This window comes from Chryseobacterium sp. POE27 (assembly GCF_039727685.1).
GTDB lineage: Bacteria > Bacteroidota > Bacteroidia > Flavobacteriales > Weeksellaceae > Chryseobacterium.
The window spans coordinates 2,603,014-2,660,684 of record NZ_CP152475.1 but is presented as its reverse complement, the minus strand read 5'-3'; the positions used below and the strand labels follow the sequence as shown (position 1 = coordinate 2,660,684).

Annotated in this window: 43 protein-coding genes and 9 pseudogenes (2 of these 52 only partly in view); 21 read left to right on the top strand and 31 right to left on the bottom strand. The window is 37.4% G+C overall.

Annotated features, from left to right (window positions below; translation table 11 throughout):
• On the top strand, positions 1-757 hold the 3' portion of the coding sequence (locus AAHI02_RS12555; RefSeq protein ID WP_346983532.1) for an ionic transporter y4hA. The gene continues 314 nt to the left of window position 1, outside the view; only the last 757 of its 1,071 coding nucleotides appear in the window; the start codon falls outside the window, past its left edge; the stop codon is at positions 755-757.
• A gap of 23 nt (positions 758-780) precedes the next feature.
• Here AAHI02_RS12555 and AAHI02_RS12550 read toward each other — a convergent pair whose 3' ends face one another.
• The gene (locus AAHI02_RS12550) at positions 781-1,161 is read right to left on the bottom strand and encodes a group III truncated hemoglobin (protein WP_346983531.1); all 381 of its coding nucleotides are present in this window, start codon (positions 1,159-1,161) and stop codon (positions 781-783) included.
• Between the two features lie 125 nt (positions 1,162-1,286).
• On the opposite strand from AAHI02_RS12550, the gene AAHI02_RS12545 reads away from it, so the two are divergent.
• From AAHI02_RS12545 to AAHI02_RS12515, 7 genes are all read left to right on the top strand, one after another.
• Positions 1,287-2,258: an ion channel gene (locus AAHI02_RS12545; RefSeq protein ID WP_346983530.1), complete on the top strand. Its 972-nt coding sequence runs from the start codon at positions 1,287-1,289 to the stop codon at positions 2,256-2,258.
• Complete coding sequence (locus AAHI02_RS12540; protein ID WP_346983529.1) at positions 2,258-2,746, top strand: YkgJ family cysteine cluster protein; 489 nt, start codon at positions 2,258-2,260, stop codon at positions 2,744-2,746. The genes AAHI02_RS12545 and AAHI02_RS12540 overlap by 1 nt, the downstream gene beginning before the upstream one ends.
• A gap of 121 nt (positions 2,747-2,867) precedes the next feature.
• Positions 2,868-3,209 carry a hypothetical protein gene (locus tag AAHI02_RS12535; protein WP_346983528.1) on the top strand — a complete coding sequence of 114 codons (342 nt, stop codon included), beginning with the start codon at positions 2,868-2,870 and terminating at the stop codon, positions 3,207-3,209.
• 179 nt (positions 3,210-3,388) lie between these two features.
• Positions 3,389-3,679 (top strand): hypothetical protein, encoded by a 291-nt coding sequence (locus AAHI02_RS12530; RefSeq protein ID WP_346983527.1) that lies wholly within the window; start codon positions 3,389-3,391, stop codon positions 3,677-3,679.
• Positions 3,680-4,096: 417 nt separating this feature from the next.
• Positions 4,097-4,624: a hypothetical protein gene (locus AAHI02_RS12525; protein ID WP_346983526.1), complete on the top strand. Its 528-nt coding sequence runs from the start codon at positions 4,097-4,099 to the stop codon at positions 4,622-4,624.
• Positions 4,625-5,189: 565 nt separating this feature from the next.
• Positions 5,190-6,464, top strand: a complete 1,275-nt coding sequence (locus tag AAHI02_RS12520) for a hypothetical protein (RefSeq protein ID WP_346983525.1) — start codon at positions 5,190-5,192, stop codon at positions 6,462-6,464.
• 135 nt (positions 6,465-6,599) lie between these two features.
• Complete coding sequence (locus AAHI02_RS12515) at positions 6,600-7,334, top strand: DNA-binding domain-containing protein (RefSeq protein WP_346983524.1); 735 nt, start codon at positions 6,600-6,602, stop codon at positions 7,332-7,334.
• Between the two features lie 850 nt (positions 7,335-8,184).
• Here AAHI02_RS12515 and AAHI02_RS12510 read toward each other — a convergent pair.
• The 4 genes and pseudogenes from AAHI02_RS12510 to AAHI02_RS12495 form a co-directional block, all read right to left on the bottom strand.
• Positions 8,185-9,144 carry an IS110 family transposase gene (locus AAHI02_RS12510; RefSeq protein WP_346983523.1) on the bottom strand — a complete coding sequence of 320 codons (960 nt, stop codon included), beginning with the start codon at positions 9,142-9,144 and terminating at the stop codon, positions 8,185-8,187.
• Between the two features lie 388 nt (positions 9,145-9,532).
• The gene (gdhA, locus tag AAHI02_RS12505) at positions 9,533-10,891 is read right to left on the bottom strand and encodes an NADP-specific glutamate dehydrogenase (protein WP_346983522.1); all 1,359 of its coding nucleotides are present in this window, start codon (positions 10,889-10,891) and stop codon (positions 9,533-9,535) included.
• Between the two features lie 190 nt (positions 10,892-11,081).
• Entirely contained in the window at positions 11,082-12,191 is a 1,110-nt protein-coding gene (gene dprA / locus AAHI02_RS12500; RefSeq protein ID WP_346983521.1) for a DNA-processing protein DprA, read from the bottom strand.
• Positions 12,192-12,226: 35 nt separating this feature from the next.
• Positions 12,227-12,974 (bottom strand): annotated as a pseudogene (locus AAHI02_RS12495) (rhomboid family intramembrane serine protease).
• Between the two features lie 318 nt (positions 12,975-13,292).
• Here AAHI02_RS12495 and AAHI02_RS12490 point away from each other — a divergent pair.
• Complete coding sequence (locus tag AAHI02_RS12490; RefSeq protein WP_346983520.1) at positions 13,293-14,219, top strand: DUF3078 domain-containing protein; 927 nt, start codon at positions 13,293-13,295, stop codon at positions 14,217-14,219.
• A 382-nt stretch (positions 14,220-14,601) separates the two neighbouring features.
• Here AAHI02_RS12490 and sufD read toward each other — a convergent pair.
• The 5 genes and pseudogenes from sufD to AAHI02_RS12465 form a co-directional block, all read right to left on the bottom strand.
• A pseudogene (sufD, locus tag AAHI02_RS12485) lies at positions 14,602-15,911 on the bottom strand (Fe-S cluster assembly protein SufD).
• A gap of 103 nt (positions 15,912-16,014) precedes the next feature.
• Positions 16,015-16,759 (bottom strand): annotated as a pseudogene (gene sufC, locus AAHI02_RS12480) (Fe-S cluster assembly ATPase SufC).
• 268 nt (positions 16,760-17,027) lie between these two features.
• Positions 17,028-18,476, bottom strand: coding sequence for a Fe-S cluster assembly protein SufB (gene sufB / locus AAHI02_RS12475; RefSeq protein WP_346983519.1), 1,449 nt, complete (start codon positions 18,474-18,476; stop codon positions 17,028-17,030).
• A gap of 34 nt (positions 18,477-18,510) precedes the next feature.
• The gene (locus tag AAHI02_RS12470) at positions 18,511-18,879 is read right to left on the bottom strand and encodes a four helix bundle protein (RefSeq protein WP_346983518.1); all 369 of its coding nucleotides are present in this window, start codon (positions 18,877-18,879) and stop codon (positions 18,511-18,513) included.
• A gap of 41 nt (positions 18,880-18,920) precedes the next feature.
• Complete coding sequence (locus AAHI02_RS12465; RefSeq protein ID WP_346983517.1) at positions 18,921-19,250, bottom strand: iron-sulfur cluster assembly accessory protein; 330 nt, start codon at positions 19,248-19,250, stop codon at positions 18,921-18,923.
• A 144-nt stretch (positions 19,251-19,394) separates the two neighbouring features.
• Here AAHI02_RS12465 and AAHI02_RS12460 point away from each other — a divergent pair, with 144 nt between their 5' ends.
• Entirely contained in the window at positions 19,395-20,216 is an 822-nt protein-coding gene (locus AAHI02_RS12460; RefSeq protein ID WP_346983516.1) for a GLPGLI family protein, read from the top strand.
• A 45-nt stretch (positions 20,217-20,261) separates the two neighbouring features.
• Here AAHI02_RS12460 and AAHI02_RS12455 read toward each other — a convergent pair.
• The 14 genes and pseudogenes from AAHI02_RS12455 to AAHI02_RS12390 form a co-directional block, all read right to left on the bottom strand.
• Positions 20,262-21,111 (bottom strand): annotated as a pseudogene (locus tag AAHI02_RS12455) (neutral zinc metallopeptidase).
• 76 nt (positions 21,112-21,187) lie between these two features.
• Entirely contained in the window at positions 21,188-23,272 is a 2,085-nt protein-coding gene (locus tag AAHI02_RS12450; RefSeq protein WP_346983515.1) for an LTA synthase family protein, read from the bottom strand.
• Between the two features lie 216 nt (positions 23,273-23,488).
• A complete protein-coding gene (ribH, locus tag AAHI02_RS12445) occupies positions 23,489-24,007 on the bottom strand; it encodes a 6,7-dimethyl-8-ribityllumazine synthase (protein WP_346983514.1) in 519 nt (172 codons plus the stop codon).
• Positions 24,008-24,010: 3 nt separating this feature from the next.
• Positions 24,011-24,719, bottom strand: a pseudogene (locus tag AAHI02_RS12440) (tetratricopeptide repeat protein).
• Positions 24,720-24,877: 158 nt separating this feature from the next.
• On the bottom strand, positions 24,878-25,417 hold the full coding sequence (locus AAHI02_RS12435; protein WP_346983513.1) for an adenine phosphoribosyltransferase: 540 nt from the start codon (positions 25,415-25,417) through the stop codon (positions 24,878-24,880).
• A pseudogene (locus AAHI02_RS12430) lies at positions 25,418-26,603 on the bottom strand (hypothetical protein). It abuts the gene before it with no gap.
• Between the two features lie 50 nt (positions 26,604-26,653).
• On the bottom strand, positions 26,654-27,670 hold the full coding sequence (locus AAHI02_RS12425) for a hypothetical protein (RefSeq protein WP_346983512.1): 1,017 nt from the start codon (positions 27,668-27,670) through the stop codon (positions 26,654-26,656).
• A gap of 221 nt (positions 27,671-27,891) precedes the next feature.
• Positions 27,892-28,893 (bottom strand): hypothetical protein, encoded by a 1,002-nt coding sequence (locus AAHI02_RS12420; protein ID WP_346983511.1) that lies wholly within the window; start codon positions 28,891-28,893, stop codon positions 27,892-27,894.
• A gap of 158 nt (positions 28,894-29,051) precedes the next feature.
• Entirely contained in the window at positions 29,052-30,383 is a 1,332-nt protein-coding gene (locus tag AAHI02_RS12415) for a quinol:cytochrome C oxidoreductase (protein ID WP_346983510.1), read from the bottom strand.
• Positions 30,384-30,391: 8 nt separating this feature from the next.
• Entirely contained in the window at positions 30,392-31,117 is a 726-nt protein-coding gene (locus AAHI02_RS12410) for a cytochrome c (protein WP_346983509.1), read from the bottom strand.
• Positions 31,110-31,631, bottom strand: a complete 522-nt coding sequence (locus AAHI02_RS12405; protein ID WP_042722727.1) for a DUF3341 domain-containing protein — start codon at positions 31,629-31,631, stop codon at positions 31,110-31,112. Before AAHI02_RS12405 ends, AAHI02_RS12410 begins: the two co-directional genes overlap by 8 nt.
• Positions 31,618-33,015, bottom strand: a complete 1,398-nt coding sequence (gene nrfD / locus AAHI02_RS12400; protein WP_346983508.1) for an NrfD/PsrC family molybdoenzyme membrane anchor subunit — start codon at positions 33,013-33,015, stop codon at positions 31,618-31,620. Before nrfD ends, AAHI02_RS12405 begins: the two co-directional genes overlap by 14 nt.
• A 25-nt stretch (positions 33,016-33,040) precedes the next feature.
• Complete coding sequence (locus AAHI02_RS12395; RefSeq protein ID WP_346983507.1) at positions 33,041-36,100, bottom strand: TAT-variant-translocated molybdopterin oxidoreductase; 3,060 nt, start codon at positions 36,098-36,100, stop codon at positions 33,041-33,043.
• Between the two features lie 22 nt (positions 36,101-36,122).
• Entirely contained in the window at positions 36,123-37,484 is a 1,362-nt protein-coding gene (locus AAHI02_RS12390; RefSeq protein WP_346983506.1) for a c-type cytochrome, read from the bottom strand.
• 184 nt (positions 37,485-37,668) lie between these two features.
• Between AAHI02_RS12390 and AAHI02_RS12385 the strand changes: the two genes are divergently transcribed.
• Complete coding sequence (locus tag AAHI02_RS12385; protein ID WP_346983505.1) at positions 37,669-38,208, top strand: SPOR domain-containing protein; 540 nt, start codon at positions 37,669-37,671, stop codon at positions 38,206-38,208.
• Between the two features lie 103 nt (positions 38,209-38,311).
• Here the strand turns inward: AAHI02_RS12385 and AAHI02_RS12380 are convergent, their stop codons facing one another.
• The 6 genes and pseudogenes from AAHI02_RS12380 to ricT form a co-directional block, all read right to left on the bottom strand.
• Entirely contained in the window at positions 38,312-39,055 is a 744-nt protein-coding gene (locus tag AAHI02_RS12380) for a DUF6080 domain-containing protein (protein ID WP_346983504.1), read from the bottom strand.
• Complete coding sequence (locus AAHI02_RS12375; protein WP_346983503.1) at positions 38,976-39,587, bottom strand: DUF6080 domain-containing protein; 612 nt, start codon at positions 39,585-39,587, stop codon at positions 38,976-38,978. Before AAHI02_RS12375 ends, AAHI02_RS12380 begins: the two co-directional genes overlap by 80 nt.
• 66 nt (positions 39,588-39,653) lie before the next feature.
• Positions 39,654-41,195, bottom strand: a complete 1,542-nt coding sequence (locus tag AAHI02_RS12370) for a protein adenylyltransferase SelO family protein (RefSeq protein ID WP_346983502.1) — start codon at positions 41,193-41,195, stop codon at positions 39,654-39,656.
• Positions 41,196-41,270: 75 nt separating this feature from the next.
• Positions 41,271-43,650, bottom strand: a pseudogene (locus AAHI02_RS12365) (transglycosylase domain-containing protein).
• A 6-nt stretch (positions 43,651-43,656) separates the two neighbouring features.
• Positions 43,657-44,121: a gliding motility lipoprotein GldH gene (locus tag AAHI02_RS12360; RefSeq protein ID WP_346983501.1), complete on the bottom strand. Its 465-nt coding sequence runs from the start codon at positions 44,119-44,121 to the stop codon at positions 43,657-43,659.
• A pseudogene (gene ricT / locus AAHI02_RS12355) lies at positions 44,114-45,524 on the bottom strand (regulatory iron-sulfur-containing complex subunit RicT). Before ricT ends, AAHI02_RS12360 begins: the two are co-directional and overlap by 8 nt.
• A 274-nt stretch (positions 45,525-45,798) precedes the next feature.
• On the opposite strand from ricT, the gene AAHI02_RS12350 reads away from it, so the two are divergent.
• The 9 genes from AAHI02_RS12350 (at position 45,799) to AAHI02_RS12310 (ending at position 54,351) form a co-directional block, all read left to right on the top strand.
• Complete coding sequence (locus AAHI02_RS12350) at positions 45,799-47,031, top strand: outer membrane protein transport protein (protein WP_346983500.1); 1,233 nt, start codon at positions 45,799-45,801, stop codon at positions 47,029-47,031.
• A gap of 9 nt (positions 47,032-47,040) precedes the next feature.
• Entirely contained in the window at positions 47,041-48,600 is a 1,560-nt protein-coding gene (locus AAHI02_RS12345; protein ID WP_346983499.1) for a G-D-S-L family lipolytic protein, read from the top strand.
• Between the two features lie 85 nt (positions 48,601-48,685).
• Complete coding sequence (locus tag AAHI02_RS12340) at positions 48,686-49,624, top strand: ribose-phosphate pyrophosphokinase (protein WP_042720775.1); 939 nt, start codon at positions 48,686-48,688, stop codon at positions 49,622-49,624.
• A 55-nt stretch (positions 49,625-49,679) separates the two neighbouring features.
• The gene (locus tag AAHI02_RS12335) at positions 49,680-50,324 is read left to right on the top strand and encodes a 50S ribosomal protein L25/general stress protein Ctc (RefSeq protein WP_346983498.1); all 645 of its coding nucleotides are present in this window, start codon (positions 49,680-49,682) and stop codon (positions 50,322-50,324) included.
• A 429-nt stretch (positions 50,325-50,753) separates the two neighbouring features.
• Positions 50,754-52,049 carry a cysteine desulfurase gene (locus AAHI02_RS12330; protein WP_346983497.1) on the top strand — a complete coding sequence of 432 codons (1,296 nt, stop codon included), beginning with the start codon at positions 50,754-50,756 and terminating at the stop codon, positions 52,047-52,049.
• A 65-nt stretch (positions 52,050-52,114) separates the two neighbouring features.
• Positions 52,115-52,675 carry an RNA polymerase sigma factor gene (locus AAHI02_RS12325; protein ID WP_346983496.1) on the top strand — a complete coding sequence of 187 codons (561 nt, stop codon included), beginning with the start codon at positions 52,115-52,117 and terminating at the stop codon, positions 52,673-52,675.
• On the top strand, positions 52,662-53,279 hold the full coding sequence (locus AAHI02_RS12320; protein ID WP_346983495.1) for a hypothetical protein: 618 nt from the start codon (positions 52,662-52,664) through the stop codon (positions 53,277-53,279). Before AAHI02_RS12325 ends, AAHI02_RS12320 begins: the two co-directional genes overlap by 14 nt.
• A 33-nt stretch (positions 53,280-53,312) precedes the next feature.
• Complete coding sequence (locus AAHI02_RS12315) at positions 53,313-53,468, top strand: hypothetical protein (RefSeq protein ID WP_346983494.1); 156 nt, start codon at positions 53,313-53,315, stop codon at positions 53,466-53,468.
• Entirely contained in the window at positions 53,452-54,351 is a 900-nt protein-coding gene (locus AAHI02_RS12310; RefSeq protein ID WP_346983493.1) for an outer membrane beta-barrel protein, read from the top strand. Before AAHI02_RS12315 ends, AAHI02_RS12310 begins: the two co-directional genes overlap by 17 nt.
• A 220-nt stretch (positions 54,352-54,571) precedes the next feature.
• On the opposite strand, the pseudogene fumC reads toward AAHI02_RS12310, so the two are convergent.
• A pseudogene (gene fumC, locus AAHI02_RS12305) lies at positions 54,572-55,967 on the bottom strand (class II fumarate hydratase).
• A gap of 305 nt (positions 55,968-56,272) precedes the next feature.
• Between fumC and AAHI02_RS12300 the strand changes: the two are divergent.
• On the top strand, positions 56,273-57,671 hold the 5' portion of the coding sequence (locus tag AAHI02_RS12300; protein ID WP_346983492.1) for a fumarate hydratase. The gene runs 209 nt beyond the window's last position; the window shows 1,399 of its 1,608 coding nt (coding positions 1-1,399); it begins with the start codon at positions 56,273-56,275; its stop codon lies off the right edge, out of view.

Below are 57,671 nucleotides of genomic sequence, written 5' to 3'. Positions count from 1 at the left end.
CCTTAACGGGATTTTGGGAATAGGTATTCTTGTGGGAGGCGTTAAATATTATGAACAGTTTTTTGCGAGAACCTCTGCTACAACGTATCTGGTGAGTATTGTGTCAATTCTTATCCTTACTCTTGTTCTTCCAAATTTTACATCCAGTGTCAATGGACCTTTCTATAATCAGGCGCAACTGATATTCGTTTCGATTGCGTGCCTTGTCATTTATGGTGTTTTCCTGATGGTGCAGACGGTAAGACACCGTAATTATTTTATCGTACCGGACGAACATCCTGAAGAAAATTATATACCTTCTTTTCAAAAAACGATGATCAGTTTTGTTTTTCTTGTAATCTGCCTTGCGATTGTTGTGCTCATGGCAAAAGGACTTTCGGGAACTATAGAAAATATGGTTCAAAGCCTTGGGGCGCCAAAATCATTGGTAGGAGTAATCATTGCGGCGGTCGTATTATTGCCGGAAGGTCTTGCAGCAATCAGAGCGGCGCGCAGTAATCAGATTCAGTCGAGTCTTAATCTGGCGTTAGGTTCTGCTTTGGCAAGTATCGGGCTTACGATTCCGGCAGTTTCCATAGTCTGTATTATGTATGATATACCGCTGGTATTAGGGTTGGATAAAAAGGATATTATTTTGCTTTCCTTATCGGTGTTTATTGTCATGCTTTCCTTAAGTCGCGGAAAGACCAATATTCTGTATGGAACGGTTCTTCTGGTAAATCTTGCCGCATACATTTTCACAGTTATTGTTCCGTAAAATGTCAGATTTTAATAATTCAACTATAATCTTCTCGCAAGATCCATTTTGAAGGCCATAAGTTTGGCGATATTTTCAGATTTATAGATTGCCATGTCGGCATTTTCGCCAACGAAATGCTCTTCAATTGTTACTTTCCAAAGCTCAAGCCAGCGGTCAAAATGTTTTTGTTCCATAGCCTGGATTTCATTGATGGGGAAGTGGGCGCCCATAGGATTTCCTTTATAGGTCATCTGCCCGAACAGTATGGATTCCCAGAAAGAATACATCTTCGGCAAATGTTTGTCCCATTCTACTTTAGCAATATCGGTAAAAAAGAAACTTATTGTGTCGTCTTTAATGACTTTCGCATAAAATGAATTAACAAGATGCTCAATATCTTCTCTTGATTGCAGCTTTTTCATATCTCAAATTTAGTTTAAAATTTATTCTGAAATTCAATCATGAGGTTGATAAATTTCATATCAACAATGTTTTATCTTTGCATATTGTTTTAAATTCAGAGAATTAAAATTTAAAGGAGATAAAAATGGCAAAAGGATTCAGGCAGAAAATTCGCCAGAAGAATACTGATAACAGCGGCTTCGGAGATTATGCTTCGGGACGGTTTATCAACAAAGACGGCCTTCCGAATGTGAATAAGAAAGGGGTGAATATTTTCAACCGTTTCAGCTGGTATCATACGATGCTTGATCTTTCGACGTTCCATTTTCTGTCTTATCTGGTGATCGCTTATATTCTTGTAAATCTCTTTTTTGCATTAATATATTATCTCATCGGTGTTGAGCATTTGACAGGTATTGATAAAAGTGATCCTCTGAATGAATTTATTGATGTGTTTTTCTTCAGTTCGCAGACCTTTACTACAGTAGGTTACGGGAGAATTGCTCCTGTAGGTTTTATGGCAAGTCTGGTGGCCACTTTTGAGGCTTTCCTCGGATTGCTTACCTTTGCGATTGCAACGGGACTTTTTTACGGAAGGTTTTCAAGGCCGAGAGCCTATCTGAAATTTTCTGATATTGCTCTCATTGCTCCTTTTAAAGATGGAACAGCATTGATGTTCAGGCTTGCGCCTTATAAAAATAATTCTTTAACGGATGCCGATATCATCGTTTCAGCGGCTATTGAAGTTATTGAAAGTAGTGCTTCCAGAAGCAATTTTTATACATTGAAAACACAACTGAGCAAAATCAATACACTGGCGCTGAACTGGACTATTGTTCATAAGATTGATGAAGATTCGCCGTTTTACGGTTTTTCTGAAGAGGATTTTAAAAATACGGATATTGAAATTATCGTTCATTTGCGTGCATTCGACGAGGTTTTTTCCAATACTGTGGTGCAGAGAACGTCATATATATCAAAAGAGATTGTGTACGGAGCCAAATTTGTTCCCATGTATTATCCTGATGAACACAATCTTTCAACAGTGCTAAATCTGGATAAAATCAACCATTATCAACCAGCGGACCTTCCGGTATTTCAGCAAGAAACTGAATAATGAATTTAGAATTTTACAAAAAACAGGCTTTACAGAAGCAAAAAGAGCATAAAAAGTTTTTGGATGGCATTAAAAAAAAGCCGCCAAAAAATCTGGATTATGTAGTTCAGGAAACCCATGATGAAGTTTTCGAAACAATCAACTGTCTGCAATGCGCAAATTGCTGCAAAACTACAGGACCGCTGTACACAGAGAAAGATATTGAAAGAATTGCTAAGCATCTCCGCATGAAGCCCGCTGATTTTGAGACTAAATATTTGCGTACAGACGAAGACAACGACAAAGTTTTACAGAATCTTCCCTGCTTTTTTTTAAACAGCGACAATACCTGCTCTATCTACGATGTACGTCCCAAAGCTTGCCGCGAATACCCACATACTGACAGAAAAAAGATCTATCAGATCAATAATCTTACCATGAAAAATACGCTTATATGCCCCGCAGCATACGAGTTTGTGGAGAGAATTATGAAAAATTTAGCAAAATGATTTATTATTCAAAATCATTCTTAAATAATTATAAAGTACGTTAAATAAAGGCTTCCCGGATAATATTCTTTAAATCGCCGGCGTTTTAGCTAAACAAACCATATTAAAAATATTAATTATTATGAAGAAGTTAGTTTTAACAGCAGCGTTTACATTAGTCGGAGTAATCGCAGTATCGGCTCAGACGGAACAACAGAACCCGTCGCAAAATCAAAATTCTAGTAACCCATCGACAACTCAGACACAACAGGATCCACAGGCAGCTTCAAGTTCCGGGACTAACACAACAACGACTGCCCAAGACCAGAATACGGCAGCAACTGCAACGGTAGATGCATCTGCGGCAACCACCGCGACTGATGCTTCAGCAAGTGTAACCACAGATCCGAATGCAGCAGCTACCAAACCTAATGACGAAGCAACTAAAGAAGAGAAAAAGTCTAAAAAGAAAAAGTCAAAGTAAGTATTTAAGCAAAGTAGAAATGAATCCTGGAATTTTATATTCCGGGATTTTTCTTCAACCTGTTTATAATGTAAATTGTCTTAATTTGTTATAAATCAAGTTAAAACATTTCTACCATCTACCACTTTGTACGATTATTGTACTAACCAGAACACAACCAACCACAAATCATTTATAATATGAAAAAGTTAATTTTAGCGACAGCGTTCGCAATGTTTGGAACGATCGCAGTATCTGCACAGACAACACAAACAACAACAGTTGACACGGCAAGACCTGATACTACCAAGAACAAGGACATGAGAACCGACAACATGAATACCGGAACTACCGGTACCATGAACAACGGTAATGCCGATGGTACTGTGAATAGTACTAAAGATTGGGACAAATCTAAGACTGATACTACCGCCCTGAAAAATAAAGATGCAACCACCGGCGATAGAAAAATGAAAAAGAAAAATAAGTAGATAATGCATAATATCGAAATCCTGAATATATTTTCAGGATTTTTTTTGTGCTATATTTTCAATTAAATCTATCGGGAGATCTTCATTCCGGGAAATTGTACTGCGCTTTTGAAAACGTACACACTCCGGAGCCATTCTGTAACTAGGAATATCACAAAAAAAAGTAGTCTATCGTAGACTACTTTTTTCATCTACAAATGTAAACAAATTCTTTTTACTTCCAAACACAACAAATTGTTTTCTAATTTCTTAGTTTTGTTCATCATAAAGTCTTTAAAAAAAAACTTGGAGCAAAACGGGCGCAATCTCACACCTCGTTTTTCACCTGTTTTTTAAAAATCTTCGCAATGGTGGGGCTTGTGTGTAAAAAAAGTAGTCTAGGTTAGACTACTTTTTATACACAACATGAGACTAAAAATGATTCCCTCTAAAGCCCTCTCCCTCAAACGCTTTTGCGTGGTATTGCTGTGCTTTTTAGTGGTCTTGGTATCATCATTGTTGAGCGCTCAAACTTTTTTAAAATCCGATTCTGTAGTCTTTGTATCCGAAGACTCGTATTTGTATGCAGAATCTCCAGTATATATTTCCAGTCAAAACCTGAGAAAAGCATCTTTTAAGAAGTGGTCCGGGGTTTTGATCAAAACATCTTGTTCCAGAGTTTCTCGTAAGAAGTCCATAAATAGTCCAACGGAGAATACTTGTTATAAAAGCTGTCCGACAGGCAAACACAGTCTTGGACTGTTTCCTAATTCTTCTTCAATAGCTTTTATCGGAAGCTCTGCTCCGGTAAAGCTTCAGCATAAAATAATACCATCTTCCTTTTTTCTATTGATAAGCGCAAGAAGGGATGAGGAAAAACGTATTTATATTTCTTCTCTTCCTTTTCAAATTATACGCATTACCATCAATCATTTCGGCCGTCCTCCGCCTAACCTTAAACACTGATAACAAGAATCTTTTATCACAAATGACACAAACTGTTGAACGCCAATAAAAACAAATGCTTTAGCAAAGGAGATTATCCACTCTGTTTGTCATCCCGTAGGGATCTCAGCAAAGAATTCCACATAATATTTGTGAAATTAGTGTTCAACCATTAGTGCCATTCGTGTTTCGTCAATTCGCGTGTTTTTTCGTAACAAGGTGAAGAAAAAATATATCGAGAATGACATTTATCCTCAAACTCACAAGCTTCTCGATACGATTTTTTCAAAATCTACTCGAAGTGACGAGCCTGTCGAAGCTATTATTGAGTCGGAGGGTTTTAGGGTTGGGGTGGAATATGGGATGGTTTGAGAGGGGAAATAGTGGCTTCGAGTCACCTCAGCCACCAGGACTCTCCCACACTCAAACTCTAAAACCCCTTCAACTCTAAAAACTCTGCGAGCTCCTATAAGTGAAACGCCTTTGTGAAACTTAAAAACACATCATATAAAAAAATCTTAGCGCACTTCGTGTTCAAATAACAAAGTCATCAAAAAATACAAACAACAAACATAAATACAAAACAATGAAACATTTATTTACAACCGCTGTTCTGCTTATCAGTATGACAGCATTTGCGCAAGTGGGGATTAATAATACTTCTCCCAAAGCCACTCTAGACATTACTCCTAAAACCACTGACGGCAGCAAGCCGGAAGGACTTCTTATTCCGCAATTGGATGGCAATTCGCTCAAGACAGTAGCGTACGGAACAGCCCAAAAAGGAGTGATTGTTTATGCCAAATCGGCAGCTAGTCCCACGGATACCAAAACCGTTAATGTCACTATAGAAGGTTACTATTACTTCGATGGCAGTGCATGGCAGAAAATGAACGGCGCAGCATCGGGTGACACCACCAACGATGCGTGGATCAATGACACAACTAACGGTCTGGTAAAATTAGGAACGAAAGCAGATGGTACAGCAAGAACAGTCGGATCGGATTTTGTCGCTAAGGACAATGGTCAAATTGGAATAGGAACAAGCAGCCCGGATGCCAGTGCTGCTTTAGAAGTTGCTTCTACCAACAAAGGAATGCTTATTCCCAGAGTGACACTAACAGGCTCTACAGACCAAACGACAATACCTTCACCTGCTACAGGATTGATGGTTTACAATACTGGCAGCAGTGCTCTTACATATAAGGGGTTTATTTTTTGGAATGGAACGGAATGGAGGACATTTAATAACTCTTCTACCTCAGATACTAGTACTGGTTTCAGTTCTTCTATACTTGGTTATGATCCTGTAAAATCAGCTTCCCGCACAGTACCTTCAACATTTTCTGGAGCAACAGTCACAGAAGTAGGGTGTAAAAAAAACATAGGTAATGGTCATGTATATTGTGCTTATCAGTTATCTACAGGCATGAACTTCTATAATACCTTTTCACTGGCAAAAAACATAGGTGGCTATATAGTAACAATGACATCCAATGCTGAAAGAGCTTGGGTTAATACAAATATACTTGCAAACACAACAGGATATAATTTGAACAGCAATATCTGGATAGGGTATAATAAAGTTGCATTTCCTGGTAATCCTACCCAATTTGTCTGGATAACAGGTGAGGATTGGGCTATTGATTGGACTACATCTCCTACTTCAACTCCAGAAAACTGGTTTAGCAGCGGTGAACCCAATAACCAATCGGGCGTTGAAGGAAGCTGTCATATCTGGGCAACAGCAAGTTATAGCAATAGAAAATGGAATGATTCAACTGGATCAATAACTTCTACTGCTGCACCCACTGGGCCAATTGTATCATTTGATCAGGTGATTGTAGAATTTAACGAATAAAATGCTTTGTACAGAACTTTTTCAATACATAATGTAATAATAAAATTACTGAACCCCAACCCTCAAAGGTTTCCAAAACCTGTGAGGGTTTAATAACCACAATTCTATACCTCAACAATTAAAAAATAATAAAGAATGTCCAATATATTACACAAAATAAAAGCCTATTTATACGATAACACTTTAACGAAAGACAATCCCAATGATTTCACGGCAAGAACCATCAGCGAGCGAAGCCTCAATGTCAAAAGAATCTGCCAGTCAGCGGTAAGCCGAGGAGGTGCCGATATCTCTGCGGCTTCCATGGAGCATGCCACAGAATTGTTTCTAAAAGAAATGGCCTACCAGCTTTGCGACGGGTATTCCATCAATACCGGTTACTTTACGGCAAGCACCACTATTCGTGGGGTGTTCGACAGTCCTTCGGAGAAGTTTAATAAGGATAAGCACAGTATTATTTTCCAGTTCAACCAGGGAGAAAAGCTGAGGGCAGAAATTCCCAATATTGAAGTCGATATCCTAGGTCTGGCAGAAGCTTCTTCCGTGATCCTCCAGGTAACGGATGTGAAGAGCGGTTCAGTCAACGATATCCTTACTCCGGGTAAAAACCTGAAGATCGTGGGCAGCAAGATTAAAATCATGGGTGATGATCCTACGCGGGGCGTGTATTTCGTTAATACGGCTACCCAGTCCAGAACCCAGGTGGAAGCGTTTGATATTGTCGTCAACAATCCTTCGGAGCTTATTGTGGTCATTCCCGCATTACCTGCCGGAAGCTACACCCTGGAAGTGTTGACCCAATACACTGAAGGCAGCCTGCTAAAGCAAACCAGAACGGCTTCTCTGGATAAATTGCTGACGGTAGAATAGCCATCATTGTGCAGCTTTTCCAGATCGGCCGATCCCACAGGCACGAGTGGGTGAGTCCCACAGCCTCGGACCGGTTAGTCCCACAGGTACGTGTGGGATGGTGCCACAGGCGGGAGGCATTCCGGATAAAATTTAACATTTATTTCACCAACGGCTCCGGCTGGGTAGTAGAACTCCCGGCCGGAGTTTTTTTGTGGCTTCGACTCCGCTCAGCCACCATGGAGTCGGAGATTGGGAGTTTGAGTGTCAGAGGGTTTTAGGGTGAGAGCGTTTTAGAGTATCTGGGTATAGGAGTTTCTACGGAACGGCAAAAGGTTGTCAGCTGGCGGACCCTGAGGCTCTCGAAGGGTTGCGTACACTGGAAGGACTGGTGGCTTCGAGAGCCTCAGCCACCATTGATACTGAGTTTAAGGATTGATATTTTTAGAGTCGGAGAGTTGTAGAGGGTATCTTGGTGGCTGAGCGGAGCCGAAGTCACAAAGACTTTTAAGATTCGCAATCATTTGCTGAGTGTTAGTGGGAAAAATAAGCATATAGCAAATTACCTCTTGCGAGCATAGCGTTAATGAGGATAGCAACTTATTATCAGAGATTCTTCACTGCGCTTCTCTGTGTTCAGAATGACAAGGAGTGTGGTAATGTTTGCGAGTTTAAAAGAGACAGGGTTATCTTCAGGGATATCTTGTGTTGCTATAATTTGCTGAGTGAAACGCCTTTGCGAACGGAAAAATAAGCATACAGCAAATTACCTCTTGCGAACGTTGCGTTAATAACTATAACAGCTTATTATCAGAGATTCTTCACTTCGCTTCGCTGTGTTCAGAATGATCTGTGTTAAAAAGCAAATTATTTAACAAAAATCTTCTCTATATTTTTCTTTATTCTTTCCGATAGCAAATGCTTGTTTTAAGAGTTTATTGGCAAGAGCTATCTTTGCCACTCTTTCTGCTTTTCCGTTTTTGATAAGTCTTTCATACATTTCTTTACATTTTTTATTCCAGCGTTTGGCTGACCAGCTGCATAGATACAATAGCTTTCTGATCTGAGATTTACCCATCTTACAAATACTTGAGCGTCCTCTCACACGGCTTCCGCTTTCATAAATCCGAGGACTGAATCCTACAAAAGCAATGAGTTGCTTATGATGTTCGAACTTTTTAAAATTATCTGTAATCACAATGAGCATAATAGCTGTTTTTATTCCGATTCCGGGAATACTGGTAAGACATTCAATGGTTTGTTCAAATTCTTCCAAGGCCAGCCTTTCTATCTCCGATTCCAATATTTCTTTTCCTAGTCGAAGTTGTTCTATGGAATTGTTCATTTCTATTTCTAACTTTTCATCCAGAAAACCACTGCTTCTGAAAGCTTCCAACTGATTATAAGTCTGACTGGTTTGTTTCTGAATCATTTGGATTCTTGTATGCATTTGACGAATTCTGATGCACGTTTTACTCTCAGGATTCCACAAACTCAACTCATCCAAATTCTTTTTCCCATATTCAGCAATAACCTTCGAATCTGCTTTATCCGTTTTGGCTCGTTTGAGTCTTGATTGAGCATAACGTTTGATGGAAAGAGGATTTTCTACCACTACATTAATCCCCTGTGAATAAAGATATTCTGCTAAAGGAAGATAATAAGTACCTGAAGCTTCCATCACTACTATATCTTCTTTTTCAATGAAAGTTATCAGTTTTTCAAAACCTAATAATTTATTGCTTAAGACCTTATGCTTCCAAAGATTCCCTTCCAAAAAGCTTACATCAAAAACTTGCTTACTAATGTCAATTCCTATAATTTTACCCATACCTATAATTTTACAGGAAAAGAGAATACTACTATTACCTATCTATCCTAAATACAGGCTTGTTGCCTAATGATCTGTTCAGGTTTGGTAGTAAAAGAGTAAAGGGATTAACATTCCGAACGGTCTGTGAGACTAATGACAATTGATAACCTTATTCTTTACTCTCTTTTCCTTCTTGTTTGTTAAATCTAATATTTTGCAAACATAGGATGACAAGGTGTGCGGGACGACGTGTGAAGGCTTAGGTGTGAGAGTTTTAAGCTTTAAAAACAAAAAAGCGCTGAATAAATCAACGCTTTCTCCTTTCACTTTTTACTTTTATCCCATTTATAATCCCGGGAACAGGTTGTATGAAAAAAGGTCGGGAAATTTTCCCAACCTTTATATTTTATACGACTCCCTGAGCAAGCATTGCTTCTGCAACTTTCACGAAACCGGCGATATTAGCGCCTTTTACGTAGTTTACATAGCCGTCTTCCTCTTTACCGTAGTCTCTGCATGCTTTATGAATTCCGATCATGATTTCTTTTAGTCTTGCGTCTACCTCTTCTGAGGTCCAGTTTAGGCGGATAGAGTTTTGTGTCATTTCAAGACCTGAAGTCGCAACTCCACCAGCATTGGAAGCTTTCCCCGGAGAGAATAGCACTTTATTATCAAGGAAATAATTAATGGCGTCTAACGTTGAAGGCATATTAGCTGCTTCCGTTACACAAACGCATCCGTTTTCAACCAATTGTTTAGCATCATCAAGATCAAGCTCATTCTGGGTTGCAGAAGGGATGGCTACATCACATTTTATTTCCCAAGGACGTTTTCCTGCAAAAAATTGTGCAGAAGGGTATTTTTTAGCATAGTCTTCAGCTCTGTTGTTTCCTGAAGATCTTAATTCTAAAAGATAATCGATTTTTTCACCGTCGATACCGTCTTTATCATAAACATAACCGTCAGGTCCGGAGATGGTAACTACTTTACCACCAAGTTCAGATACTTTTTTGATAACCCCCCAGGCTACGTTTCCGAAACCTGAAACCGTTACGATTTTATCTTTGAAAGTTTGCCCGATTGTTTTAAGCATCTGTTCAGCAAAGTAAACCACACCGTATCCTGTAGCTTCAGGACGGATCAGTGAACCACCGTAGGCAAGACCTTTACCGGTAAGTACTCCTGTAAATTCATTTCTGATCTTTTTGTACTGCCCGAATAAATACCCGATCTCTCTGGCACCAACACCGATATCTCCCGCAGGAACATCGGTTTCCGGCCCTATATGTTTGCACAGTTCTGTCATGAATGCCTGGCAGAAACGCATTACTTCCATATCAGATTTTCCTTGCGGATCAAAGTCTGAACCTCCTTTTCCACCACCCATCGGAAGCGTAGTAAGAGAGTTTTTAAATACCTGCTCGAATGCTAAGAATTTAAGAACCGAAAGATTTACCGTAGGATGGAAACGGATTCCTCCTTTATATGGCCCGATAGCAGAGTTCATCTGAATTCTGAACCCTCTGTTTACCTGGATTTCTCCCTTATCGTCAACCCACGGAACTCTGAAGATGATGATTCTTTCAGCTTCCGCCATTCTTTCAAGAAGTTTCATTCCCGTATATTCCTTTTTGGTCATAATAAACGGAATTACTGTAACAGCAACTTCTTTTACGGCTTGTAAAAATTCTGGCTCATTAGGGTTCTTGGCCTCAATTTTTGCTATAAACTCTTGGATTTTCTGGTCAATATTATATTGTTCCATATATTAGGGTTGAATATTATTGCCAACAAATTTAATTTTTTTTTCAAGATTCACAACACCTTAATGAATGATTGTTGAAAGTTTAATAATATAAATACTTAATATTATTAAATTGATAATTTACGCTTTAATATTATTAAAAATTAAATGTTATGTTTAAAATAATGCAATATTAAGAAAAGGTTAAATCTCACATTGCTAAAAATTGTCTCCCTGAAAGTGATTTTACTCTCCCCAAAAGTTCCAATTCCAGAATTATGGGTAAAATTTTGTGGGACGAAAGCTCTGTTCTTTCTATGATATCATCCAGAGAAATCTTCGGATTACCTGAAATAATATTGAATATTAATTGTTGTGATTCAGTGAATTGAATATTAATTTCACTGTGGGAAAACAATTCTTCTATTTTTTCTTTAGGCTTTTTAATTCCCAAATTATCAATGAGATCTTTCACCGTAGAAATTGCTGCCGCCTTATTCTGAAATATGAGATGATTGCAGCCCTGACTTTGCTTTTCGGTAATTTTTCCGGGAAGCGCAAATACTTCACGATTATACTGATTGGCAAAAGTTGCCGTACTTATCGATCCGCCTCCGAAAGCTGTTTCAACAACAATTGTCGCAGGAGAAATACCGGCTACGATCCGGTTTCGTTGAATGAAATTTTCCCGGTCAGGTTTTCGTGAAGAATTAAATTCTGTGAATAATGCCCCGCCTTCTTCTATAATCTTTTCAGAAAGTTTGCGGTTTTTTGAAGGATACATGGTATGAAAGCCGTGTGCTAATACAGCCGCCGTGGAAATATTGTTCTGTAGAGATTGTTCGTGAACTTCTTTATCGATACCTAATGCAAGGCCGCTGACTGAAATGAAATTGCAGGATTGTGTTTCTTCAAAAAAAGAATGAAGAAACTGGCTGCCATAAGAAGTCATATTTCTCGTTCCTACAATGCTTATTTTTTGTTTTGTATCATCAAAGTTTCCCTTCTGATACAATATGACCGGAGCATCATAGCATTCATTTAACAGCTGGGGAAGCTCTCCAAGATGTCTCAAATTGATCTGGATATTATTCTTTTCACAGAATGAAAGCTCATTTTCAGCAAATTTAAGGTGTTCGGGATTTCCGATATCTGAAACAATTTTGTAGCCCAGCCCGTCAATCTTTTTATATTCTTTTCTGGTATTTTGCCAGGCATTTTTTGCACTTCCGAAAATTCGTACAAGCTTGTAGAAGTTGATGTCGCCGATTAAGTTGCATTCGCGTAGGGCAATGGAATAAAGATGTTCTTCAGAATACATTTGTGTTGTTTTGACAAATGTAGAAAATTTTAACGTTAATTTAAATATTGTTCAAACTTAAACCTTTTTTTTCTCAGTTCATCCAGGTGTTCCCAGATGTCATCTCTCTTTTTGTAAGGAAGTTCCATGAAATCTTCAGGATGATTTTCTTTGTATTCCTGCCAGAGTTTATCGTCTTTTTTCGCTGTAATAATTGGGAAATTCCCAGATAAATCTTTTCTTTTTATCTCCCACCTTTTTAAATAGTAAAGCCAGAATAATGCCCACTACAGCTCCTGCAAGATGCGCCTGCCATGCAATTTTACTCGGTTCCTGAAGATTGTAAAATAATTCTTCCGGCAGCATTCCCCAGACAAGACTGCCATAGTATAATACGACGAGTAAAGATATGGTGAGCAGTTTCATATTCCATTTGAAAATACCACTGAAGAAAAGAAAGAATGCAAGTACATATACGACACCGCTGGCCCCGATTGTGCATGTATAAAGGTATTCCCCCGTCATAAAATCAATAGGCGGAAGAAGCCATACGAGCAAACCTGTAGCCAGCCATCCCAAAACAAAAACTCTGTTGGCCACCAATGGATAAAACTGATACAGAAGAAACATGAGAATAGCAATAGGAATGGAATTCCCTACAATATGGTCGATATTTCCATGTAAGAGGGGAGACGTGATAATCCCAACCAAACCTTCCGGAAGAAGGGGAATAATGGCTCCAAAACAACTTTCAAAAAAGCCAAGAAATTGAAGGAAATATCCCAGCCACATGGCGGTAAGCATGAGCAGGGGACTGATGATCGCTTTTTTTGGAAATTACGTTGTTTTTTAGCATGAAATGTTTATGTCAAATGAAAAGCCAATGATAAATTTCGGAAAATTTGTCGATGAATTGATTAGTTATTTGTTTTATTTCAGCCAAAAAGTAATGATTTCATTGGCATTTATTCAGGTTTATTTTGTCTGTCATTAAAATTTAAGTAAAAACAGATGGAAAGGATATAAAATCAACAAAGCGTGGATTTGCAGATGTAATTTGTCTCATCCAATTTATATTTAATATTTTTGTGTAGAATTTTTGTAAAATGAAATCCTGAACTCATGAAGAAGTTTTTATTAATTCTTTCCCTTTCTTTGGGAATTTTCAGCAGTGCCCAGATCATTCTTGATACAGCTTCTGTAAAAATTGATACAGTAAAACACTGGTCGGTTTTGGGCAAGCAGACTTTAATGATCAATCAGGCGGCATTCTCCAACTGGGTAGGAGGAGGTGGCAATAATGTCGGCTGGCTGGCAGGTGTAGATTACAACATTACCTATGAAAAAGACAACGATCTCTGGGAGAATATTATTCTCCTGAATTATGGACAGAATGATACCAAAGGGCTTGGCGTAAGAAAAACCCAGGATGTCATCAATGTTTCCACAAACTACGGAAGAAAGGTTTCTAAAAGCTGGTATCTTTCCGCGGGAGCCGGGATAATATCTCAGTTTACGGTAGGGTACGAAGACGGTAATAATCCCGAAGCCAAGAAAATTTCCAACTTTATGGCTCCCGGCTATCTGAATGTCGGTATGGGGATCACGTACAGACCCAACGATAATGTTAATGTAACATTGCGCCCTTCGAATGCCAGATGGGCTTTTGTTTTTGATAAAGACCTTCAGGTTGCAGGAACGTACGGATTGAAAGCAGATGGAGATAATTCTTTGCTGCAGTACGGTTTCCTGGGAACGGCTTATTATAAATTTAAATTGATGGAAAACGTGAATGTTACCAATACAGCTTCCGTTTTCTCCAATTATCTGGACCATCCTGAAAGACTGGTTCTTGCCTATGGGATGATACTTAATTTAAAGGTTAATAAATTTATTTCATCCAATATCACCGTCGATTTGATGTATGATCACAATCAGATCAAAAGAACACAGCTGAAACAAACTTTGGGCGTTGGTTTTGCCTATATTCTGGATAATGGCGTGAAGCGTTCCGGAAGAAAAGACAGCCAGTGGTGGATTAAAAAATAATCATCATCAATTTGAATAATAGTGCAAAATATCAATAGGAGTGGGCTTTAGCCCACTTTTTTTATTTAATAAACGAAAGGCTTTAGCCGAAATTTAAACAGCAGCTACCGCGAATATTTTCACAAAATCATACCCATGTAGTGTAACGGCTTTGTGAACTTAAACGTGTAGTAATCAAAAAAACTTTGTGAGTTTTGTGTTCCAAGTATAAGTCATCTCTTCTCAACAGTGAAAAAGTGTTGTCATTTGCTGAGTGAAACGCCTTTGCGAACAAAAAGATAAACAAAATCATTTCAAAAAATCATTGTGTCTCTTAGCGTGGTAAAACAAAAAAACAAAAGCACCTCAATTTGAAGTGCTTTTTATTATCAATTATATATTGTTAAAACTCTATATCAACTTCAAGTTTCTCAGCTAAAAGCTTTGAAATTTTTTCTTTTAAAGGCTCAATATCGATATTCTGCATCGCATCATTTGCGAAAGCATATAATAACAGCGCCTGAGCTTCTTTTTTTAGAGATACCTCTTGCTCTCAGATAGAACAAAGCATCTTCATTCAACTGCCCAACAGTACAGCCGTGAGAACATTTCACATCATCTGCAAAAATCTCCAGCTGAGGTTTTGTATCGATGATTGCACCTTCACTCAATAAAACATTGTTGTTTTGCTGATAAGCATTCGTTTTCTGAGCAATTTTATCCACAAAAACTTTCCCGTTAAAAACGCCGTGAGATTTTCCGTCAAAAATACCTTTGTAGTTCTGATAGCTTTCACAGTTTGGTTGATTGTGGTGAACAGCGGTGTGGTGATCTACAAGCTGATCTTTTCCGATAATCGTGATTCCATTCATGAATGAATTGATATTCGATCCGTTATGGATAAAATCAAGATTATTTCTTACCAGTTTACCTCCGAAAGAGAACGTATTCACAGTTGTTAAGCTGTCTTTTTCCTGTCTTGCAAAAGTATTGTCAATTAAATAAGAAGTATCATTATCATTCTGCAATTTATGCCAGTCTGCTTTTGCATTCGGATACGTGAAAATCTCTGTCACAGAATTGGTCAATACATAAGTACTGTCAAAATTATGATGACTTTCAATGATTTCCACTTTGGCACCTTCCTCTACGATCAATAAATTTCTTGTGTTGTAGAAAGTATTTTCTTCCTGATTTTGAGAAATATAGAAAACGTGAATTGGTCTTTCAATTACAATGTTTTTAGGAACTTTCAAGAAAAAGCCATACTTGCAGTAAGCCTGATTCAGATTGGTAAAAGCAGATTTATCTGAAGCAATCGTATTAAAATATTTCTCGAAAACATCTTTGTGTTTCTCATCATTTAAAGCATAATTGAAGGAAAGAAACTCAACGTTTTCAATGGAAACTTTTGATAATTCTTTGTCAAGTTTACCATTGACGAAAGTAATCCAGTCAAAGTTTTCTTCACCCAAATGCAATTCATCCAACTGCTCCTTGGTGATATTGTGATTTTCCTTCGGGAAGAAGTTATATGCTTTTTCAGTGATCTCTTTTAGGCTGGTATATTTATATTCTTCGTCTTTTTTTAGTCGGAAAGCCCGCATGCTCAAACCTTTGAAGAGCCGCCTTTCTATCCTCATCCAGAAACCTGTGATGAAGGCTCTCTAAAAATTCATGATGGTTTTCTGTAATCTGTTCTTTTAATGCCATTACTGGTATATCTGTGGTTTGCACCATTTTTTCTTTTTTTGTTTGGCTAAAATTGTTAAACTGAGAGATCAATCTAAATCTCTGAATTTTTTTAATCTTTTAATTAATTTAAAAGCCAGTCATATCCTTTTTCTTCCAGTTCCAAAGCAAGAGATTTGTCACCTGTTTTGATGATTTTTCCGTTTGCTAAAACATGAACGAAGTCCGGTTGAATATAATTAAGCAATCTTTGATAATGCGTAATCAAAAGCACTGCATTTCCTTCATTTTTGAAAGCATTTACACCGTCAGCAACAATTCTCAATGCATCAATGTCTAATCCTGAATCTGTTTCATCAAGAATAGCCAGTTTCGGATCAAGCATCATCATCTGGAAAATCTCGTTTCTTTTCTTTTCACCTCCCGAAAATCCTTCGTTTAATGATCTTGAAAGAAAATCTTTTTTGATGCCTAACTTTTCAGATTTTTCACGAATCATTGCCAACATTTCTTTCGCTGGCATTTCATCCAATCCGTTTGCTTTTCTGTTTTCATTCATCGCTGCTTTGATGAAGTTGGTTACAGAAACTCCCGGAATTTCTACCGGATACTGGAAAGATAAGAAAATCCCTTTGTGCGCTCTGTCTTCAGGAGCATCTTCGATAATATCCTCTCCTCTGAAGATAATTTCCCCGTCGGTTACTTCATAATCTTCTTTTCCTGCGATAACAGAAGAAAGAGTAGATTTACCGGCTCCGTTTGGTCCCATGATCGCATGAACTTCCCCCCGGTTTTATTTCAAGATTGATTCCTTTTAAAATTTCTGCGCCGTCTTCAATTTTGGCGTGCAAGTTTTTTATCTCTAACATATATTTTAGTTTATCGCAAGGTTAGATTTTGAGTATATCCTTTATAACACTAAACTACAATTACAAAGGCATTAACGCTGGCGAATGAAATACTATTTTTATTTTTTATTTAAACATTAAGAATTTAAGTTGATTCTAAATGTTTTTTTATTTTCCTTTCGAATTAAAAATCCTTATGATTTAGAGATCCTTCACTCCGCTTCTGAACTTCGTTCGTAAACCTTCAGTTTATGTTCAGAATGACAGATGTTCGACCTTCTAAGTCAATTTATCCCACAGAACCCTCCAAAGAAATCTCCAGTAATTTTTGGGCTTCAATGGCAAATTCCATTGGAAGTTTATTTAAAACTTCTTTACTGAAACCATTTACGATCAAGGCGATTGCTCTTTCCGTATCGATGCCTCTCTGGTTGCAGTAGAAAATCTGATCTTCCCCGATTTTTGAAGTTGTCGCTTCGTGTTCCAATTGAGCTGTCGGATCTTTTATCTCGATGTATGGGAAAGTATGTGCCCCACATTCATTACCCATCAACAAAGAGTCGCACTGCGAAAAGTTTCTTGCTCCTTTTGCAGAAGGCATTACTTTTACCAAACCTCTGTATGAATTCTGAGATTTCCCGGCAGAAATACCTTTGGAAATAATTGTTGATTTTGTATTCTTTCCGATGTGGATCATTTTTGTTCCTGTATCTGCATATTGGTGATTGTTGGTCACAGCAATAGAGTAGAACTCACCGATTGAATTGTCACCTTTTAGGATACAAGAAGGATATTTCCATGTTACTGCAGAACCTGTTTCCACCTGAGTCCAGGAAATTTTCGCATTCTTTTCGCAAAGTCCTCTTTTCGTTACGAAATTGAAAACTCCTCCTTTTCCCTCTTCGTTTCCGGGATACCAGTTCTGAACGGTTGAATATTTAATTTCAGCATTATCCAAAGCGATCAATTCAACAACAGCGGCGTGAAGCTGGTTTTCGTCTCTAGATGGTGCAGTACATCCTTCTAGGTAAGAAACATAACTTCCTTCATCGGCGATTACCAATGTTCTTTCAAACTGACCTGTTCCTGCCTGATTGATACGGAAATAGGTTGATAATTCCATTGGACATCTTACACCTTTTGGAATATAGCAGAAACTTCCGTCAGAGAATACTGCGGAATTCAATGCTGCATAGAAATTATCTCCTCTCGGAACCACCTTACCAAGATGTTTTCTTACTAAATCAGGGTGATTTTTAATGGCTTCAGAAATGGAACAGAAGATAATTCCTTTTTCCATCAAAGTATCCTGAAAAGTAGTCTTTACAGAAACTGAATCTATCACGATATCTACGGCAACCCCTGAAAGTCTTTTCTGCTCCTCGATATTGATGCCTAATTTTGCGAAAGTCGCCAATAATTCAGGATCAACTTCATCCAGGCTTTCAAGTTCAGGTTTTGCTTTTGGTGCGGCGTAATATTTAATCGCTTGAAAATCAGGTTTTTCATACTTAATGTTTGCCCATTCAGGTTCTGTCATTTTCAGCCAGATTCTGAAAGATTCCAAACGCCATTCCGTCATCCACTCAGGTTCCTCTTTTTTAGCGGAAATTGCGCGGACGATATCTTCATTTAAACCAGTAGGGAAATCTTCATAATCGATTTGCGTTTCCCAGCCGAATTCGTATTTTTTATTTTCTAAGTCGACGCGTAAATCGTCCTCTGTATATTTTGACATTAATTAAATAATTAAAAATTAAATGATTAAAAAATTAGTTTCGTTTTCTAACATCAGTTTTAGAAAGATAATCAATAAATTTTGATAATTGCCTTGAAACTAACTTACAATCATTAATTAAATCTTGTGTATCCTCTTCATATAGAATCGAGCACAGCTGTAACATATTTCTTACTTCTCCACAGCTGCCTTTAGAATATTTTAAAAATCTAATAAACTGTGCGTTATTGTTATACTCGCTTCCTTCTGCAATATTATTTGAAATTGATAAAACCGCCCTTTTAATTTGGTTACTCAATTCAAATTCTTTCTTGTATTTATCTTGATTTAAAAGATTGAAAATGTTTTTTGTAAGATTAACAGCCAATTGATAAACTTCAAAATTTTCGAATTCAACAGCCATTTATTAATCTTTTAATTTTTAATCCTTTAATTTTTTAATAATTACAAGCTGAAAGATTCCCCACATCCACATGTTCTGGATGCATTCGGATTGTTAAAAACAAATCCTTTTCCATTTAAGCCTCCTGAATATTCAAGAGTTGTTCCTGCCAGATAGAGGATTGATTTTTTATCAACAACAATTTTGATATTATTGTCTTCAAAGATTTGGTCTGCGTCTGTTTTTTGGTTGTCAAACTTCAAAACATACTCCAAACCAGAACATCCTCCGCTTTTTACTCCCACTCTTATATAATCTTCAGCTGGGTTAAAGCCATCTTCTGTCATCAGCTGAATAGCTTTTTCCTTTGCGTAATCTGATACCTTTATCATTGTATTTATTTAGAATGATTTAATAATGCGAAAATACGAACAATAATTAGTATATAAAAATTAGCGATTTTATTTTATCGATTTTTATTATTGATAGCTTTAACTTTGCTAATGTTTTAAAATCCAAATAATAAATTCACCTCAATGAAAAAACTAGGCATTATTGCTTTAACGCTGTTCATGCAGGCCTTTTTCGCACAAACCAACCGATTTGTGTATCAGGTAACCATGAAACCGGATGCATCCGACAAAAATGATATCAAAACAGAAAATGCATATCTGGATATTTCTCCCGAAAAGTCGGTTTTTTATTCTGAAAACAGAATTAAAAGAGATTCTATAATCCAATCGGCCATGCAGAGTGGAGGAGCAAGGGGATTTAACAGAGACCAGATGGAAAACCTGAGATCAATTATTAATTATTCTGTAGAGAAAGATAAAAAAAATCAGAAGACTATTTTCAAAGACAGAATCGGCCGGGATGTTTATACTTATGAGGAAGACAGGTCGTTAAACTGGAAAATATTGCCCGAAACCACAAAAATAGGCGAATATAAGGTTCAGAAAGCCGAAACTGATTTTGGAGGAAGGAGATGGACGGCATGGTTCACCACAGATTTACCTTATCAGGATGGTCCGTACAAGTTCGGAGGACTTCCCGGGCTTATCGTAAAAGCTGAAGATGACAAAGGAGAATATTCTTTTGACCTGATGAAAAATTATAAAATTGCTGATTTCCCGACATTGAATCAATTCGGAAATACCATTAAGGTAAAAAGAGCCGACTACGTAAAACAACAGAAGAAATTTATGGAAGATCCTGTGGCTTTTATGTCTCAGGGCGGCGGCCCTACACCACCAATGAGAATGGGCGGAAACTCAAATCCTGCTGATATGAGAAAAAGGATGGAAGACAGAATCAAGGAAGAAGCAAAAAAGAATAGCAATCCTATTGAACTGCAATAAAATAAAAACCTGAAGAATTATAATCTTCAGGTTTTTATTTTGTCATTATTTAAGTAGCTGGTCGAATGTATCGCCCTGCCTGATATCTCCGGTATTATAACCTTTCATGAACCATTCTTTACGCTGTGCGGAAGATCCGTGCGTAAAGCTTTCCTGATTTACATATCCCTGAGATCTTCTCTGGATATTATCATCTCCTACAGCTTCGGCCGCATCAATGGCAGACTGAATATCTCCGGGTTCTAAAATATGTTTTTCAGCATCCGTTCTTCTAGCCCAAAGTCCGGCGTAAAAATCCGCCTGCAATTCTGTAGCTACGGAAACTTTGTTCATTTCTGTTTCGCTGTATTTTCCGCTTCTTCTCATTTCATCTACCTTTTGCGTTGTACCTAAAAGAGTTTGAACATGGTGTCCTACCTCGTGAGCGAGAACGTATGCAACAGTAAATTCTGTTACCTTGGCCCCGAATCTTTTCTGAAGTTCATTGAAAAAGCTCATGTCCATATAAACTGATTGATCTGCAGGACAATAAAATGGTCCCATAGCAGCTTGTGCTGTTCCACATGCTGATTGGGTTGTGTCTTCAAAAAGTACAATTTTGGGAGGATCGTAGGTCATTCCGTTTTCTTTAAAAACCTCTTCCCAGGTAATGGTATTCCATTTTCCCATCATATCTACCATTTCTCCGATTTTCATTTCTTCGGGAGATAACTCTCTCTGCTGAGTCCTTGCAGATGATCCACTTCCTGAAGAAAGTATAGAAGAGGGATCTCCTCCAAGGAAAAAAATAATGGCAGCAATAATCAGTGTTCCCAGTCCGCCTCCTACAACGGCTCCCCCCGCCTAGTCCCCGCCTGTCTTCTACGTTGCCGCCCCTGTCGTCAGTCCATCTCATAGTTTTATTATTTTGTGATATATAAATTTAGAAATTTAAAATGTATTTTCTATGGATGGAGTAATATTTTTAGCAATTAGCGGTTAAGTTTATTTTTCTTCAGCCAGTATGATGTAGACTGATAAGCCGCAACGGTTTGTTCAATAAGCTTTTTATTCTGAGAATCGGGCTTCAGATAATTTTCATCATAATAAATATTGAATTCAGGGCTTAGATTATTTTTTTGCTGTTGCAAAGTATATTGTTTGATTTTCTTTAATGGAGAAATGATGGTTAAATAATTATCTTTAATAAATCCAAGATCCTGATAAGTAGCAACATACGCTTTCGGCTGAAATTCTTTGGTGAAAACATCCTGTCCTAAAAATTTAGAATGGTAATTAAAATTAAGCAATCCAAAAAGAGTAGGCATCACATCAATCTGTGACATGGTCTGCGTGAATTTTTGTGGCTCAATGAATTCTTCCGAAAAGATCATTGCAGGAATTCTGTATTTATCCATCGGAAGTTCCATATCTCCGGCACTTGAAGCACAATGATCGGCAATAATAACAAAAACTGTGTTGGCATACCATGATTGTTTTTTAGCCATTTCGAAGAATTTTCTTAAAGAATAATCGGTGTACTTCACGCCACCTTCACGGGATTTTGCATCTCCGGGAATATCTATTTTTCCATTTGGATAGGTAAACGGTCTGTGATTGGAAACTGTCATCCAGTGATTGAAAAACGGTTTGCCGGATTTTGCTTCAGCATTCATCGTCTGAATAGCTTTTTTCGCCATATCCTCATCCGCAACACCCCAGACGTTGGCAAACGTAATCTCCTCAGGTTTGAAATTGTTTCTGTCAACGATGCCGTAGCCATTTCCTTCGTAGAAATCCTTCATATTGTCAAAGTAACTGTAGCCGCCATACAGGAATTTTACGTCATACCCCTTGGATTTAAAGACACTTCCGGTTGTAAATTTATTCTTATTATTTTCCCTTTTAATAATGCTTTCACCGGCGGTTGGAGGAATACAAAGTGTAAGTGCCTCAAGCCCACGAACGGTTCTGTTTCCGGTAGCATAAAGATTGGTGAATAGTAGAGAACGATCAGCAAGGCTGTCCAGAAAAGGGGTGATCTTCTGCGTATTTCCGTAGTGTTCCATAAAATCTGCCGACAGACTTTCGATAGAAATTAGAACAACATTTTTCTTTAATTCGGGTTTGCCGGACTCAATATTTCTATTTAAAACCGGTGGAGAATATTGGCTCAGAAATGTATTGTCTGCCTGTTGCTGATTCATTACAGGATAAAACTGAAAATAATCTAGCTCGTTGTGGGTAAATGCCCAATAAAATTTAGGCAATCCGTTGGCCTGAATTTCTTCCTCAAAAACATTTTCAGATTTAAGTTTTGTCGTGAAGTTTAAGCCAACAATACTTATGCCTACCAATACACAAAAAGAGATCAGCAAAATTAATTTTTGCTTCAGGTTTGGAAGATCCAAAAGTTCCGTCTTCGTTTTTCTATAAATATAAACTGTAAATACTGCAGCAACAGCGAAAATACCCAGAAATAAGGGAACGACCGGATAACTTTCCATGATATTCCCGATGACCTCATTGGTATAAATCAGATAATCTACCGCTATGAAATTATATCTCAGCCCAAACTCATTATAGAAAAAATATTCGCTTACTGCATTAAATATAATAAGCATCACATACAGGAAAATAGTAATAAAGTACAAGATATTCCTGATTTTGATACGTTTTTCCGGAAGAAACAACATTAAACTAAAGAAAAGAATCTTGATTCCTATGAATGTCAAAGCAATTTCTGCAACAGAACCTCCGTATTGTTTAAAAATATTATTCGGAATAAGAAGAATATACAGAAAGAAAAGCAATAATAGCCCCAGGATAATGTACCCATAAGGCTTTTGGTATTTTGAATCTGACAAAAAAAGAAAATACAAAGCCAGAAAAGGGCAGGTTAATACAAAAACCAAAGAATCATTTACTACGCCCATCAGTAAAATTTTAACGACTTCGAAAAAACTGAAATCTGCCGTGGTAATAGGATGGAAAATAAATATCATTCTCAATACCAATGATATAGTCAGGTAGAAAATGCCTAAATAGAGAAAGGGCTTTATTTTTTGAAGGAACATATGAACTAAATGTTAATTCCTGCAAATTTAGCAATTGATACTATTTATTTATTATAAAATCTTAAAATTTAAAAATACTTAGGAAATTTATAATTATTTAAAATAAAATTTAAAATTTAATAGTAAAGAAAAACAATAGCAGTGCTGTTTTGCGATATTTATAAAAAAGAGGACCGTTTTGTCGATCCTCAAATATCTAAAATTGTTATATCTAAATTATGAATGTCCAAAACCGATATTACCCTTTTTAACGGATAAATTCTTTTTGAAATCGATCATTCTTAATGCTGTAACTGCTGCTTCAACGCCTTTGTTCCCAAGATCTCCGCCGCTTCTCGCCATTGACTGTTCCTTTGTGTCATCTGTAAGCACGCAGAAAATAGTAGGAGTATCTGTTAAAATATTACAATCTTTTATTCCCTGAGCGACTGCCGAGCAAACATAGTCAAAGTGAGGGGTTTCACCACGAATTACACACCCGATAGAAATTACTGCATCATATTTTCGTTCTTTGCAAAGCTGCATACTTGCATAGTTGAGTTCAAAAGCCCCAGGAACAGGAAAAAGACTGATGTTTTCAGATTTTACTCCTTCTTTTTGAAGGATTTCCAGCGCTGCATCACGAAGATTATAGGTTACAAAGTCATTCCACTCAGAAAAAACAATGCCGATAGAAAATTCATCGGCATTGGTTATATTAAGTGGCTTGTAATCAGAAAGATTAACTGTTGCCATTGTTTAGTAATATTTAGTCATTTCAATATAAGAATCAGACATTCCGTTGTCATAATCCTGGTATTTTTCATCAATAGTAGCAAAATATTTTTTAGCATCTGCTTTTTTTGTTAAGGCCTAATGCCAAAATACCTGCTTTTCTTGTGAAATAATACGTTGTGTAAGGATCTTCAGAAGCAGAAGCTGCTTTATCTAACAATTGTAATGCATCGTCATTTTTGTTAAGCCCAGACTGTGCATCTGCCATAGCACCATATTTCATGGCCATTAAAGTTTTATTGTCAGATGAAAACTTGTCAAGAAGATCGTATGCTTCCTGGAATTTTCCTTCTTTAAACTTTAAAATTCCGGCATTATAAGCAGAAAGTTTACCGATGTTTGTCGCGGAATACTCATTATAAGTTCCCAAAAAACCGGGGTTTGCAGCAGATTTCCCTCCTAACGCTTCTTTATCTTTACCTTCAGTAAGGTTCTTCTGAGCAGCAAGGAAACTTTTTACAGCTTCAGCATTTTTAGGAGCTACAACAAACTGTTTGTAAGCGAAGAATCCCAGAACGCCTAAAACCAGCACCCCGAAAACAATACCCAAAGGTTTTGAATATCTTTCAATAAATCTTTCGGTATTTAAAGCTTCTCTGTCAAGGTCTTTAAAAAACTCCACTGTTTCTTTACCTTCTTGCTCATGCTGAGCATTCTTTGTAAGTTTTGCCATAAATTGTTAAAAATTGAAATGCAAATTTAATTGTTTCTGAATGATTTACAAAATACTTTGTGAGTATTATTGATTTTATTTAAACAAATAAAGTGAATTGTGAATTGTTAAGCGTGAATTTATAAAAAAAATGCTTCAGGCTCAGCATCTATTAAAGTTTAATATTCTAAAATATGATAGACTTCTGCATTGAATTTCTTGAGTTTTTCTTCTCCGTTTAATCCTTTTAGGCCGATCAGGAAACTGAATTGTGCAACGGTCGCTCCTTGTTTTTCAACCAATTTTGCCGCTGCTTCTGTTGTTCCTCCCGTTGCAAGAAGGTCGTCGTGGATGAGGACTCTCTGCCCGGATTTTATCTGCCCTTCGCGGGTTTCGATTACTGCGCTTCCGTATTCAAGATCGTATTTTTCTGAGATGACCGGCGGTGGCAGCTTTCCTGATTTTCTAATTAGGACAAAAGGAACTTCCAATGCAACCGCAATAGCAATTCCGAAAAGATAACCCCGGCTTTCAATTCCGCAAACAGCATCAACCTTTCCTTTGCTGAATGCCACGAGATCTGCAATCACATCTTCATATAATTTCGGATCTAAAAAGATCGGCGAAATATCTTTAAACTGAATTCCCGGAATCGGAAAATCAGGAATGTTTTCTATTGTTTCCTGCAGTCTTGTGATTAATTCTTTTGAATCTGTCATTTAAGGATTGATTTTATAGCTGGAAATTTTCCATTCTCCATTTACATTTTTCAAGCCAAAAGTAACTTTTAATGAAGTTGTTCTTCCGCTTTTATCCGTTACATCATAAGTAGCATTTACACTTGCTACATTGGTGTTTGAGAGATTGGTGGCGATATTTTTAACGCTAACATTCTTCACCGAGCCGAATCCTGAAGTAGGATTGGCGAATGACTCGTAGCTTCCCCAGTTAGGATTGCTGGCGGCGCCGTAAGCTGCTTTCAGGTTTTGAGAACTTACATTATTTAAAAATCCTGATACCACAGTTTTAGGATCTGCGGTCGGCTGTTTTGGAGTTGCCGGTGCGGCATTTGGATCTGCAGAAGGAACTGTCGCTGTTGGATTATTAGGGTCGATCACTGCGGGATCCTGATTTACAGCTGTAGAATCTACGACAGGAGCAGCAGGTACTTTCAATAATAATGGGTTTACATCCAGCCCAATTTTTGTCATTTTAAATGTTTTGGCTGTTGTTTTTACAGAAACAGTGATGTCGATTTTATTATCAACTACTTTGGCTGCCGGAATTGAAGAGAATTTTAAATTAAACCCTCTAAAATTATTATCCTGCATCAAATTTTTTTGCGGTAGAAAGTTTTACACCATTACTGAAAACTTCGAGAGTAGCTTCCAATCCTGCACCTGTAAATGCAACAGGTTTTCCTGTATTGTCAACAAGTCGCGGAACAATCTGTATGGCCGTTGGGGCACCTGTTCCATCGTCTCCAGTAGGCGTGGTGTTTATAGTCAGTGAGCTTGCTTTCACGTCGTTCGAATCACTTTCTTTTGCTTCTTCGTCTCCAAAAATATTCATTTCACCTAAAGAAGGCGGTGCTGTACTGGCCCATTCTATGCCGTTTTTCTGTGCTACTTCATCGGCCATTGCCATAATTTCAGGAACCTTTTTTCCGTTGATCAGCTGTCCGAGTGCTTTTAGTTCTGCAACATCACCATCTGCTTCCACCCCGAAAGTTTTTAAAATATAGAGTGCTTCATTAAATTTTATCTGTTTAATGGTTGGCAGACTAGCCGCCATATCATTGATACTCGACTGTAACGTTTTAGTATTGGTAGCATCTACATGATCTTTCTTGCAAGCTGTAAAAAGCAACAAGCTGAAAATTAGTAGAAAAGACAACTTTTTCATTTTTTTTCCGTTTGTCACAAATTTAGTAAAACGTTTATTAATAGAGGATTTTATTTTATATTTTGTTTTTCTTTTAAATCGTCTTTAAAGAATGAACTGAAAACTGATTGCATATTTGGGAAGGAAGGGTCTTCCCAATATTTTGAGGTGTAATGGCTGGTCTTGATATCAAGTTTTTCCTTATCCTTCTCATTTTCATTACCGAAGTCCACTTCTGTAGGATAAAAGTTGATATAGGAGGCAATGGAGTTATAATCAGGCTCGCTTTTGTGTTTCATTTTTAAGAAAGCAATTTCATTGTATTCTACCAGGTCTCTTAGTTGCTTTTGGGAATTTTGAGTGTAGGCAATATTGAGAATCGATCTGGAATCAAAAAAACGGTAGCCGAAAAATGCAAATTCTTTTTCCTGAAGGGCTTCGCCGGTAATTTCGATTTCATCTTTGTTTGTGCCTTTTAGTTCTTTGAAAACTGTGTTTTTAGCTTTTCTGTATTCGTCGACATTTCCGACATTTTTAAGTTTAGGAACTCTTAAAAACATACCATAATCCCAGGAAGACAGCTTTTTCCTGTCCATCTCTGCGTTTTCAAGTCTGAAGATCCGGTATTGTTCGATCTGTGTACCTTTTAGTTTTTTTGTTTTGTTGTCGAAAACATATGTCACAATCCCGTCGGCGTAGCAATTCAGTTTGTTGTTAAGTGTGACATAAGTGTTGAAGTTTCCTTTTACAAAAACATATTTTGCAGGTTTTTCATTTTTAATGACAACTGCTTCGATGTCTTTTATACGATCATCAATTTTAATAACATCCTGATTAAAATCTGAATAAGACAACGTTGCTACTGAAATATTATCATACACCAGCTGGAATTTTTCCTGATCGGGCTTCAACAATTGTTTGTCGATTTTACCGTCAATATCCGAAAATGCCACAATGCTTCCGTCTTTTGCAAAAACTGAAACTTTCGGTAGTGGCTTATTTGTTTTTTCTGAAATAAATGTAATATTTTGTGCATTTAAAAAATGAAATGCAAACATCAAAAATAATAATAGGAAACTTTTCTTCATGGTTTTATTAAATTTAAATTGAATTTATTGTGTTTATAAGACAACCCAAAAAGCAAAAAGGTTTCCAAACACTAAATATTTTATTGGGAATAAAAATACCAATGATTGCCATCAGTCTTTCTCTGTTGTACAAATATTCTATGAAAATGTCTGTGAATTTCATCTGTTCCAGAGAAGTCTCCGACAGCATATATCTCCGTTTAACAAAATATGGGACCGCTTTATTTTTCATTTGGTTTTTCCTTTAAATCATCTTTGAAAAACGAGCTGAAGACCTTCTGCATATTTGGAAAGGAAGGGTCTTCCCAGTAAGAAGTCTGGTAATTACTGTTGCTTTTGTTGAATCTTACTTTTTTAATATCATTATCATTACCAAAACTATATTCTGTCACATAAAAATTATTGTATAAAGCTAATTCATTAGGGTCTGGTTTTTCTTTATATTTAATTTTTGAGTAGCGTAGATCACTATATTCCAGAAAGTCTCTAAGCGTTTTTTCTGATTCTTTTTCAAAAGATATGTTTATAATTTTTCTGTAATCATAGATTGTTATTCCTAAAAGTGAAGATCCTTTTTCCGAGCCGATTCTATCTATGATTTCAATTTGATCACTCTTGTCTCCCTTTAATTCTTTAATATTATTTTTTCCGGTTTTATATTCCTCTGGGTTTCCTAAATATTTAAGTCTTGGTATCTCTAATCCTGCTGTGTAAGATAAGAAAGCTCCATTTATTTCAGTCTGCAATGTGAAGATTCTATATTGCTCCACATTAATACTTTTCAATTTTTTTGTTTTATTGTCGAAGATATAGGTTACAATTCCGTCAGCATAAGATTTGAGTTTATTGTTGACAGTTACGTAGGCATTGAAATTTCCCTTGATAAGAATATATTTTGCCGGCTTCTCATTTCTAATGACGACCGCTTCGATGTCTTTTATACGATCGTTAATTTTAATAACATCCTGATTAAAATCTGAATAAGACAAGGTTGCTACTGAAATATTATCATACACCAACTGGAATTTTTCCTGATCCGGTTTCAATAATTGTTTGTCGATTTTGCCATCAATATCCGAAAAAGCCACAATGCTTCCGTCTTTTGCAAAAACGGTAACTTTCGGTAACGGTTTATTGGTTTTTTCAGAAATGAAAGTAATGGTTTGCGCGCTGAAAAAATTAAATAAAAACGTTAAAAATAATAATAGAATGCTTTTCTTCATGATTTTTTATTTAAATAATTTAAATGATTTTACTTTAATTATAAGACAACAAAAATTAAAAAAGGTTGCACGAAGTTTTAAAATTTCTTCAATTTTTTCACAAAAAAAAGACTGATCGTTACAATCAGTCTTTTTCGTTTTATCTTGTTATAAATTCCTTAGAAAGGATATTCATAAATTTCAGATTCGTGTAAGTAAGGGTTTCCTGTAGGGATAAGTTTGAGCTTAGATAATGCTGAAAGCACGGTAAACATAAACAATCCAACTACGAACAGAAGAGCTCCTAAGATCAGGATGAATACTTCAGGAGTTTTCCAGTATGGTCCTACCGTTCCCGGCATTACCATGTTGAAGTAATCTAAAATGTGACCACATATAACAACGATTGCCATTGTTGTAACCACTTTGTAGTTTCTCTTGATGCTGCTACTCACTAATACCAATAGTGGTAATAAGAAGTTTACGATCAGCATCGGCAAGAAAGTAGGAGAGTAGTGCTGGAATCTTCCGAAGAAGTAGTTAACCTCTTCCGGAATGTTCGCATACCAGTACAACATGAACTGCGCAAACCATGTGTATGTCCAAAGCATACTTGTTGCAAAAAGGAATACTCCTAAATCATGTAAGTGATTATCATTAAATTGTGGAAGGAATCCGTTTTTCTTTAAGTAAACACTTAAAAGAATGATTACTGCAATACCACTTGAAAGGCAGCTCACCATTGAATACCAGATATACATGGTAGAATACCAGTGAGGGTCAATAGACATCAACCAGTCCCAAGCCCAAGCCGCAGAAGCAAATCCGAAGAATGCAATATATCCTACTGCCCATCTGTAAAGCATTTGATAATCTACTTTGGATTTGGTTTCGTCAACTTTTTTAGACTGAGCTTTCAGTTTCCAAGCGAAGAAAGAAGCACCTAATACATAGATTAAAGTTCTTACTGCATAGAAAGGTATGTTTAAGAAGATTCTCTTTTCGAATAAGATCACATCGAAATGAGCCGAGTTAGGATCTGTAAGATCCGGATCCATCCAATGGAAAAGGTGACCTTGATGGGTAATGTTTAAGATCATCAGAATGATCAAAATAGCACCACCATAAGGAATATAAGAAGCAATTGCTTCCATTACTCTTGTAATAATGATCGGCCATCCTGCGTGTGCAGCGTGCTGAATAGAATAGAAAAATAATACGCAGCAGCTTACTCCGAAGAAAAATACAGCGATAAAATGTATTGCCGCTAAAGGCTGGTTGTGTACCTGAAGAGTAGCATGCTCTAAATGAGCCGCATGATCCTGAGGTCCTACCATTTCACTGGAATGTGTAGGAGCAGTATGACCAGAAGCGTGAACAGCTTCCATCATTTGTTCTATTTTTTCAGTAGAAATCCCTTTATTCAAGAAGAAACCGATACCAAACAGAACTAAACCTACAACAAGAAGGATTATAGAAGTTGATTTTAATTTTGGTGAAAAACTATACATTTCTTTTCTTATTTTTTAGTTTCGGTAGTCTTTGTTTCAGTTGTTGCCGGTGCCGCTGCTGTAGCCGAAGCTCCTGCAGCAGGTGAGGCTGTTGTAGGGGCAGCAGCTCCTTTTTTGAAGGCGCTCATCACATACATCGCTACTCTCCATCTGTCTCCTGCGTTCAATTGTCCCGCATAAGATCCCATTGCGTTTCTACCGTTTGTTATTACATAATGAACAGATCCTACAGTGATTTCTCTGTCAGCGTAGTTAGGTACACCGGAAAAGGCTCCTGACTGAACGATTGGTCCTTGTCCATCTCCTCCTACACCATGACATGCTGCACAAGTATGCTCAAACAATACTTTTCCTCTTTCGATATCTTTCGCTGCGTTGGCAGGATTCAAAGGAGAAGTGGTCATACTTTTGGAAGCATCATAACCAGCGTTATATTGGTCCGGTGTTTTTGGAAGTAATCCTTCTTCAAAAATTCCGTCTTTGTTCTGAGGTACAGATCCTTCTACCGGAGAAAGTCCTGTTGCCCCATTATTTTTTACAAAAGCAGGAATTTCATTTTCATGATCTGAATAGGCATCCTGAGCTTTCATCAATGGATCGTACGCTACCGGAAAATACATATCAGGGAAATATACCAACGGTGTATTTTCTTTAGGACCGCAAGAATTAAGTAAAACTGTTGTTAGACCTAAAACTGCTGTAATTTTTAATACATTCTTTTTCATTTTAAGCATCTTTAACAGTTATTTCTTCAACTCCAGTCTCAATGAGTAACTGTTTTACAGATTCTACATCTTCAGTTACAAATTCCATCATGAATTTATCATCCGTTGTTCTTGGATCAGGGTTTTGTGCAGGTGCTCCGGGATACATTTTGTTTCTTACCAAGAAAGTCAATGACATCATGTGAGCGGCACAGAATACCATAAGCTCAAACATTGGAACTACGAATGCCGGCATATTGTGAGCCCAATCAAAAGCGGGTTTACCACCAATATTCTGAGGCCAATCGTGATTCATAACATACCAGGTCAAAGTAGAACCTATGGTAACACCGTAAAGTGCGTAAAGAAATGCGGCATCAGAAATCCTTGTTTTCTTTAACCCTAAAGCCTTATCAAGCCCGTGAACCGGAAACGGAGTATAAACTTCGTTGATTGCGATTCCTTTATCGTTGAATGCTTTAACGCCGTTCATTAAATCGTCGTCATCAGCATAAAGTCCGTATACAATTTTAGTGGTGCTCATCTCCTTCTTTTGCTTTATAAGTTTCACCTGAGATTTTCAAAATCGATTTTAATTCAGCCTGTGCAATTACAGGGAATGTTCTTGCGTATAGTAAGAATAATACGGAGAAGAATCCGATTGTTCCTAAATATACACCCACATCAATGATCGTTGGCTTAAACATCGTCCAAGATCCTGGTAAATAGTCTCTGGAAAGGTTGATAACGATGATGTCGAAACGCTCAAACCACATACCTATGTTGATGATTAATGCAATGATAAACGTTGCAATAATATTTGTTCTTACTTTCTTGAACCAGAAGAAGGCAGGAACGATCAGGTTACAAGTGATCAATGCCCAGAAAGCCCACCAGTAAGGTCCTACAGCAGCACCCGGAGAAAGATAAGTAAAGTCTTCAAATCTTGAACCTGAGTACCATCCGATAAAGTATTCAGTGGCGTAAGCTACTGTTACCATACCACCTGTTAAGATGATTACGATGTTCATAATTTCGATATGATACATCGTGATGTAATCTTCAAGGTGACAAACTTTTCTTGCTACTAATAACAGGGTCTGTACCATTGCAAATCCTGAGAAGATCGCACCGGCAACGAAGTAAGGAGGATAGATCGTAGAGTGCCATCCTTTAATAACCGAAGTTGCGAAGTCAAAAGATACGGTTGTGTGTACTGAGAATACAAGCGGTGTTGCCAACCCTGCAAGAACCAAAGAAAGTTCTTCAAATCTTTGCCAGTGTTTTGCTTTACCACCCCAACCGAATGCAAGGAATGTGTAAATCTTCTTAGTCCAAGGCGTTTTAGCTCTGTCTCTGATCATTGCAAAGTCAGGGATCAATCCCATGAACCAGAATACTGTTGATACCGAGAAATACGTAGAGATTGCAAATACGTCCCAAAGTAGAGGAGAGTTGAAGTTCCCCCAAAGAGAACCAAACTGGTTTGGTAAAGGGAATACCCAATATCCTACCCAAACTCTACCCATGTGAATTACCGGGAAGATTGCTGCCTGTACTACCGCGAAGATCGTCATCGCTTCTGCAGATCTGTTTACAGACATTCTCCATCTTTGTCTAAATAATAATAATACCGCTGAGATTAGGGTTCCGGCGTGACCGATACCTACCCACCATACGAAGTTGGTAATATCCCAACCCCAGTTAATAGTTCTGTTAAGCCCCCATGCTCCAATACCTGTTCCGATAGTATAAGCGATACATCCGAATCCATAGATGAATAGAACTAAGGCTGCATATAATGAGATCCACCATAATTTGCCTGCTCTTTCTTCGATAGGTCGTGCAATATCTTCCGTGATATCGTGATAAGTTTTGTGACCAATAATCAGAGGTTCCCTTATCGGAGCTTCGTAATGTCCTGACATTTTTTACCTATTTATTATTTAAACTTTATTTTTCTACTCTGTTTCTTACTTTAGTATGATAGAACACGTTTGGTTTGGTTCCGATCTCTTCAAGTAAATAATATCTTCTGTCGCCAGCGTATAATTTTCTAACTTCAGATGCTTTGTCGTTCATATCCCCGAATTGGATAGATCCTGTAGTACATGCTTTTGAACATGCCGTCTGGAATTCTCCGTCTTTTACAATTCTATTCTCTTTTTTAGCTTCAAGAATAGTCGTCTGAGTCATTTGGATACACATTGAACATTTCTCCATTACCCCTCTTGTTCTTACAACAACGTCAGGATTAAGTACCATTCTTCCAAGATCGTTGTTCATATTGAAGTCGAACTTGTCATTTAGGTTGTATGTAAACCAGTTGAAACGTCTTACTTTGTAAGGACAGTTGTTGGCACAATATCTGGTACCGATACATCTGTTGTAAGCCATATGGTTCTGACCTTGCTTACCGTGTGAAGTTGCCGCTACCGGACATACAGTTTCACAAGGAGCGTGGTTACAGTGCTGGCACATTACCGGTTGGAAGATCACGTCAGGATTATCAGCAGGGTGGTTCAATGCTCCTCCGTCGCCGAATGCAGTACCATATAATTCAGGAACTGCCATTCCTTCTTTTAATCCTTCATATACTTCTACTTTCTGTCTTGAAGAATAATAACGGTCAATTCTTAACCAGTACATATCTCTTGACATTCTGATCTCTTCTTTACCTACAACAGGAACGTTGTTCTCTGCCTGACAGGCAATGATACAAGATCCACAGCCTGTACATGAGTTAAGGTCGATAGACATATTAAAGTGAGGTCCGTCCGTATCATCGAAAGCATCCCAAAGGTCAATCTTTCTTGCAGGAAGTGCTCCACTGATCGTATGATATTCCAAAGGTTTATTCCATCCTTTATGTTCATCATCGAATGCTACGTTTAAGAATTCTGCCAAAGGAACTTCCTTAGCGATTTCGTAACGTCCCATTAATGTGTTCTGAAGCTGGATCCCTGCAAATTCGTGATCTTCACCTGTTTTTTCTAATTTAACGTTAGAAACTGCGAGGTTAGAACCATCAAATAACGGATAAGCATTTACTCCTGTATCAGCCGTAGCTCCTGAGTTTTTCTTACCGTATCCAAGTGCAAGACCTACTGATCCTTCTGCCTGTCCTGGCTGAATGAATACAGGAACATCTTTTATAGTAACTCCGTTTACCGTAAGGTTTACGATAGAACCGTCCAGCTGCATCCTTGCATTAAGATCGTTTTCAATTCCTAATCTTTCTGCATCTTTAGGAGAAATTGTAAGGTAGTTATCCCACGACATTCTTGTAATTGGATCCGGTAATTCCTGCAACCAAGGGTTGTTGGCTTGTGTACCGTCTCCCATTGCTGTCTTAGTATATAATACCAATTCTAAATCAGAAGCTTTGAAGTTTCCTAATTCAGCAACAGCCTGAGCTGCGTTTCCTCCTGCATACGATAATGTTGTAGCATTGGTAGAGGTATTAAATCCATTATATAAAGCTTTGTTGAATGAAGTTCCTCCTAGTACGGAAGAAGCATTCGCTTTTAAATAATCGTAGTAGTTGTTAGCAGCATTATTTTTTCCGTTTTTCCAAACCAATAAAGATTCTTCGATCTGTCTTGACTTGTAAATTTTCTGGATTGTCGGCTGCATTAATGAATATACTCCTGTCTGTGGTTCGATATCTCCCCAAGATTCAAGCCAGTTGGCTACAGGAATCACAGCTTTCGCTGCTTTGTACATTTCATTTTTCTTATCAGCAACAGCAATTACGTAAGGAACTTTTGCTAAAGATTTTTTGAAATCTTCTCCTTTGTGGTAAGAGTAAATAGGATCTACATTGTTGGCGATCAATACACCAACCTGACCTGCATTTACCCATCCAAGGAATTCCTCGAATCTTGCTTTGTCAAATTCTTTTAATAGATTCGCTTTACCTGTGAAAGCTGTAGAACCAAGTTTTTGGTTGATAAGGTGAGCTAAAACCTGAGCACCTTTAGAACCGTCAGCAAAAACTACTGCCTTGCTTCCTTTTGCCTGTAATTCCTTAGCAATTTCAGAAGCTGTTTTGTCAGAAGTTGCTCCTCCAACGATGACGTTGTAAACTTCAACTAAAGTTTTATTTACCTGGCTAGGCTTTAATCTGTATCTTGAATCCGCATTAGCACCAGTCAAAGACATGTTTGATTCCACTTGAATGTGTCTCAACATGTTTGCTCCCGGCTTTCTTGCAGCAGCGTAAGAAGATTCTAATCCTCCTCCGTTATAATCTCCCAAGAAATCTGCCTGGAAAGAAACCAATAACTCAGTCCCTCTAAGGTCGTAAACAGGTAATGCTCTTGTTCCGAAAACTTCCTGAGCTGCGTCTAATGCAGCAGCGTATGGATAAGCATCGTATGTTACCAGTTCTGCTGTAGGATATTTAGTCTTAAAATCAGCAAATAATTTTTTGAAAGTAGGTGAAGCAAAAGAATGTGATAATAACACGATTCTTTTACCGGCTGCATTGGCTTCTTCCAATCCTTTGATCACGAAGCTGTCTACTTTATCGAAAGTTTCATCTTTACCTTCAAATTTAGGTTGCTTTACTTTATCATTATCATAAAGAGAAAGTACACTTGCCTGTGCTCTTGCACTTGTTTTTCCTAAATCTCCGGCTACTGGATTGGGTTCGATTTTGATTGGTCTCCCTTCTCTTGTTTTTACTAAAACACTCGCAAAGTCAAAACCATCGAAATATGTTGAAGCGTAATAGTTAGGAATTCCCGGAATAATGTCATGCGGTTTTACCACATAAGGAATCGTTTTGATTACCGGAGCTTCACATGCAGCCAGTGTTACCGCTGCAGTAGAGAATCCTAATAGTTTTAAGAAATCTCTTCTTGAAGTACTGGATCCGTTCTTTTCAGCATCTCCAAGGAAATCTTCTACCGGAATTTCTTCCTGGAACTCTTTCTGAGCCAGCTTATTGTTTAAAGCCGGGTCTTTAAGTTCGTGAATACTTCTAAATTGTATTTTGTTTGAAGCCATTTATACTTCTAATTTTTAGTTATTAATAATGACATTTACCACACTCAAGACCTCCAATTGCATCTACAGTAATTTTACCACCATCTTTAGGGTATTGTTTTTTCAACTTGTCATGTAGATTTTTGAAGTATTCTTTATTATAACCGTTGTTCATATCAACTTCAGTAGTTCTGTGACACTCGATACACCATCCCATTGTGAAGTCATTGGCCATCTGAACAACATTCATTGTGTCGATTTTACCGTGGCAAGCTTTACATACAACATCGATTTTGTTGTTTGGATTCTTTTTGTTGAAAGAATTGATGATTGCCTGCTCACCTGCTACAACGTGCTGAGAGTGGTTGAAGTAAACGAAGTCCGGCATGTTGTGGATTCTCGTCCATTCAACCGGTTGCGTTTTTCCTGTGTACTGTTGTTTTGCAGGATCCCAGCCTGTAGCAGCATATATTTTCTGAATTTCTCCGTCATAGAATGCCTTGTCTTTTCCTGGCTCCATGTAGTGCTCTGCATTATACTCGGAAATTGTTCTGTGACAGTTCATACAAACATTCATAGAAGGGATTTCAGATACTTTACCATATTTTGCACTTGAGTGACAAAGCTGACAGTCGATTTTCTGTTCTCCTGCGTGGATTTTGTGAGAAAAATAGATTGGTTGCTCAGGTTTGTATCCTTTGTAAACCCCGATCCACATGATCCAGTTCCAGACTCCGTATGCTGCCAATAAAGCCAGCACAGCAATGATTCCTTTGCCGATATAATGGTATTTCTCGTAAATTTCTCGGAAAGATTTTACTCTTGTTTCATTAAGCCCTGCCAAGTCTTCGGATTGTCCTAGTTTAACTAATTGTCTTAGTTTCAATAAGATCCAAACCAATAAAGCTGCAATCGCTAAAAGTGAAATGATTACTACGTTTGTAGTGGTAGAGCTGTTCGCCGGAGTGGCTTGAGCTGCATCAGCAGTAGGAGCTGCATCTGTTTTTTTCTCTTCCGGAGCCGGAGGATTTGTAGTGTACGCTAAGATGTCATCAATATCCTTATCGGTAAGATTTGGAAAGACCTGCATCTCAGTCTTGTTGTACTTTTCAAAAATCTCATTGGCGTATTTGTCTCCCGAAGCTCTAAGAGCTTTGTTGTCCTTGATCCACTTGTGAAGCCAGTCTTTGTCTACACCACCCTCTGTCTTCACTCGTTCTACAACTCCCTTCAGAGGAGGTCCTACAACTTGTTTGTCTAGTGCGTGACATGCAGTACAATTCGCTTTGAAAAGTTTCTCACCATTCTTAGGATCGCCATCTTGCCCGTAAATTGAAGCACTGGTTGATAACAATAAGCCTATTGCGATCAACGTTTTTCTATAATGCTTTCTCCAACTAATCATTTAAATTATCTTATGTTAGTAAATATTGAACATTCAATCAATTCCGCAAAAATAATATATTTAACAGGAATTTAACGGTATATAGAAAGGGGAAAATATCATTTACGTTTAATTTGTAATTATTCTAAATAACTGTATTTGGTATAATTTTTTAATTTGTCTAAATTTGCGGAAACAAGTTTAAATGAAAAATTTGATTAAAATATTTTCGATATTGTCGCTGGCAGGTTTTTATACTGTTGAAGCCCAACAAATTGTAAAAAAAGATACGCTGGCCGGCACAGAATTGGTAATGACGATGGATTCTAAGGTGAATACAGCGCTCGAAAGCATTGAAGATAAATGCTCAAGAACTGTAAGTACAGTAATTTCCAAAGATGATGAAGAAGATTATGCAGCAGCTAAACCTACAAAAATTTATGTTCCGAGCAGGGAATTGACCAATGCCGAAATATGCAGAAAAAACCCGCGAATTTTGGGATATAAAATCCAGATTACAACGGTGAAAAGCAATGATGAAGCCAATGAAGTGAAATCATATTTCAGAAAGAGATTTCCTAATCTAAAAGTAGAAACTGATGCTTCTTTAAGACCGAATTATAAAATTCTGGCAGGAAGTTACTTCACTAAACAAAGTGCATCTTCTGACCTTGCAAGAATAAGAGAATATTTCAAATCTGCGGTTGCCGTACAATACAGAATTTTCTGTGCAGAGGCAAAATAAAGGTCTTAAAATCGATAAAAAAAATTAAAGCTGGGAATGATTTTCTCAGCTTTTTTTATTGGATTTAATATTTAACAAATTTATTTAAACTGGTATTAATTATTTAATAATAAGTATTTAAAAACCAGAAGAATTCGGTAATTCTGAGATAGTTGTTTATCACTAAATAAACAAACAGAATACAGAAGATAACCATGAGAGAAGACAGTATTTTTGGAGAATTTTTATAAGACCGGAACAGCCATCCCAAAAGCAAAGGATAAACGAAAATAAAATGTCCCCCATAGATAAAAGAGGTATGCAATCCGAATCTCATCACGCAGTGGATAATAATGTCCAACAGAAAAGAAATCATAAGAATCTGCACCAGCTTGCTCTTGAAATTTCTGAAATAACTCCAAAAAGTAAGACCTAATAAAACAGCAATAAATATATAGGGAATCCATGAAGAATACACATCCATAAGAAGTCCTTTGTACTCATATCCCTGCATATTATTTCTGTTGGTGATAATAAAATGGGAAAACAATACATTACCTCCAAAAAAATAAGAAAGAATCATATCCCAAAGAGGAGTCGTATTTACATTGGAGAACTTTTCGTATTGCTCATTCGTCTTGTTGAAAATATTTTCATACTTAAAATCGATTCTGTTCAGATACAGTAAAATAAAACAAATACATGTTAAAATTACTCTTAAAGCAGCATTTCCAAATTTTTTCCAGTTTTTAAATACATCTTTTTCGAAGGCAACCGGAATAAATACTTTAACAATATTGGTAATCGTAAAACCGCCAATACCGATTCCGGAAGCAACTAAAGCCAAAGCCGGAATTTTTTTCCTCATTTTTTATCTTTATAGCTGAATAATAATTGAAAAGCGTAAGTAATAATAGAGTGTAAGTGAAATTTTCCGGGGTGAAGGACAATAAAATAGTGGTAGAAAATGATCCCAAAAAAAGAATCAATAAAATACTGATGAATAAAGGAAGCTGAATAATGTTTTTTAAATATTTAAATACCTGGACAATACTCAGACTCACTGCAATATTGCTGAACCAGGCCAGTGCAAACCTGAAGTTCCCGTCCATTTTGCCGTCTGAAAAGAGCAATGCAAGCTCTCTGATGCGTTTAAAGAAATAATAAGATAAGGGGTGTCTTTCGAAGCTCCCGCCGGACATCACGATCGATTTGTTGTCAAAACTGAAATAAGCATCCCATGGAATTCTGCTGTCAAAAATAATTTTGTAATGGATTGCAATATAAGATCCGAGATAGCCATAAACAACCAGAAAGAAAAGGAAAATGACCAATTCAATTCCGGTTGAGGGAAAAATAATCTTTAAAAGATCTATAAATTTTTTCTTGAATGTTGACACTTTTAATAGTTTTTGCAAAAGTAAAATAAAAACCCATCAGTTTTGATGAGTTTTAAATTGATTTTGCTATGAACTGCAAGAAAGCATTGAACATCCTGAAACATCATCATAACCAGAAGGTCTTTTCGCTGAAAATTCCGGATAAATTGTATGGTACGGATTTTCAAGGGCATGAATTAATTTTCCAAGTATTTCCATTTTTCCTTCGTTAATTTCTTCGATGCATTGATACAAAAGATAATTTCTTAGGATAAATTTCGGATTTGTTTTGTGCATGATTTCTAAAGATTTTTCTCTTGAAATAACGTTTTTTTCCAGTCTGGACTGATAATCTTTTATGAAATTCTCCAATCTCGAAATTTTTTCATCATTTAAAAAAATATAGGAAACATTTTCAAACTGAAGTCTTAAATCTTTTTGATTATCATATTTTTCAAGCTCATTAAAAAACAAGGTATAATCCAACTGCAAATCCTGCATTAGGCTTTGCCAATTTGTAAAAAATTTCTCATCATTTGTTAGCAACTGATCGAAACCAAATTTTCTGCATAGCATTTTATCATGAGATTCCCAGAAATAGCTTCCGTAATCATTCAGAACATCTTCCAGAAATTTTTCATCATTAATTAAAGGATGAAGTGCATTGGCAAGCTGCCATAGATTCCATTGTGATATTTGCGCCTGTCTTCCGAAGGCGTATCTTCTTCCCGGAAGGTCGGTCGTATTTGGGGTGAAATTCAGATTGTATTCATCCATCATCGAATAAGGTCCGTAGTCGATGGTAAGCCCCAGAACCGACATGTTATCTGTATTCATAACCCCATGAACAAATCCTACGCGGTACCATTCTACCATCAGATCGGCTGTTCTTCTGCAGACATTTTCAAAAAAATCCTTGTATTTCTGGTTGCCTTCTGTTTGAATTTCTTTAAAATAATTTTCAATGGTGAAGTCAACAAGTTCCTGTAGCGTGGTATATTCTTTCTGGGCAGACATCAGTTCAAAATGTCCGAAACGTAAGAAACTCTCTGCTGTACGGATGATGACTGCTCCTTTTTCCAGCTCAGGATTTCCGCTGTACATGATATCTCTTACTACATCTTCTCCTGTAAAAGCTAAACTTAAAGCCCTTGTTGTAGGAATTCCAAGATGGTGCATCGCTTCGCTCATCAGATATTCGCGTAAAGAAGATCTAAGAACAGCTCGTCCGTCTGCATTTCTTGAGTAGGGTGTAGCCCCGGCACCTTTCCACTGGATTTCGTTTTTTTGTCCCGAGCTGTTTGTAATTTCTCCGGCAAGAATTGCTCTTCCATCACCGAGTTGTCCTGCCCAGTTCCCGAACTGATGTCCGGCATAAGCGGTAGAATAGGTTTTGATATTTTCAGGAAGATTGTTTCCAACTAAAAAATCCAGATCTTTTTCTTCGAATTTTCCCAGCCCGATTTCTTCTGAAAGATTTTCATTAAAAGCAATAAGCTTCGGATTGTCAAAACCAACAGGACTTACTGTTGAGAATAAAACTTTCGGGGTATTTCTCTGCAGGGTATTTCCTGAAAAATCTCCCAGAAATTTTTTTATAAAGGGTTGTTGTATATTTTCAATATTCATATCTCAAAGGTATTAATTAAAAAAGAAAAGACCTTCCAAATCATTGAAAGGTCTTATATATTTCTAAAAGAGAATTTATTTATTATTGAAGTCTACATCTTCCCCTGTATTAAGGTTCTCATTTACATTTTCTTCTTTTTTGCCTGAATTTTTCGGTCCGGCCGGTTCTGCAGGTTTCGGATTCTTGATCTCATCGATTGTTTGCAGTCCTCCGTCGTCACCATATCCCGCACCTAATCCTTTAAGATTTGAGCAACCATCTTTCCATTCGGAAGGTTTCACAAATTTATCGGAAGGCGAAACTCCCAGGCTTTTATCTGCCCATACTTTTTTCATGTAGATTGCCCAGATTGGAAGAGCCATTTTAGCTCCCTGTCCTTCACCGGTTCCGTAGAAGTGGGTAGCTCTGTCTTCCCAGCCAACCCAGGCACCTGTTGCCAGCTTCGGAACAATACCCATGAACCAACCGTCTGAGTTGTTCTGTGTTGTACCGGTTTTACCTGCAATTTCTATATCTTTTGAAATTCCTTTTCTTCCTAATTCTCCCGAAGCGGTACCGTACTGCGCAACACCTTTCATCAATTCGATCATTGTGTAGGCATACAATGGATTCATTACCTCTTTAGGCTCCACATTTACTTCTTTGATTACTCTACCGTTGGCATCTTCAATTCTCCAGATCATTTCCGGCTTATTGTAGTTGCCATAATTGGCAAACGTACTGTATGCGCCTACCATTTCGTAAATCGTAATATCTGATGAACCTAATGCCATCGGAAGGCTTGTAGAAATATCCTCAGTCACACCAAGATCTCTCGCAGTCTGAATTACACTCTGTGTAGTTGTCATTTCGGCAAGACGTAGCGCTACCGGGTTCTGAGAGTGCGCCAAAGCGTCTTTTAAAGTAAGCATTCCGCCTCTTCCCGGTACGTGATAGGTCCCTTTGTTAAAGCTTGCATTAGAAACTACGGAACATGGAGTCATACCCAATTTCATAATTGCAGTTGCATACACAAAAGGCTTGAATGTTGATCCCACCTGTCTTTTTCCTTGCTTAATATGGTCATACTGGAAATGTTGCCAGTCGATTCCTCCTACCCATGCTTTTATTTCTCCGGTTCCCGGTACCACAGACATTAAACCTGCCTGAGCCACTTTTTTTATGCCATCTGATAGAGTCCCAGGGAGACATTTCGACTTCTTCTTCACCAGCCCATGTAAAGCGTGATGTTTTGATCGGTTTTTTGAACTCCATCATGATAGAATCTTCAGAAACACCTGCTGCCTTCAGCTGTTTGTAACGCCCGGTTCTTTTCATGGCCTGAACCATCAGATCATTGATCTGCTTGCTATTAAGGTAATAGAATGGCCAGTCTTTTCTACCTCTCTGTTCGGCATCAAATCTTTTCTGAAGATCTGTTAAATGTTCTCTGATTGATTCTTCTGCATATTTCTGCATTTTAGAATCAAGCGTTACGAATATTTTTAAACCGTCTTTGTACAGATTCAGTTTTTTACCGTTTTCTTTTTCGTAATCTTTAAGGTAGGCATCGATTTCTTTCTTCAGATAAAACTTATAATAAGCGGAGTAATCGTCATTGATATTTTTGATCGGATGATAATCCAAAGCAATAGGCGTTGCAATTGCTTTATCATAAGTAGCCTGATCAATGTACCCTGTTTTTAACATCTGCTCCAAAACGACATCCCTTCTGGCCTTCGCTTTTTCGGGGTTTCTCATCGGATTGTTTTTCACGGGATTTTCAAGCATTGCTACAAACATAGCAGCTTCCGGTAACGTCAGCTCAGAAGTTTTTTTATTAAAATAAATCTTTGATGCCATTTCAATACCGTTGGCATTATAAAGGAAATCGAATTTATTAAAATACAAAGTAACGATTTCTTCTTTCGTATATCTTTTTTCAAGACTTACAGCTACAACCCACTCTTTCAGTTTTTGAAAGGCTCTTTCAATTTTGTTCTGAGAAGCACCGTTTGTGAAAAGCAGTTTTGCCAGCTGTTGCGTAATGGTAGAACCTCCACCACGTCCCCCTCCATAAACAACGGCTCTAGCAACGGATTGCAGATCAATACCTGAGTGTTCCTTAAAACGTTCATCTTCTTTGGCTTGTAAAGCATATACTAAAAAAGGAGGAAGGTCTTTATACGTTATAGGCTGCGTTTTTTCCTTCTCGAATTTACCCAGCAGTACTCCGTCTGAAGAGTAGATTTGTGAGGCAACATAAATATCCGGGTTTTCAAGCTCTTTTACATCCGGCATTTCCCCAAGAAAACCCTGAGAAACAGCAAAGAAAAGCCCTGAAATTCCTAAAACTACAGCAAAGAATCCGATCCAGATAAATTTCACCCACTTTTTCCAGGCAGTATTTTTCTTTTTAGGGGGAAGAGGGAATGTTTTCCCTTTATTTCCTGTATTTTGTTTGTTCACTTCCATTTATGATTACGGTTTAGCCGTTTCTATTTTTACTCCAATGTCTTCAATTCCCGGAAGGTTATCATTTCTCATAGCCTGTGTAAGGCCGATCTCATATTTTCCCTTTGCCGGAAATCTGTAGTTCAGTTTATACTGAAATAAAGTTTCCTTGGTATCTCCAAAACCTGTTCCCAGCCATTCTCCATTAGGTTTAGCCAAAACATAATTCAGCGTATCCGTCTGCTTTTTTTTGGTTTGCAGGTCGGTGAGATTCACAATAAATCTAATATTGCTGTAAGGATATTCGTTATTATTTCTTACAACAAATATAATATTTTTAGGATTTTGCGGATCTGAAACTTCAAGATTAAATTTCTGTTCACTTTTCTTATTCCATTTGTTGTTAACGGAATTCATAATGACTTCTCCCTCAGAGGAAGAATGGCAGCTAAAGAAAAGGATAAGTGAGAATAATCCTAAAATTTTACGCATTGTTGTCTTTTTTTGGAGGAAACTTTTTCTTAAATTTTTTCTTATTCGGGTTAGGTTTTTTGTCAGCCTGAGAATCTGTCGCTGCTTCTGCTTTTTCCAACTGAGGCTTTTGTTGTTGTTGGGGTTTTTGTTGCTTCTGCTGGTTGTTTGGATTCGGGTTTTGCTGTCTTTCCTGCCTTTGAGGTCTGTCAGGTCTTTCAGAACGTTCCTGTCTTTCGGGTCTGTTGTTGGTATTTTTTCTCTGGCCCTGGTTTTGGTTGTTCTGATTGTTATTTTGCCTGTTCTGATTCCTGTTTTTATTATTGTTTCGTCCTTTCTTCTCGAAGCGGTCAACATTATTCTCCTGAATCAGGTCTATGCTTGCAAAAGGCGTTTCAGGCTGTTTCAACTCTTCCAGCGGAAGTGTTTTTTCACCACGTTTATTTTTCGCAATTAATTTTTTAACTAATTCAATATCAAAGTCATACCACGCGATGGAATTGTCTACATAGGCAAACCACATCTTCTTTTTTGAAAACATCAATTTTAATACAGAAGGCTCGTCCTTTCTCTGTATCAAGCATTGTTGACGAAGAAGGGAAATTGCTCAATGCATCGAGATAACTGTCAAGTTCGTAATTAAGACAGCATTTTAGTTTACCACACTGCCCGGCAAGCTTCTGAGGATTAATACTCAGTTGCTGATATCTGGCAACATTCGTGTTTACAGATCTGAAATCTGTAAGCCATGTCGAGCAGCAAAGTTCTCTTCCGCAGGAACCGATTCCTCCTACTTTTGCGGCTTCCTGTCTGAAACCGATCTGTTTCATATCGATTTTCGTACGGAAAGCACCCGCATAATCTTTAATTAACTGTCTGAAATCTATTCGGTTATCTGCAGTGTAATAAAACGTAACTTTTGAGGCATCTCCCTGATATTCTACATCGGTGATCTTCATTTCAAGACCAAGCCGGTGAGCAATCTTTCGGGCTTCTATTTTTACACTTTCCTCTTTTTTTCGTGCTTCCTGCCATACCTCAAGATCTTTCTGGTTGGCAAGCCTGTATATTTTGAGTACAGAATCGTCAGAAAATCTTTTCTTTTTCATCTGAATCTTTACCAGTTCACCGGTGAGACTTACCACACCTACATCATGTCCGGGACTCGATTCTACTGTTACTACACTACCTATGTGTAAAGGGATATTGTTTATATTTTTATAAAAAGATTTTCTGTCATTTTTAAATCTAACTTCAACAAAATCACACCTGTTCGGTGCGGGATTGCTGATGTTGGAAAGCCAGTCAAAAACACTTAATTTATAACTATTACCACAGGTATTTACATTTTCACAGCCATTCGCGGTCTTCTTGGGTCCGCAAGAATGTGCAGAATCGCCGGATGTTTTACATCCACAACTCATATATTATATATTTAATTTGCAAATTTATGATTTTTATCTTTATGAGGTCTAAAATAATCAAATATTAAGAAAGAAGGCTGTTTAGTTTTAAACAAAGTATTAGATCTGCTTACTTTTTTTGCTTTAAAGTTCTTGTAATGTTTTATTTATGTCACATTTTAATGAAAATGCTATTTTAAACATAGTTTTCTTTGGCTTTAATGTTTAAAAATTTATGATTTATTAACAGGGGTAACCAAAATAATTTTATATTTGGGTTATATAATAATAGTCTATGAAAAAAATATTAGTATCAACTGCATTATTGGCAGGTGTTTTATCTTACGCAGGCGGCTTCAGGGTTTCTCTGCAAGGGGTAAAACAATTGGCAATGGCACACACGAGTGCCCATGCTGAAGATGCGAGTGTGGCATTCTTTAATCCTGCAGGTATGTCATTCATTCCCTCTAAACTAAGCATTGTAGCCGGTGGATTTGGTGCAAGCAATAAAGTGACTTTCCAAAATCTGAATACATTACAGAGCACTCAGACGGATAATCCGATGGGAACGCCTATTTATGCTGCCATAACGTACAGGCCGTTGGAAAAACTATCTGTAGGGTTTAGTTTTTCTACTCCTTTCGGTAGTACTATTGAATGGCCGAATGATTGGGAAGGAAAAGAAATGGTTCAGAAACTTGAACTGAAAAGTTACTATTTCCAGCCTATGGTTTCCTATAGGTTTAATGACTGGCTAGCTTTCGGGGCAAGCTATATCTATGCAAAAGGTACAGTGAACTGGGATAAAGCGATTACCCAATTCGGAGGGCAGCTTAATCTTGACAGCAAAGCGAGTGGTCACGGATACGGATTCGGATTCTATTTCAGGCCAGATCCTAAATTGGATGTGAGTGTGGCTTATCGTTCTCCGGTTGATATGAAGGCTAAAGACGGAACTGCTACCTTTAAATTCCCTTCACAATCTGTTTATTCATTGTTAGGTTTAAGTGCGTCAGGTACAGATAATTTTACAGCAACGTTGCCTTTGGTGGAAGAATATACTGTAGGTTTGACCTATAAAGTTACTCCGAAATGGTTGGTTTCGGCAGACTTCAATTATCACGGATGGTCAAGATATTCAAAGCTGACACTTGATTTCGGTCATGCGCCTGTAGGAAATCAGGCAGATCCGACCGTTTCTGTTTCTCCTAAAAATTTCAGAAATTCCAAAACAGTAAGATTGGGAACTCAGTATGCCTTTACAGATATGATCTACGGACGTCTTGGAGCTTACTACGATGAGTCTCCCTACTCTGACGAAAACTTTATCCCTGAAACACCTTCATTCAATACATTTGTAGTGACAGGTGGAGTAGGATTTAAGTTGAAACAATTCGGAGTTGATGTGGCCGGAGGGTATGCAATGCCACAGGCAAGAGATGTAAATAATAAAACCCTTGGTTTCTATGGACAGGCTAAAGCTACTGCATTCTATTTAGGTTTAGGTTTATCTTACAATCCTTTTTAATTGAAGACTATGAAAAAAATTATAATTTCTACATTCGCGATTTCCGCACTTCTGTTTACAACGAGCTGCGAGGATGATTTTGATACAGACGTTAATGACGTGGTAGTAACCAGCGGGGAAGCGAACTTTTCTAAATATATCGCCTTAGGAAATTCCTTAACATCAGGCTATAGAGACGGAGCCTTATATTCAGGAGGACAAAATGAGTCTTATCCTTCAATGATTGCACAGCAAATGAAGCTTGCCGGAGGTGGTGAGTTTAAGCAACCTTTAATGCCTAATAATATAGGAGGTTTCAATAACTTACCGGGATTTGCAGGAAAATTTACGCTTCAGTTGGTTAACGGATCTTTAACTCCTGTGGCAAGTACTCCCGCAGGTGCTTTGGATAATGTAGCTTCTGGAAGACCTTATCAGAATATGGGAGTACCCGGAGCAAAATCTTATCATCTTGTGGCCCCTGGTTATGGAAGTTTAGCCGGTCTTTCTCTAGGAACTGCGAATCCTTATTTTGTAAGATTTGCTTCGTCAGCCACAACTTCTGTTTTAGCTGATGCAATGTCACAGACTCCTACATTTTTCTCTCTTTGGATAGGAAGTAATGATGTTTTATTATATGCAACAAGTGGAGGAACTAATTCTCAGACTGTAGGAGGAGTTACAACATATACAGCGGCGACGGTTCAGCCCGCAACTGCAAGTCCTACGGTTTACAAATCGAATGATATTTCAAATCCTAATGTTGTTGCAGCTTCTATTAAAGGAGTTTTAGATGGTCTTAAAAGTGTTGGAACAACAAAAGGAGTTATTGCAAATGTTCCCTATGTTACTTCAATTCCTTATTTTACAACAGTTCCTTATAATCCTTTGACACCATCTGCTTTAGGAGCTAATCTTACGACACTTAATACCAGCTTATACGGTCCGTTGAAACAGGCCCTTACTGCTTTTGGAGCCGGAAATAGAATTAATTTGCTTTCAGCAACGTCTAATAATCCTGTTTTAATTAAAGATGAATCGCTTACTGATCTTTCTGCTCAGCTTACTGCTGCTTTAACGCCTTCATTGGGCTTACCGACTGCTACGGCATTCGGACAGATTTTTGGACAGGCAAGACAGGCTACATCAGAAGATTATATTTTACTTACTTCAAGTTCGGTAATTGCAAGTGTAGCACCTGGAGCACCTTCTCCTGTGAATGTTTACGGGATTTCTTATCCTTTGCAGAACCAGCATGTTTTAACTAAAACCGAAGCCGGATATGTAAAAACAGCAATAGATGCATACAATACCTCCATAAGATCTATGGCAGATTCTTACGGACTTGCTTTCGTAGATGCCAATGCTAAAATGCTTGAACTTAACGGACAGTCAGGAATTACATTTGATGGAGTCAAGTACACCGCTAAATTTGTAAGTGGAGGAGCCTTCTCTCTCGATGGGGTACATCTTACCGGTAGAGGCTATGCTATCGTGGCTAATGAATTTATTAAATCAATTAATACGAAGTATGGATCTACCTTGCCACAGGTAAATCAAAATAGTTATTCCGGAGTTACCTTCCCGTAATTCTGATTAAAATAAAAACTTAGAAACCACAGGATAGATTCTTGTGGTTTTTTTTTAAATTTGCAAAATCTTTTAAAAAGTAAAAATGGCCCACCAGTTAAGTTATCTATTTTGTACAAGGACCAGCAAGGACCTGGCAGAGAAAATTGCCCAATATTACGGGAAAGAATTAGGAAAAATCAACTTTCAGACCTTCAGTGACGGAGAATTTGAACCGGTATTGGATGAGTCTGTAAGAGGCGGAAGAGTTTTCCTGATCGGATCTACATTCCCCCCGGCAGACAATTTATTGGAACTTCTTTTAATGATTGACGCGGCGAAAAGAGCCTCTGCGAAGAGTATTACCGTAGTGCTTCCTTATTTCGGACTTGCCAGACAAGACAGAAAAGACAAACCAAGAGCGCCAATTGGTGCAAAGCTTGTCGCCAATCTTCTAACAGCTGCGGGAGCAACAAGAGTAATGACTATGGATCTCCATGCCGATCAGATCCAGGGATTCTTTGAAATTCCCGTAGATCATTTGTATGCCTCTACCATTTTTGTGGATTATATCAGAAATCTGAATCTCGAAAATCTTACCATTGCTTCCCCGGACATGGGAGGTGCAAAAAGAGCAAAAAACTACGCCGGTCACCTTGGAGCAGATGTGGTAATTGCCTATAAAGAAAGAAAAAAGGCAAATGTTGTAGAAGAAATGTTTCTTATCGGAGATGTTGTAGGCAAGAATGTTATTCTTATTGACGACATGATCGATACGGCTGGAACTCTTTGTAAAGCAGCAGATATCTTAATGGAAAAAGGAGCAAAATCTGTACGTGCAATGGCTACCCATGGCGTGCTTTCAGGCAAAGCGTATGAGAATATTGAGAATTCAAAATTACTGGAAGTGATTGTAACTGACTCAATTCCTGTAAAGAATAATTTGTCATCTAAAATAAAAGTGCTATCTTGCGCCCCATTATTTGCGGACGTTATGAAGATGGTTCATGAGCATCAGTCAATCAGTAGTAAGTTTATTATCTAGTTGATTTTCATAAGATTGCAAATTTAGTTTTAAACAATTTTTTAAATTTTTATAAATGAAATCTATTACAATTCAAGGTACAAAAAGAGAAAGCGTGGGCAAAAAGTCTACAAAAGCTTTACGTGATGCTGAATTAGTTCCTTGTGTTGTTTACGGAGGTGGTGAGCCATTGAACTTCTCTGCAGAAGAGAAAGCTTTCAAAGGTTTGGTATATACTCCTGAAGCACACACGGTATCTATTGAGGTTGATGGTCAAACAATTCCGGCTGTTCTTCAGGATATTCAGTTTCACCCGATTACAGACAAAATTCTTCACGCAGACTTCTATCAGTTAGCTGAAGATAAGCCAGTAGTTATGGAGGTTCCTGTAAGAATTACAGGTCGTTCTAAAGGTGTTGTAGCTGGTGGTGTTCTTCGTCAGTCTTTCAGAAAACTGAAAGTAAAAGCTATCCCTGCTAACTTACCTGATGAGATCGTTGTGGACGTTACTCCGCTAAGAATCGGTAACAAACTTTATGTTGGAGGTATCAAAACTGAAGGATACTCTTTCATGCACCCGGATAATGCAGTTGTTGTAGCTGTTAAGATGTCTAGAAACGCAATGAAAGGAGGTGCTGCAGCTATGGATGATGAAGATGAAGAAGAAGTTGCAACTGAAGAAGGAGCAGCTCCGGCAGCTGAAGAAACAGCGGCAGAATAAGAATTTCTTATCTGAACAATATAAAACCTGTCAATTTCTTGGCAGGTTTTTTTGTGTTAAAAAACTTTATAAGCTAAAAAAGCTTTGCGACCTTTTATAAGTGAAACGGTTTTGTGAACCTGAAGCATTAAGTAATAAAAAAAACTTCGTGATCATTGTGTTCAAAATTTAAGTTTTTAGTATTAAACAACATTGCTATCATTCGCTGAGTGTCCAGTTTATGCTGATCCTGCGAAGTACTTTTGCAAAAAAATATCCACAAAAAAATTATCCATTCCTTGCGATCCTTAGCGTTAAAAGAAAAATATACATTTAATCCATCGAATCTTTCTATCAGCCACCAAGTACCAACTATCAGCCACAATCCGAAAAAAAGCCGTAAATTTGAAGAGTTCTAAATAAGAATATTTTAATTTAAATTTTTAATAAATGTTTGACATTCAGGAAATCAGAAGTCAGTTTTCTATATTGGATCAGGAGGTAAATGGTAAACCTTTGGTTTATCTCGATAATGCAGCAACGTCACAAAAGCCAAATTCTGTTTTAGAAGTCTGGAACAGATATTATACAGAAATTAATGCGAATGTACACCGTGGAATTCATACGTTAAGTCAGCTGGCGACCGAAGAGATGGAACTTTCAAGAAGGAAAATCCAAAAATTCATTAATGCAAAACATGATTTTGAAGTAATTTTTACCAAAGGAACCACAGAAGGATTAAATCTTATCGCTTATGTTTTGACTCAAAAGTTAAAAAAAGACGATGAAATAATCATTTCTTACCTTGAGCATCACTCCAATATTGTTCCATGGCAGATGCTTTGTGAAAGAACGGGAGCCAAATTAAGAGTTATTCCGATGGATGAAAACGGAATTCTTCAGCTTGATGTATTTGAGACATTTTTAAGTGAAAAAACAAAAGTTGTTTCTGTAAATCAGGTTTCCAATGCGTTGGGAATCATAAATCCTATTGAAGAAATCATTGCAAAAACAAGAAAAAATACAGATGCCTATATCGTAATCGACGGAGCACAGTCTGCCCCCCATTTTACTATTGATGTTCAGAAAATAGACTGTGATTTCTTCGTTTTTTCAGGACATAAAATGTATGCGCCGATGGGAACGGGTATTTTGTACGGAAAACAGCATATTTTAGAAGATCTTCCGCCTTTCCATGGTGGTGGCGAGATGATTGCAATATGTTCTTTTGATGGAACAACATATGCCGGACTGCCTTTTAAATACGAAGCCGGAACTCCTAATGTGGGTGGAAATATTGCGTTAGGAGCAGCTGTGGATTTCATCCAAAAAGTTGGTCACGAAAATATTCAGAAGCATGAAAATGCTTTGCTGGAATATGCACAAAAAAAACTTTTGGAACTGGATGGCTTAAAGATTTATGGTGAAAAAGCTAACAGAACCGGAGTGGTTTCTTTTAATCTTGAGGGTGTTGGTATTGCTTCCGATGTAGGAATGATACTGGATAAACTGGGAATTGCCGTGAGAACAGGACACCACTGTACGCAACCAATAATGGATTTTTTCAATATTGCAGGAACGGTAAGAGCGAGCTTTGCAGTGTATAATACTTTCAATGAAATTGATCTTCTCGTGGAAGGCGTGAAAAAAAGCACAGAGAATGCTGAGCTGATTTTTTCCTTCTTTAAAAATAAAAATACCCGGGCGGAAATTTTTCCGCCCGGGTATTTTTTTAGTAAATATTAAAAAAAAAATTTCTGATTTGTAACCTTTTCAGTTTTTCATTGTCTTACTATTAGAAACAAGTAATTATGAAACTTTTGTTCGGAAATAAAAAAGATGATTTGCTCAGCCGCCTCAAAAAGCAGGATCCGGCTGCACAGAAAATTTTTTATGATCAGAATGTAAAAAAATACCTGAGTATCAGCAGAAGCTACATCAACGATCTTTATCAGGCTGAAGACTGTGTGATCAAAGCATTTTGCAAAATTTTTAAAAGTATTGAAAGTTTCCGGGGAGAAGGAAGCTTCGAAGGATGGGGCAGAAGAATAGTAGTGAATGAGTGTCTTAATTTTATTAAAAGCAATAAAACAGTTTTTTATCTCGAAGACATCAATCCTAATTATTCTGATGAAATTCCGGAAGAGTATGTTGATTTTAATTTTAATGCGCAGGAACTCCTTGATCAGCTGCCGGACGCCTACAGAATGGTTTTTAATCTTTATGTACTCGAAGATTATTCACATCAGGAAATCGCAGAAGCCTTACAGATTTCCACGGCAGTAAGCAAAACTCAGCTTTTCAGGGCAAAAGAAAAGATGAGAAAAATTTATCATCAGCAACAAAAAAAATTACAAAATGAAAATTACTAAAAACACAATCGAATATCAGATCAAAAAACAGATCGGTGAACGGGAAATTGCTCCTGCACGTGATCTTTGGGCAGAAATAGGAAACCATACGGAGAAGAAAACGAGCCAATCAAGAGTAAATTGGTTTCTGGTAGCAGCGTGTCTGATTTTAACATTCAGTTTAGGAATAGTACTCTTTTTTAATCAGGATAATCAGATAACAGAGAAATCCGAAAATATTGCAAAGGTTGGTAAGACTGAAGTTAAGACTCCCGCACAGAATGAGGTTCAGAAGAAACCTGTTGAATTAATCATTAAAAATAATGAACAAAAAATCGCAGTAGAAAAGGCTTCAACAGATAATAAAATAAACCAGCAGGAATCACCGACCTTTATACACGATGAATTACCTTCAATACAACAAAATTCGCCGCAAGTGATACCAGAAATCATACCTGCTGAACCTGCTAAAACTATTGCACAATCAGATTCAGTTAAAATACAGGTAAAAAAGAAACGGTATGTTGATCCTTCAACGCTGCTTTTTTCAGTGGAACACAAAGATGTTATTGAAAAAACAAAAGGAAAAAGCAATGTGGCAAGCATTGATCTGAACGAAAATTAAAATCAATTTTAAACAATTAAAAACTATTATAATATGATCAAGAAATTTATCATGATGGGCGGACTATGTCTATTATCTACAGCGGTATTCGCTCAGAAAAAGCCGGTATTCAATCTTCAGCCAAAAGAAGATACCGAAGTAAGTCCAATTGTAAAAGAAAAAGTGGACGAATATGCAAAAAAAGATTGATACCATCATTAAAGAAGAAAAAAAACTGATGGAGGTGGAGTTAACCGAGCTTCAGGCTAAAAATCTCTCTAAGGCAGAATTTGATGAACAAAAATCATTGATTGCCAGTAAGTATTCTGAGAAAATTGATCAGAGAATTGAAGAATTGGGTTTTGATATGGACGCCGTTATCCAAAAACAGGTACGTTATTCTCTCCTTAATTCTGACGTAACTTCTAATGAAGAATTGAAGGAAAAGCTTTTGAAAAAGTTCAGACCCACAAAAGATATCTCTCCTTATATTTCTTATTCTATTATGAATCTTACTAATAATAAGGCGGATAATGCTTTGGATAACAATCTGCGCTATGCCGGGAATTTTGAGTTTGGGCTTAAATTTAATTATCAATTCGGCAGAACAAGTCCGTGGGGTCTGATTTCCGGAATCGGGTTTTCCTGGAGAACATTGATTATTGATAATAACATGTTTGTGGCAAAAGACGCCAATTCCAATGTGTATCTTGCAAATTATGAGAAAGGATTGAGTAAAAGTAAACTCAGAACAGGCTATATTATTGTTCCGTTGGGATTGCAGTATAATTTTTCAAAGCTGAAAAATGCAGGTCTGGATGTCCAGTACAGAGATTATTCAGATGGATTTAAAGTGGGAGCCAATATCTACGGAGGGGTAAAAATGTCTACCAATAATATTATTAAAGGAGATGGGATAAGTGACAGAGATAGAAGCGATTATCGGGTAAGTCCTTTTATTTACGGAGCACAATTCACTGTTTCTTATGACGACTTCAGCATCTTTGTTAAAAAAGATTTTGGGAATTTCTTTAAAAGCGGAACCTTTGAAAACGATAAAGCTTTAACTTTTGGAGTAGTGCTTTGGTGGTAAAAATACACCTGATTTTATTCATATTTAAATGATAAACGCCGGAAAATTTTCTTCTCCGGCGTTTTTTCATTAGCATATTGAATTTTATTTTGTCACAAGACAGGTATTGAATATTTTAAATCCCAATTATTGAATCAGAAAATCTTTGATTTCCTCTTATGTGATCTAAAATATTTTCAAAATTTTACCCTAAAACTTATGTGCCTAATGTGTTAAAAATCTACTTCAGACTTCCTACCATATCTTCAGGCTTCACCCATTCATCAAATTGATCTGCTGTGAGAAATCCCAGATTAACGGCTTCTTCTTTTAAGGTCGTTCCGTTTTTTGTGGGCGGTTTTTGCGATTTTTGCCGCATTTTCATAGCCAATGTGCGTATTCAGGGCGGTAACAAGCATTAGTGATTTATCAACAAGCTCCTTGATTCTCTCATAATTAGGCTCAATTCCCACCGCGCAATGATCGTTAAATGAAACACATGCATCCGCAATTAATTGTGCAGACTGCAAAAAATTAAAAGCCATCACAGGTTTGAAAACATTAAGCTCATAATTTCCCTGTGTTCCTGCAAAGGAAATCGTGGTGTCATTCCCTAAAACCTGTGCGCAAACCATTGTCATTGCTTCATTTTGCGTAGGATTTACTTTTCCCGGCATAATGGATGATCCCGGCTCATTTTCCGGAATGTGAATTTCACCGATTCCCGAGCGCGGTCCCGAAGCGAGTAATCTGATATCCTGAGCAATTTTAAATAATGAAACGGCGAGTTGTTTTAAAGCACCGTGAGATTCAACAATAGCATCGTGAGCCGCCAGTGCTTCAAATTTATTTTCTGCAGTTACAAAAGGATGATTGGTAAATTTAGAAATATATTCAGCTACTTTTACATCGTAGCCTTTCGGAGTGTTGAGTCCGGTTCCTACTGCGGTGCCTCCCAAAGCCAATTCAGAAAGATGCGGAAGCGTATTTTTTAAAGCTTTTATACCGTAATTCAGCTGGGCAACATACCCTGAAAATTCCTGTCCCAAAGTCAATGGCGTGGCATCCATTAAATGCGTTCTCCCGATTTTAACGATATCTTTGAAAGCTTCTGATTTTTCGGCTAACGTATTGCGTAATTTTTCAACAGCAGGAATAGTAGTCTCCACCACTTTACGGTAGGCTGCAATGTGCATTGCTGTAGGATAAGTATCGTTGGACGACTGGGATTTATTAACATCATCATTAGGATGAATTTCGGATTTTTCGCCTAATGTTCCGCCATTATTTACGTGTGCCCGGTTTGAGATCACTTCATTCACATTCATGTTAGACTGTGTTCCTGAGCCGGTTTGCCAGATCACGAGAGGAAATTGATCATTCAGTTTTCCTTCTAATATTTCATCACAGACTTTTGCGATCATATCTCTTTTTTTGGAGGAAAGAACGCCTAAATCGGCATTTGTGAAAGCAGCCGCTTTTTTCAGATAGGCAAATGCTTCAATGATTTCATGAGGCATTGATCCTTCCGGACCGATTTTGAAATTGTTTCTGGATCTTTCGGTTTGTGCGCCCCAAAATTTATCTGCAGGAACCTGCACTTCGCCCATGGTGTCTTTTTCTATTCTGTAATTCATTATGATGATAGATTTAATTTAACCACAAAAGGCACAAAATATTCAGTTCCAATTTTAAGATTGATAATAATCTGTAAAGTTCACAAAAATTAAAATCAAAGATTTTAAAAACTGATGAACCCTTCTGAATACTATATTATTAAACTTAAAAAAGGAGAAAAACTTTTGTGACTTAAAGTTTTCCTAAAGTTAATCATTGTCTGAAACATTTGCAATTTATAATCATTATAAATATCAATCTAAGTCTCTGATTTTACTCATGTTTTTTAGCGATGTTTTATTTTTGCACCCAAATAAAAAGAAGAATGGAATTTAGATATCAGGATCCGTATCCGATTCAGAAGGATGATACGGTGTACAAGAAACTTACATCAGATTATGTAAAAGTTGAACAGCTCGGTAACAGAGAAATTTTAACCATCGACCCGAAAGGCCTGGAACTGCTTGCTGAAGAAGCTATGGCAGATGTTTCTTTTATGCTTCGTTCTTCACACCTGGAAAGTCTCAGAAGAATTATTGATGATCCTGAAGCGACTGACAACGACAGATTCGTAGCGTACAACCTTTTACAAAATGCAGCGGTTGCAGCGGAAGGCGCTTTACCTTCATGCCAGGACACGGGTACAGCTATTGTAATGGGAAAAAAAGGAGAAAATGTTTACACCGGAGTTGATGACGGAGAATATTTAAGCCGTGGTATTTACAATACCTATCAAAAAAGAAATTTAAGGTATTCTCAGGTGGTCCCTTTAACGATGTTTGATGAGAAAAATTCAGGATCAAACCTTCCGGCGCAGATTGATATCTATGCTAAGAAAGGAGATTATTACGAATTTTTATTTTTAACGAAAGGAGGAGGTTCTGCCAATAAAACGTTTCTTTACCAAAAAACTAAATCTTTACTAAACGAAAAATCTCTTGAAGAATTCATTAAAGAGAAAATTTCAGATCTTGGAACGGCAGCATGTCCGCCTTACCACTTGGCTTTGGTCATTGGTGGAACTTCTGCTGAAGCAAATTTAGCGGCAGTAAAAAAAGCATCTGCAAAATATTATGATAATCTTCCTACTGAAGGAAATGAAGCTGGTCAGGCTTTCAGAGATCTGGAATGGGAAGCGAAAGTTCAGAAAATTTGCCAGGAAAGTGCTATCGGAGCGCAGTTTGGTGGTAAATATTTAACGCACGACGTCAGAGTGATCAGGCTTCCTCGTCATGCGGCATCTTGTCCTGTAGGAATGGGAGTTTCCTGCTCTGCGGACAGAAATATTAAAGGTAAAATAACAAAAGAAGGTATTTTTCTGGAACAACTGGAAGAAAATCCTAAGAGATTCTTGCCGGATACGCCGCCACATCTTGAAGAAGCTGTAGAAATCAACCTGAATAAACCAATGCCTGAAATTCTGGCGGAACTTTCTAAATATCCTATTAAAACAAGATTAAAGCTCAACGGAACTTTGATCGTTGCAAGAGATATTGCTCACGCAAAAATCAAAGAAATCATCGACAGTGGGAAACCAATGCCTGAATATTTTAAAAATCATCCAATCTATTACGCGGGACCTGCAAAAACTCCGGAAGGAATGGCTTCAGGAAGTTTCGGGCCTACGACAGCCGGAAGAATGGACGTATATGTTGATGAATTCCAGAGCCATGGAGGAAGCATGATTATGTTGGCTAAAGGAAACAGAAGCAAAGATGTGACGA

Bases quoted from the DNA above. Each gene is read 5' to 3' on its own strand.
- AAHI02_RS12550 (WP_346983531.1), bottom strand. From the start codon at position 1,161: ATGAAAAAGCTGCAATCAAGAGAAGATATTGAGCATCTTGTTAATTCA.
- AAHI02_RS12545 (WP_346983530.1), top strand. From the start codon at position 1,287: ATGGCAAAAGGATTCAGGCAGAAAATTCGCCAGAAGAATACTGATAAC.
- AAHI02_RS12540 (WP_346983529.1), top strand. From the start codon at position 2,258: ATGAATTTAGAATTTTACAAAAAACAGGCTTTACAGAAGCAAAAAGAG.
- AAHI02_RS12535 (WP_346983528.1), top strand. From the start codon at position 2,868: ATGAAGAAGTTAGTTTTAACAGCAGCGTTTACATTAGTCGGAGTAATC.
- AAHI02_RS12530 (WP_346983527.1), top strand. From the start codon at position 3,389: ATGAAAAAGTTAATTTTAGCGACAGCGTTCGCAATGTTTGGAACGATC.
- AAHI02_RS12525 (WP_346983526.1), top strand. From the start codon at position 4,097: ATGATTCCCTCTAAAGCCCTCTCCCTCAAACGCTTTTGCGTGGTATTG.
- AAHI02_RS12520 (WP_346983525.1), top strand. From the start codon at position 5,190: ATGAAACATTTATTTACAACCGCTGTTCTGCTTATCAGTATGACAGCA.
- AAHI02_RS12515 (WP_346983524.1), top strand. From the start codon at position 6,600: ATGTCCAATATATTACACAAAATAAAAGCCTATTTATACGATAACACT.
- AAHI02_RS12510 (WP_346983523.1), bottom strand. From the start codon at position 9,144: ATGGGTAAAATTATAGGAATTGACATTAGTAAGCAAGTTTTTGATGTA.
- gdhA (WP_346983522.1), bottom strand. From the start codon at position 10,891: ATGGAACAATATAATATTGACCAGAAAATCCAAGAGTTTATAGCAAAA.
- dprA (WP_346983521.1), bottom strand. From the start codon at position 12,191: ATGTATTCTGAAGAACATCTTTATTCCATTGCCCTACGCGAATGCAAC.
- AAHI02_RS12490 (WP_346983520.1), top strand. From the start codon at position 13,293: ATGAAGAAGTTTTTATTAATTCTTTCCCTTTCTTTGGGAATTTTCAGC.
- sufB (WP_346983519.1), bottom strand. From the start codon at position 18,476: ATGTCAAAATATACAGAGGACGATTTACGCGTCGACTTAGAAAATAAA.
- AAHI02_RS12470 (WP_346983518.1), bottom strand. From the start codon at position 18,879: ATGGCTGTTGAATTCGAAAATTTTGAAGTTTATCAATTGGCTGTTAAT.
- AAHI02_RS12465 (WP_346983517.1), bottom strand. From the start codon at position 19,250: ATGATAAAGGTATCAGATTACGCAAAGGAAAAAGCTATTCAGCTGATG.
- AAHI02_RS12460 (WP_346983516.1), top strand. From the start codon at position 19,395: ATGAAAAAACTAGGCATTATTGCTTTAACGCTGTTCATGCAGGCCTTT.
- AAHI02_RS12450 (WP_346983515.1), bottom strand. From the start codon at position 23,272: ATGTTCCTTCAAAAAATAAAGCCCTTTCTCTATTTAGGCATTTTCTAC.
- ribH (WP_346983514.1), bottom strand. From the start codon at position 24,007: ATGGCAACAGTTAATCTTTCTGATTACAAGCCACTTAATATAACCAAT.
- AAHI02_RS12435 (WP_346983513.1), bottom strand. From the start codon at position 25,417: ATGACAGATTCAAAAGAATTAATCACAAGACTGCAGGAAACAATAGAA.
- AAHI02_RS12425 (WP_346983512.1), bottom strand. From the start codon at position 27,670: ATGAAGAAAAGTTTCCTATTATTATTTTTGATGTTTGCATTTCATTTT.
- AAHI02_RS12420 (WP_346983511.1), bottom strand. From the start codon at position 28,893: ATGAAGAAAAGCATTCTATTATTATTTTTAACGTTTTTATTTAATTTT.
- AAHI02_RS12415 (WP_346983510.1), bottom strand. From the start codon at position 30,383: ATGTATAGTTTTTCACCAAAATTAAAATCAACTTCTATAATCCTTCTT.
- AAHI02_RS12410 (WP_346983509.1), bottom strand. From the start codon at position 31,117: ATGCTTAAAATGAAAAAGAATGTATTAAAAATTACAGCAGTTTTAGGT.
- AAHI02_RS12405 (WP_042722727.1), bottom strand. From the start codon at position 31,631: ATGAGCACCACTAAAATTGTATACGGACTTTATGCTGATGACGACGAT.
- nrfD (WP_346983508.1), bottom strand. From the start codon at position 33,015: ATGTCAGGACATTACGAAGCTCCGATAAGGGAACCTCTGATTATTGGT.
- AAHI02_RS12395 (WP_346983507.1), bottom strand. From the start codon at position 36,100: ATGGCTTCAAACAAAATACAATTTAGAAGTATTCACGAACTTAAAGAC.
- AAHI02_RS12390 (WP_346983506.1), bottom strand. From the start codon at position 37,484: ATGATTAGTTGGAGAAAGCATTATAGAAAAACGTTGATCGCAATAGGC.
- AAHI02_RS12385 (WP_346983505.1), top strand. From the start codon at position 37,669: ATGAAAAATTTGATTAAAATATTTTCGATATTGTCGCTGGCAGGTTTT.
- AAHI02_RS12380 (WP_346983504.1), bottom strand. From the start codon at position 39,055: ATGAGGAAAAAAATTCCGGCTTTGGCTTTAGTTGCTTCCGGAATCGGT.
- AAHI02_RS12370 (WP_346983502.1), bottom strand. From the start codon at position 41,195: ATGAATATTGAAAATATACAACAACCCTTTATAAAAAAATTTCTGGGA.
- AAHI02_RS12360 (WP_346983501.1), bottom strand. From the start codon at position 44,121: ATGCGTAAAATTTTAGGATTATTCTCACTTATCCTTTTCTTTAGCTGC.
- AAHI02_RS12350 (WP_346983500.1), top strand. From the start codon at position 45,799: ATGAAAAAAATATTAGTATCAACTGCATTATTGGCAGGTGTTTTATCT.
- AAHI02_RS12345 (WP_346983499.1), top strand. From the start codon at position 47,041: ATGAAAAAAATTATAATTTCTACATTCGCGATTTCCGCACTTCTGTTT.
- AAHI02_RS12340 (WP_042720775.1), top strand. From the start codon at position 48,686: ATGGCCCACCAGTTAAGTTATCTATTTTGTACAAGGACCAGCAAGGAC.
- AAHI02_RS12335 (WP_346983498.1), top strand. From the start codon at position 49,680: ATGAAATCTATTACAATTCAAGGTACAAAAAGAGAAAGCGTGGGCAAA.
- AAHI02_RS12330 (WP_346983497.1), top strand. From the start codon at position 50,754: ATGTTTGACATTCAGGAAATCAGAAGTCAGTTTTCTATATTGGATCAG.
- AAHI02_RS12325 (WP_346983496.1), top strand. From the start codon at position 52,115: ATGAAACTTTTGTTCGGAAATAAAAAAGATGATTTGCTCAGCCGCCTC.
- AAHI02_RS12320 (WP_346983495.1), top strand. From the start codon at position 52,662: ATGAAAATTACTAAAAACACAATCGAATATCAGATCAAAAAACAGATC.
- AAHI02_RS12315 (WP_346983494.1), top strand. From the start codon at position 53,313: ATGATCAAGAAATTTATCATGATGGGCGGACTATGTCTATTATCTACA.
- AAHI02_RS12310 (WP_346983493.1), top strand. From the start codon at position 53,452: ATGCAAAAAAAGATTGATACCATCATTAAAGAAGAAAAAAAACTGATG.